Origin of the sequence: Flavobacterium aerium (assembly GCF_030766725.1) — a bacterium.
In the GTDB taxonomy this organism is placed as follows: Bacteria; Bacteroidota; Bacteroidia; order Flavobacteriales; family Flavobacteriaceae; genus Flavobacterium; species Flavobacterium aerium.
In genome coordinates this window covers 346,029-403,699 of the sequence record NZ_JARQWR010000001.1, presented here as the reverse complement: position 1 = coordinate 403,699, position 57,671 = coordinate 346,029, and the positions used below count along the sequence as shown (strand labels likewise).

Genomic DNA, 57,671 nt, shown 5'->3' with positions numbered 1-57,671 from the left:
AGCGATATTGGGTCGGCGTTAATTTGGTGTGCTTTTTAAAAAAATTGCTGAAAGATGAAGAATTTCTAAAGTTTAAATGCTCACCGATCTGGGTAATGGTTAGATCATCATTTGCGAGAAGTGTATACGCTTCTGATATAATAGCCACTTCAATATAATGTTTGGCTGACATGCCAATAGCATTCCGTACAGCTTTGCCTAGATGCCCTTTGCTGACAAATAAGGATTCGGCATAAAAACTTACATTATGGTGTACTGTGCAATGCTGTTGTACAAGTGTCATAAAGCGCATGCTTATTTTTTCAGTGCGACAGTGAAGGTCAATTTTATTTTCGCCGTGCTTGTAGCATAGGCCGCTGAATTCATAAAGTATAAGATTGAAATACAGCAGTACCATTTCTTCCTGGAAAATACTGTCCCGGCTAATAATTTTTTTCTTAAGAAATCCAAAAAGCTCTATCAGATAACTTATTTCAGTTTGAGTAAGTGAAATTACAAAAGGTGAATAGCCGGTCAGGATCTCTATGTAACCGATACCTGATTTTGAGAATCTGTTGGTAATAGCAAAATCCCTTTTACAAGAGATAAAGCAGACTTTCAGCGACGGTGTCATCCTAATGACTTCTGCTGTATTGGGAACTGCATACATATCTCCGTGTGAAAGAGAGACAGTTGAAGCGCCGTCCATAAAATATATTGTGCCGGACATTACCACAAGAAGAGAGAACCAGTCTGGATTCATAAGAGTTTTGCGTGACTTCAAAGATTTAAAATCTGTCATATGCAGGACTTTTAATTCCTTTTTCCAACGTCTATTTTTTAAGATGTCCAAGATGTTATGTTTTTTAGTAATTAAATTGCGGGAGAATGCTACCAACTTTTATTATGCTTTTTTCACTTTCTTTTTGTAAACCAGCTGCACAGCATTGCAAAAACAAATAGTACATCGAAAAGCGTAGTGATGAGCAGAGCGTAAACGAAACCGTGAGGGTCAGAGGATTTAATGCCCCCATCTGCGAGATAGCACACTATTTCATCATAGCTAAGCAGATCTATGATGAAATAGAGGCTTCCTGCATTCAGCGCTATGAAAAGAACAATTGCAGAAATTGTAAATGTTCGCTCATAGCGCATCAGCAGAAAAATTATCCAGTTCAATTTGTGGGGTGAGTATTTTGGTATATATCGACCGTTGCAGCCATTTTAAGGCCCAAAACACTATTTTGTCCTGCTCCGGAGGCTGCTGCCACAATATTAGTAACTGATATATCCCAGTCCTGATCCTTTCTCTTTTTCTTCGCTACCGAATAACGGGCTACCGATGAAGCTGTCAGAATAATTTGCTTTTCAACAGCGGAGAATGAGGTACTGCCAATTACAGAGGTTTCGTAGGAAACTATAATGGGATGAATATCCTCATAAGGGCTGTCAGCTGTCAGCAGAAGTGAATTCAAAAATGCTAGGAAACTGGCCCTGGCACTAGTGCTAAGGCTTAAAGTATCCATCAAATCAGTAGCTGGATTACTTGTGTTTACTATCGAAGTGATTTCTAAAACCCTTGAAGACACCGTTGGATTATTTGATAATAGCATCAGATCCGGGTGGACAGCCGACAACGAATCAATCAAAATAGTGATTTCTTCAATTGTCTGTGAATTAGAGGCAGTTTCATCTAAAATCTCTAAGATTTCATTGTGGAGTATTCCTGCTGAATCATAAGGATTAGCTGCGTTTTCAGGTCCAATAACTGATTTTTTTGCAATATTAAGTTTGCTTGCAGATTCAATAGTTTGCTCTGTGTTTTCATCCGAGCATGCAATAGTGATTAGTGGCAGGATTACCAGCCATGCTTTTAAATTTTTCATGTGTACGTCGTGTTAAATGTGACTGATTACTTTTTTTTCGTCAGTTCATTTTTCACCCCGGGGGAAAGCAGAACGATGCTGGTTTGAGCCAGACTTTTTGCTTGAATTCGAAAGCAAAACTATGAGCAAAATGTGCCCCTCACAAATGGTTGTCTGGACATTTACCGAATTTTTACTACCGATTTTCCGAAAATCGACACAGCTTATTTTGAGTTTAACTGCATGGTTTTCACCTATTTTTATATATCTTTGATAGATTCGCCACTTTTTAGGTTGCCCCTGAATCTTGTTTTAATACTGATTGTATTAAATGGGTTTCCTACCAATGGAAACTTCTTATCTTTAACCTATGATTGTAAGATATTTACTTCTAATATCTTTATGCTTTTATCATAATGCAGACGCACAAAAGCATAGAACACAAATTCCAGATTCGCTAAGAAATAGGGATTTTGATTATTTATTTGATCGTATTGTAGATGACAGCATCACCAGTAGCCAGAGATCTGTTTATATGCTATCCTTTTTGATAAAAGCTAAACATGAAGAAGATTGGGAAGAGCTTTCTAATGCCTATAAGAACTATGTGCATCATGCGCCCGAAAGATATAAGCTTATGTATGCTGACAGTATGGTTATGGCAGCAAAAAAAACAAACGATGATGAAGTTATAGGTGCAGCATATCTGTCAAAAGGTATCGCCTATTATGGAAAAAAGCGTCTGAAAGAGGCAATGGACATCTACCTCATTGCAGACCAGTACGTTAAGAAAACAAACGATAATTATTTAATCTACAAGACCAAGTATCATATTGGACAGATAAAATATTATCTGGGGTTTTACGAGGAAGCTATCGTAATTTTTAAAGATTGTATCAACTACTTTAAGCGTTCCGACCCTAGGGCGTATTTAAATTCGCTGCATTCATTGGGAGTGTGTTATAATATGATTGGTAATCACGGACTCTGTTCTTCGGTTAATGAAACAGGACTTGCAGAAGGCATGCAGACAGGAATTCGTAAAATGGAACCATATTTCATTCATTCTGAAGGAGTGAATCAAATTATGATTCACAATTATGAGATAGGAATAAGAAAAATACAAGCTTCACTTCCGAGAATCCGCCTGAACAAAGATTTTGCTAATGAGACTGTAGGGTATTTTTATATCGGTAAAGGTTATTGGGCGTTAGATAAAAGGGAAAATGCACTTGTACACTTTAAAAAAGTTGACAAGAGCTATGTGGAACGAGATTATATGCGTCCCGATATAAGAGAAGCTTATGAGTACATGATCTCTTATTACAAAGAAAAAAATATGCTCAAAACCCAACTTTTCTACGTTGAAAGGCTACTCGAAGTTGACAAAAAGTTACACCAGACATATGCGTATCTTCAGGGAAAAATTCGCAAAGAATATGATACGAAGGAACTTGTAGAAGAACAGAAAAATCTTAAAAGTTCACTGAATGTCCGAAAATACAATGATCAGATTGCCCTATCGATCATCAGTATAATGTTCATGTTCATTGTATATGGAATCGTGAAGTATTTTAAGAATAAAAAGGAGGCCAGAAAGAAGTATGAAGAGCTGTTAAAAAAAATTGAAGAAGCTGAAAAAGCTAAGGCCGATAAAGGCGACGAAGCCGAATTTTTAATGAGTAAAGATGCTGAGATCGCAGTTCTGCAGAGTTTACAGAAATTTGAAAATGGCAAAAAATTCCTTGAAAGCGACTTGACCCTTACTAAATTAGCTGTATATTTCAATACTAACACTAAATACCTGTCACAGATAATTGCGCGTCACAGAAATAAAAAATTTATCGAGTATATCAATAATCTTAAGGTTGAGAATATTGCCCAGAGGATTCGCAATGAGAAATTCCTGCAAAATTACACCCATGATGCTCTTGCAGAGGAAGCCGGATTCAGCACAACCAGAAGATTTGTAAATGCATTTATAAGCTCTACAGGTATAACACCTAAATATTTTATTGAAGAATTAAAAAAGGAAGACAGTGGATTGTAATAAAGAAGTGATATAAAAGCAGATACTTTATATTTGGCGGGTACAAATAATTGCCCAAAATCCGCATTGGCTTAAGAACAAAGGTCTATAGCGTTATCACGCTAAAATCGGTGTTATTTTTAATTGAAATTATATCGCCTCCCATAAAATTTAGTCCGCCCCTTATCACACCGTTTTCATATTTTAGCGTAATTGGATCCATAAAAGTAAATCCTACGGTATCGAAGTTATGTTTATGCAAACCATCTTTACTTTTGGGATAGTTTTTAAAAAGCACCTTATTATGTTTAGGTTGCATGGCTTTAATTAATGCTTTTTCTGCGTCCAAAAATACCGTCTTCTTATCCGGGTGATTTTTGCCCAGAAATGAATCAGTCATCTCTTCAACCGACGAATTTATGTCATAGGTCCTCATAGTAAAGTTGTCGTAAAACTCAAAAAGCAACAATACGATTTCATGAGTTGGTAAGGAGCCGTATACAAAAGGATATTCTACGCTCAGAATATCTTGAAGTGATGAGTGTCCAGTTAACCTTGTCCAAATATCCTGATCTGTCGCCTTTCCGACATAAAGAACTTTATAATTTAAAAAGTCCCCTACATTGCCAGTTATTTCAGCTTCAATATGCCCGCGAGAATAATTATGTATAAATTTCTCTGGAGAAAACCATACAAGGAAATTTTCTCTAGTCTGCGTTGATTCATAAAACTTGATTCCATGAACATTTACAATGTTTTCCCTATCAAAAACATGATCCGGATCGTTTGATCCAATATCAATAATTACTTCCTTCTCATAATCTGTTGCAATATTTTCCTGGAAGAAGGGTAGCTTCACACTTAATTTTTTTAAATTATTTTTTTGATGGATTTCAAAGTAAACGACTTTTTCAATTTCGTTAAACGTCAAATTTTCAAAACTCAAAACAGGCCTTTGCGCAATTATATATAGACTGCTTTCCCGCAATAGATCCTGTACAATTGAATCTTGTTTAAGAATACTAAAATCGTAGTTGCTCATTGGACCGTAAGCTAATTGCAATTGACCTAATAATGATTTAAATTCCATATAGTGTACCAGCTAATGCTGTTTCGATTAGACATGTGAAAAAAGTTAAGAATCTTGTATATTGAATATCGCAAGGTTAGGATTTACCTCCAGAAGGTGCTCTTTACATTCCGTCAAAAAGCGTTACCCTGCTCATGACATGAATGCCGTTAAAATAATATGCAACCTCTTTTAATGCATCCCTCACGTCAGAAAGGATATTTTCGTCTTTACTGAATGCACTTGTAATATTATCTTTATCATCAACCATAAGCATAGTCATTCTGCCTTTTCCATCAGCCTTTCTTTCTTTGATTTCTTCTAAGAAACTTTCCAGGTCAACTGCCTTAAATTTTTGCATTGAATATTTTTTATTGTCAAGGTTTGCATTCTTTGTTATTGGATACCGGAAATAAGAGCTGTCTTGGTCGTATCTCGAAATGATTTCAAATAATTCGGTTACTTTTTGATATTCTGCCCAATCACCCTCAGGCGCTATTTCCTGTAAAATTTTGACATTAGGCAGTAGTAGGTTATTAAGCCAGTATTCATAAAGTTTATCTATAAAATGGCAAGAATACAACTTTCTCCATTTACCATCGAAAAGTGCTTCAGGTTCATCACTGTTGAAGTCAACAGTCCCATAATCTAATTCTAATTTTTTGTGGAAGAGTATGATCAGCGACTTTAGGTAAAGTTCAATGGTGTGACGGAATAGAAAATTTTGTGGCATTTCTGCTTGCTGGGTAACGTCATAATGCTCGAAATGATTTTGCATCAAATGTTCGGCACTTTTATAATATGCATCTGCTGTAACTCCAAATCCAAAATCTGGATGAAGTTCTATGCCTGTCATAATGTATTTCATAGGTTCTTTATTTTTGTCACAGTTATTTGATAAGTTGTATACTCAACTTTGCATAGCATCTGAGTCGCTAAAGATTATTAGCATTCATCAGTGAAAAAACCACTTTGAGAGTATCAAAGATTTCCTTTGGCTCTGACAATATCGCCACCTCTTCCCGCGAACGTAATAACTGCTCAATTACCTGCTGATCGACTTTCTTCTTGTTTGCCGTTGCTATAAGCTTATTGTAAGCTTTGTCTAGATAAGCTTTGACGTTTTCAAGTTTATTCTCAAATTCTTTTTGTGTAATTTTAAAATTTCCGACAGTGGCATTTTTAAAATTATAGTGCTTTATCAATAAATCTTCCCATGTATCGGTATTGGCGCCATGCTTGAACCGGTCACAGTCCCAGCACCTGCGGATAAAAAAATCATAAGTTGTATGGTCCATTGTATGTTTTGCTGTATTATAGTAAAACTATCGTCAAAAATTAAACCAGCAAATTAATAGAAAGTAATTGGTTTTTCCGAGAAGATCCCAGAATTAAGACTTAAGATGTTTTATAATTTCATCCTTATCGGTCAAAATCGATTTATCATGTTCTCTCCAATCAATGTTCTTTGTGCTGTCAATACTATCACAATAGTTTTCACCATTAACGATAAGTGTCTTTAGACCATCTTTATAAACGATTTGAGTGCTGCAAATAATAGGAATTAAATATTTATCAACTGCTTGGGGAGTCAGGACTATATTTACACCGAAGTATTCTGTTTGTACGCTTGGATAGGAAATTCCATTCGTTTCTGGATGTAACAAGATAATATTTGTATAAGCAGCACTTATTTTATAATCTTCGGAATTAGTTACTTTTTTAGAAAACTCTTCACTTATAAACTTCAAAAAATCCAAGTGAAAATTTACTTCCTTCTCATCTAAACCGTGATTTTGGAGAAGTTCTTTCTGTTTATCGAAAGACTTTTTAATATCGGGATTATTTTTCAAGGCAAATTCAGAGAAAACCACTTCAACAATTAAGAATTCATCTTGAGTTTCCCATCTGCTAACTGTATAATATTTTCCATCCAGGCTGTCCTTATTCTCTCTGAACAAATCAGAAGTTTCTGCAATAGCTGTAAGTCTTTGTTTATCTATTAGTGAAGTTTCTAATGCTCCATAAAACATGACTTGATGGGGGCAATTTGCTCTGCCAAAGGACGTAAGATATTTGTCAATGATATCTTTGTCTTTTATATAACCCAAATTATCAATGTGCTCATAAAGCGTACTACCTTTATTGGGTCTGACTCTGTCAATATGAGCTTTTTTTCTAACTTTTGCTAGTGGGATTGGAATGTATTTTATACCGTTTTTTAATAGATCATATATTTCTTCATAAGATACGGATGATAAATCTTTTGAGTATTCCTTTAATTTTTCAAATGCTTCATATTTGTCCATAAGTGCTGATGTATATTTATCGAGAGCAATTTATTGCTGCCATGTTTTTGTTTGGACAACACCCGCGCACTCCGCTGTATCTCTTTCCTGAAAAGGATGCTGCTGCAGTCACTTTAGCTAACAGCTTTAATGGTAGTGATCACAACATCCACTTTGCAAAGGCGAGTGCTAGTACGCCAAGAATAATAAGCAGTGCGCCCGTAAATGTTAATATGCCCTCCCAGAATGGTGTGAGTAATGCATTGCGATAATTTTTAAACCCCTGTCCTCCCGACGGACTGCGGCGATAGAATTTTCTTCTGCCAATAAAGAGTTTAAGGGCGATTCCTATGACCAGTGCTAATACACCGAAAATAATTAATACAGCATTATCTCTATTCATAGCATTTGCTTTAAATTAGACAATTAATTAACTCTATTTGCAAAGAAAAGTTAGTGTTAATTCTCACACTAATTTATAAAAAATAAAGTACAATGTTCCATTTTACTTTAATACATTACAACAATTAATTATTCAGTTTCCAAAAATTAGTCTTTTATTTAATTGAAGATAAAAAGAATAATTTATGAAACTTTTTGAGGAATGAAAAAGGTCTATTTTTTGGTATTTCTTGGTTGTTCAGCTAAAAATTTTTTAAATGATTCTATGTCAGAATTTACAATTGAATCATAAACTTTTGAAAAATCTGTCAAGGAGAAACCCATTGCTTCAATGATTAAAAACAATGTTAGTGAATTTGGAACTGACTTTGCATTAAAAGTATCAGAAACCGTAGCTTTTCTGATATTTGCAGTTGCAGCAATTTTATCATAACTCTGCATTATTGGCAAGTTACCATTTCTATCAAGTAGCTTCCGTAAGCTAATTGCAATCTTAAATTTAGTATTGTCGTCCGTCTCTTTTTTCACAACTGCAATTAACATTAACTAAAATAATTTATCGGTACGTTTTGGCGTACCGATTTTTTTTAATATATTTGGCTCAGTACTAGTTAATCAGTACATGTTTTATTAAATTTGCGATTCTTCAATAGAAAACATTTGAAGCATTCGCTTGGAGTCTCGTTTCCGAAAACTGGTAATTTTTAAATGCGCGAGATGATAAGTGTAAATGCTCACGCCTATAAAAGGGCGTGGGCTCACTTATTCGCGCATAAGGGTATACCAGTACCTCGGAAGCGGATATGTTGAGTTCCGCGCCTCTTTTTTTTTGGCTATATCTCATCTTCTCAAAGCTACTGCACGATATTCTTAAGAATCGCAGCCTGTATAACCTTTAATTGGTTGCTTATGGTGTAGTTTCTTTATTTTCATTTTTATAAATACCTGGCCCGTACTGGTATCCTGTTGAGTTAGTCGGGGGAAGGGCCGGGTTATTTTGCTATCAACTTCACCATTTAAAATTAACCTGCATAGTGCAGATCCGAAAACCACATAAAACAGCTATTCACTTATTAAATAAACAAAAACCAAATTATGCCTATGATCAAATAATTAACAAGAAAAGCCTTCTATAACTCGTGGTCGAATACTAGCATAGAAGGCAAGAGAAAACCAAACTTTCGTTCAATTTTAATCCTTTTTAAATTTATGAAAAATCTTTCATTTAACAAGGGCAGGCCTTCCTGTCTTTGCATATTTATTTTCGCAATTCTGCTTTCCAATTATATGTATGCCACCGAACTAACGTTCGGAAGCTACACGAAGCAGTTACAACATCAAATTACAGGTACAGTTACCGATGCCGCTGGACCACTTCCAAGCGTAACGGTCTTTGTCAAAGGAACTACAACTTCAGCCGTAACAGATGAAAAAGGCAATTTTTCAATTACTGCTAACTCTACAGACATTCTCGTTTTTTCATTTATTGGTTATGCTACGCAAGAAATTACCGTTGAAAACCAAATATCCATTAATGTAATATTAGCCGAAGATAGTACTCAACTTAAGGAAGTGACTATTAATGCAGGGTATTATTCGGTTAAGGATAAAGAAAGAACAGGAAGCATCGCAAGGGTCAAGGCAACTGATATCGAAAAACAACCCGTCAGTAATCCATTGGCTGCTATGCAAGGCCGAATGGCAGGTGTAAACATAACACAGTCTGCGGGAACACCAGGAAGCGGTTTCAGCATTCAAGTACGCGGCCTGAATTCAATTCGTGGTGAAGGTAACGATCCGTTATATATTGTCGATGGTGTACCGTATGCGTCGCAAAGTTTAGGGAACAGCACGGTTTCGAACGATCGATTCGGCGGTCTGTCCAGTCCTTTAAGCAACATCAATCCTGCCGACATCGAAAATATTGAAGTACTGAAAGACGCAGATGCCACCGCAATCTACGGTTCTCGCGGTGCAAATGGTGTCGTGTTAATCACGACGAAAAAAGGGAAAGCGGGGAAAACCAAATTTGAAATTCAATCTTACACCACCGTTGGGAAAATAACACGCAAAATGAATTTGCTCAATACACAGCAATATCTGGCAATGCGTCGCGAAGCATTTGCAAATGATGGCATAACAACCTATCCTGCAGATGCCTATGATGTCAATGGAACTTGGAGCGATACGCGCGAAACCGACTGGCAAAAAGTATTGATCGGTGGCACGGCAAACATCTACAATGCACAGGCGACTATATCAGGCGGCTCAAGCCAAACCCAATATTTACTGAGTGGGACTTATCGCAAAGAAACGACAGTTTTTCCTGGTGATTCGCATTTTAATCGCGGAGCAGTTCACGTGAGTATCAACCACCGCTCAGAAGACGACAGATTTAAGTTGGCTTTTTCTGCTGACTACTCGGGCGACAAAAACACACTCCCTGGAATTGACCTCACAAGGCAATCGTATGTGCTGGCGCCTAACGCCCCATCGCTTTACGAGGAATCTGGAAATCTGAATTGGGAAAATGGCTCTTTCGAAAATCCACTAGGGTTCTTAAATGGCAGTTACATAAATAAAACAAATACGCTTTTGGCAAATGCACTGCTATCATACAAATTGAAATACGGTTTTGAGATACGAACAAGTTTAGGGTTCAGCGATACGAAGCTTTCGGAAAAAAGGTTGATTCCGTCAACGATGTACAATCCGTTTGGCAACTATACCACAGACGATTCGTCAGTATTTGCGAACGATGGCACGAGGCGTTCCTGGATCATCGAACCGCAACTCAATTGGCAGAAAAAATGGGAAATTCTGGAAGTTAATATCTTAGCAGGGACAACTTTCCAGACAAAAAAACAGGAGCAATTGGCGGTAAACGGTATCGGGTTTCCAAGCAATGCGCTCATTAATAGCCTTACAGCTGCTACAACTGTGGAAGTACTTAACGATGATTTTTCCGAATACAAATACAATGCATTTTTTGGACGGATCAATATAAACCTCGTAGACAAATACATATTGAATCTTACTGGTCGTCGCGATGGCTCAAGCCGTTTTGGTCCTGACAACCGTTTCGCAAACTTCGGTGCTGTTGGCGCAGCCTGGATTTTTTCTAACGAACCGTTCTTAAAAGACAATTCCGGAGTGCTGAGTTTCGGTAAAATTCGCTCTAGTTACGGAATTACGGGAAATGACCAAATTGGCGATTATCAGTATCTCGATACATATCAAGTGTCACAAAATGAATATGATGGCATGACCGGTATTCAGCCAACAAGGTTATTCAATCCAAATTTTGGGTGGGAAACCAACAGGAAATTTGAAGTGGCTGTCGAATTGGGCTTTCTGAACGACAAAATTTCTCTCAGTGCTGCATGGTTTCAAAATCGGTCTTCAAACCAGTTGGTCGGTATTCCCCTTCCTGGAACTACAGGTTTTCCAACCTTACAGGCAAATCTCGATGCAACCGTTGAGAACACAGGCCTTGAATTGGAATGGCGTACCGTCAATTTTAAATCACAAAATTTCAATTGGACAACAATGTTAAATCTCACTATTCCACGTAATAAATTGTTGGAATTTCCGGGACTGGAAACCTCAACTTATAAAAACCTGTTTGTAATCGGGGAATCTCTAAACATTCAGAAGCTTTATCACTACACAGGCATCAATTCGGAAACAGGATTATATGAATTTGAGGACTTTAATGGCGATAGTGAAATTACCGCTACAGACGACCGCCAAGCCATGATCGACACTTCACCTCAATACTATGGAGGATTTGCAAATCAATTGTCATACAAAAATTGGTCATTGGATTTCCTTTTTCAGTTTGTAAAACAAGACGGCGTTAATGTGCTTTCATTTTTCCCCCATTCAGGTACATTTTCAAATCAACCGGCGCAGGTGCTAAATCATTTCCCGCAAGATAGCACTACGGCAACAGTACAGCAATACGCCACTGGTAGCAATTCACTCGCAAATCAGGCGCAGGACAGGTTTACATCCAGTGATGCGATGGTTACCGATGCATCTTTTATTAGACTCAAAAGCACCAGCCTGTCATACAGCATTCCCGCCCTTTGGTCAAAATCATTCTCGGGGAAAATTTACATTCAAGGGCAGAACCTTTTGACATTCACAAAATACAAAGGTGTCGATCCCGAGAACAAGTCTGTAAATTATCTGCCTCCGTTAAAACAATTCACAATGGGCATACAATTAAGTTTCTAATTAAAAAACGACTAACATGAAAAAACTTATAAATTTAACAGCAAGGGTACTATTATTGCCCTTCATATTCCTTTTTATATTTTCCTGCGAAGATTTTACAGAAACCGATATGCCCCAGTCCCAACTGACAGGTCCTGCTGTATTTGAAGACGTGTCAACTGCAAATGCAGCTTTGTCAGACATCTATGCACGTTTGCGAGAAGGGAGCGTTTCAGCAGGTACACAATTAGGAGGTACAACACTATTTGCAAACTATGCCGACGACATGGATTTTTACGGTACAAATGTCGATATTGAACAGTTCAATAAACATACAGTTTTGCCATCGAACACGTTGCTTACCAATCTTTGGAATACGAGTTATGGCGAAATATATGCAGTCAATGCTCTGATCGAAGGCGTACAAAATTCTACTGTTATCACAGGTGAAGATCGGAACCGTTTACTCGGTGAGGCAATGTTTATTAGGGCGTTCATCCATTTTTATTTAGTGAATATCTATGGCGATATTCCTTATATAACTACAATAGATTATGAAGCGAACACGACAGTATCTAAAATGGCACAAACGCAGGTTTATGAACTGATTGTGTCAGACTTGACGGAGGCAGAAACCTTTTTGCCTGAAAGTTATCCGTCAGAATACCGTGTTCGTGTCAGTAAGGCGGCTGCACTGGCAATGTTAGCAAGGGTTTACCTGTACATTGAAGATTATGAAAAAGCACGGAATTATGCTACTGCAGTAATCAACAACAGCCTGTATTCGGTAGAACCAAATCTCGCATTGGCTTTTTTAAAAGAAAGCCCATCAATTATCTGGTCTTTCCACCCGGGAATTGCAGGGCTGAATACGAAAGACGCGAGAGCCTATATTTTTTCGTCAGGGCCACCTACTAAAGCAGCCTTAGCGGTTAATCTGAGAAATGCCTTTGAAAGTGGAGACATCCGCCAAACATCTTGGATTCGCACAATTACGGACGGCACAGATGTTTGGTACCAGGCATATAAATACAAAAAATCTTCGGTAACAGAACCGTCGCAGGAATACACAATTGTTCTCAGGATTGAAGAACAACACCTGATCCGTGCCGAAGCACGCGCCATCCTTGGAGACATTACAGGTGCACAGCAGGATTTAAACATGACGCGTAATCGTGCAGGTTTGCCCAATACAACTGCAAATACAACCACATCTTTAAAAGCTGCAATTTTACAGGAAAGACGGTTCGAATTCTTTTGTGAACAAGGTCACCGTTGGTTCGATTTGAAAAGGACAGGAAATGCTGGTACGGCGTTGAGTCCAATTAAACCAGGTTGGCAAAATACGGATGTTTTGCTTCCACTGCCAGAAACCGAAATTTTACTAAACTCAAATCTTTTACCACAAAATCCTGGCTACTGAAATGGAAACAGTTTATTATAAAGTATTGGTAATGGTATTGTTGTTTTTGTCCTGCTCGGCGCAGCAGCAAAAACGCAAGATTACTATTGCTGACTATGCTAAATGGGGAACGCTGTCGGGAGAATCCATTTCTCCCGATGGCAATTGGGTATCATTTCAGATGACTTATGAAAACAGTCTTGATACCATGTTTATCAGAAGAATAAATAGCAAAGTTACCTACAATTTCCCAAAAGCAGATGATATTGTTTTTAGTAAAGATAGCTTTAGTGCTGCAATATCCGGTCCAGAAAATAATCTGGAAATACTCAATCTTAAATCAGGAGAACGGCAGGCATACAACAATATGTTAAAGCATAACTTTTCGAACGATGGTAAGTACCTGTTGGTGCTACAGCAGGATAGTATAGGGAATACATTGTCGATTCTTGACAGCAACAATTTTGTCATTTCAAAAACCAAAGGTGTTTCTGATTATTCCATAAGTACCTCCAACAAGATTGCTATTGAGACAAACCAAGGCCTTAAAATCGCATCGCTCGGAAGGATCATTGAATTTAGAGAAATCGTCCATAGTGATTTGATCAAGTATAAAAAATTGACATGGGACAAATCAGGCAATTTCTTAGCATTTTACATTTCGGAAAATGTATCAACTAAAATCAATTCCCTCGCATATTTGAATACGGATAATATGAAGCTGCAAAAATTGGATGCCCAAAATCTGCAGTTTGATAATGTCATCTTTCAGTTTAAAGACAGTAAGTTGGTAGTCGCCAGTGATGCACAAAAAATTTATTTCAGTTGTGTAGAAATAAAGCATTCCGACTCAGTAAAACCCATCGTAGAAGTTTGGGAAACAAGCTCACCATTGGAATACCCGGCTCAGGAAAATTTAAAAGTTACCAATGGTCTCTTTTTGGCCTCTTGGACATTGGGTGGAAATAGCGTAGAAAAACTCGAACCCGACACCGCAACAGAATCAAAAATACTACCTGGCGATAAATTATACTTGTCGTATTCAAAGCTTACTTATGAACCGCAATATGCAGAATTGGCGCCCGTAGATTACTACTTGAATAATTTTGAAAATACAGGTTCAAAACTAATCATTACGAAAGGATCAATCTCCGCAAATGCAGTCCTTCCATCGCCAGACGGCAATTTTATAAGTCATTTCAAAGGAGGCAATTATTTTGTTTATGACACGTCCAAAGAAATTTCTGTCAATGTCACGGCTTCTTTGCATAGTGATTTTTACAGGGAAGGTTACGACAACGCCGCAGAAAACGAAGGCTATACAAGTCCGGGGTTTACAAATGACAGCCGTTTTTTGATCGTTTATGACAAATACGATATTTGGCTGGTTTCGACTGATGATTACAAAGGAACACGAATCACAAATGGCAGGGAAACAAAGCAATGTTTCAGGATTCCAACGGAAATTTACCTGAAGCAGGTGGGCAACTTTGCAGAATTTTCAAAATATGAATTTGATATCAATCAAGGAATCGTTTGTTCAGCTTTTGGCGAAGACAAATCAAGTGGCTATTATATGTATACAAAAGAAAAAGGTTTACGAAAATTAGATTACGGAAAATCGCAGAAAGACCGGATTAAAAAAGCTAAGTCAAAACATACTTACTGCTACATCGAGCAGACAGAACAGTCGCCACCTTCGTTGGTAGTTTATAATGTGAAAACTGGGAAAAGGAAGAAAGTGTACCAGTCAAATGCCCATTACAACAAATATGAATGGTCGCGATCAGAACTGATCACTTACAAAAATACGGCTGGAGAAACGCTACAAGGAATTTTAATGTATCCATCGGATTACGAAAGTGGCAAAAAATATCCTATGGTAACATATATTTACGAAAAGTTGTCGCAACACTTATATGAATATATAAACCCTACTTTGTTAGATCGCGCAGGTTTTAAAGCATCAACTTACTTTTTAGACGGATATTTTGTGTTATTGCCTGATATTCAGTTTGCGCTTGGCGATCCGGGTAAATCAGCTGTAGATTGCATAACGGCAGCGGTAAACACAGTCGTTGCTCGTGGACTAGTCAATAAGGATAAATTAGGTATTATCGGGCATTCTTTCGGTGGTTATGAAGTATCGCTGATTATTACCCAAACAGAATTGTTTAGTGCCGCAGTAGCCGGTTCAGGAGTTACGGATATTATTAGTTGGTATCATACGATGAATTATATTGGACAACACTCAAATGCTTGGAGGTTGGAATCCCAACAGTTCCGAATGGGTAGTTCGCCCTTCGACAATAAACTTGGTTATGAAAACAATTCTCCGATAATGAATGCAGCAAAAATTAAAACGCCTTTATTAAGTTGGGCAGGAACCGCCGATACACAGGTTAATTTTGAGCAAAGCGTAGAACTGCATTTGGCTATGCGTCGCTTGGGGAAAACAGGAACAATGCTTTTATATCCGGGACAAGGCCACATTCTCACAGATGAATCAACACAGCAGGATTTAACGGCAAGGATAAAAACATGGTTTGACAAGTATTTGAAAGGCTTTTGATCATGGAATCCTAAACAATTGCAAAGCACACGTAGTTCCCCCTGATGTTAAGCCATAAAGGTTTTGCGTGCCGCTTTTACATAAGATTGGACCCAAATCTGAACACAAAACGTCGGTCTCCAAACAATCTGCTGCAAGATGAATGTACCCTATGTACAAGGCATCTCGATCTTGTGCAGGTTTAAAGGAAAATGCACCACTAATACCGGTTATAAACGCGATGATCGCAAACATGTTACGGGGTTGTAAATTTTTCATTTTTGTAGTTTTAGTTTTTTTTAAAGAAGCATGCCGCAATCATTCGCGGCATGCTTCATTTTTTAGCGGACTAAATTCTCCACAATTGGTTAGGGCAGGTAGAACCGTTAAGTTTGTAAAGATTAACGCCACCGCTTTGACAAGGCGTAGTGACAGTATTATCCTGACACATTACGCCAGTTTCCTCACAATCTTGTGGCTTGTGTCCGATAAACTGGGCAGCAGTCTTTGTTGTAGGAGTGCTACTAAATGCAAATGCACCGGAAATGGCAATAACGAAAGCCAACATCGGGAAAACGGTTTTAAAAATTCTGGTTTTCATAATAAAAAAATTTATAATTAGTGATCTACTCTGTTACAGGTTTTCGATCTTACCCTGATACTGCGCTGTATATCTTTATTGATTTTTGTCAAATATTTTTTTGTCGATTTTATAAACACTTACGGTTTTCCCAGAAAGTGTATAAATGTGATTTTCATCCGAAATAAATTCTGAAATTTTCTTTCCTTCTTTGTCATACAGGTAAAAGCTGAATTGATAGGCATGCGTTTTAAGATTGTATGCGTCAATCACAGAAGCCTCATTCCAAACGTCTTTAGGTTCATACTGCCCAATGAGTTGCGAATTCACATAAAGATATTCTCCATAAGTTGCAGCTGTCTTATTGACAATTCTAGCTGGAGATGCAAGTTTACTTGCTTCGAGAGAATTGATATAGGCAACTTTGATATTAGCGCGTGAGGTCGTGTCAATAGTGTGTGCTACGTACTTTTCATTAAGCTCACCGTCAGAAATGAGATATTCATTTCGATACGTATAAACATATATTAGTTTGTCCAATATGCTGTTGTATAGCAACTTTCCATCTGTATCGAAAATGCCATCGATTTGTTTATCGAGAAGATTGCGATTAAAGTTTACGGAAACTGTATCGATATTTTTAATCAGACCAATCATATTTTCGTTATTATCACTACTAACCGCACGTATCGCAACAGTATTAGAATCGATAGGGACAAATGAATTGAAATAGGATTTTTTATCAATCCAGATTTCCGCATTCCAGTCGTTGACCAATCCCCTATAAACAAAAGCTTCAGTACCATCACTTAAATAGAAATAGGGGTATTTTACGTTAACCTGCAAAGAACGATACCTTCTGTTAGGGTCTTTCACAGTGATGAAATGGGTTTTGCTGTGGGTAAGAGTGGCATCCAATTCGATTACTTCCAAGGGGTTTAGGATATTACCAATAAAGAGACTGCCTTTTCCTATTCCTGCAATGTAGTAACGACCTTTTGATAAAGTATAATCCCGTTCAAATAGAACAGGATGATTCGGGAACCTCCGTGTGAAGTTATTGCGATGGTGAATCATATCCTCAGAGAATAGAAACAGTGTTACCATAACAGTAATGCTACAAAGTGTAGTTATTAAAATTGAAGGAAACTTTATATAGCTGCGAGATAAATTATTTTCAGCATGATTTGGATTCCAAAAAATAATTGCGATCGATGATAACAGAACGAAACAGAGATTAAAAATCAAATGCTGAGTCCATGATAATTTATCTAATATACCGCCACAGGAACAAGGAACAAACGGACTAAAATTTAAGATAATTATGATATACGCTGAAAACATGACCATTAAACTCAGTGAACAGTAAAGCGCTAAATTCCTGAATTTTTTAAAGCATAACATTACAGCAATTAAAATTTCGACAACTGGAACAATATATGATATGATTCCAGCAAAAGAACTAATAAGTGGCGATTGTGCCAATTGTGTTTGGAAATTTTCAAAATCCAGTATCTTGCTCACTGCCGCATACACAAATAATATTATATAAAGCAAGCAGATTATCTCGACTACAGTGTTTTTAAAAGATACTGATGTTTTCATGTCATTAGTTTTAATCTTTACAGTGTTTTACAATCTGACTTGAAGATATGCCAAACCAGCTTGACATATGCAGGTTATTAATGTGCAATTATCACTGTGTAAGTGTTTTACAAAGCGAAATTAAAACAATAAAATAGAAGGATTGTTGACAAAAACGATCCAAAATTTGCAAAAAACGATCCATTTTGCATTGTATAGAAAAAATTAAAAACAAAAAAGCCTGCATAAGCCAACTCATAGTACAAGTATCCTATTTATCTCTTTCGTTCCAGTCTTTGAATGTCATTCTTTAATTCCATAAACATTTCTTCAATACTGCCGGGAATAATGGTAGCCCTCTTCTTGTCTTTTTTGCCCAGATTACATTTGAATTCCCAAATCTGTTCAATCTCCGATGTTTTAACCTCATAGGGACTATAGAAAGGTTCGTCAGATTCGACTACCAGTAAGTTTTTCTTGTTTTTATTCAATCTTTTGTAGACAATTCCATCATTTTTAGTCATGATAATATACGTCTTGCCGCCAACTACTTCGCCAAGTCTTTCTATATATTTGGCAATAATAACATCACCGTCTTCATGTGGAGGCATAGAATCCCCATCAACTGTAAACCCCCTATGAATACCGGGGCCTAAAAATGGCAGCGAAATACGCGGCAGGCTTTCGATATATTCCGGATCTGAATATCCATTCATATACCCCGCCTTAGCTTTTTGAGTTACAATTTCTATAAAACTTTCACCATCATTAGTCACTATCACTGGTAATAGAACCCTGTTATCCTCAAGCTTGACCAAATCATCAATTTTGACTTTCCTTACGTCAACACATAGCAGGATGTCAATGCTGACCTGGTAATATTTTGATATTCTTTTCAATATTTCATAGGGGGCTTCTGAAGTCCCGTCTTCATATTTTGCATACCTCCCACGTGTTATTAGGAGGCTTATAGCGACTTTTTCCTGCGAAATTTTCTTTTTTAGCCTTAGGCTTCTGATGTTGTCGGAAAATAAAGACATGTGGTTTTTGTTACAATTTGTATCAGCAAATATAATTTATTTGTTACAATCTGTACTAATTTTGTTTGGTACAAAAATGAAGGTTATGGGAAGGGCAATTGTGCACATGGATCTGGACACATTTTTTGTGTCCTGCGAGAGGCTTACTGATTCAAGATTGAATGGTATTCCGCTGATTATTGGCGGAGGAGAAAGGGGTGTCGTTGCTTCATGCTCTTATGAAGCTAGAACTTTCGGCGTACGCTCAGCGATGCCAATTAAAATGGCGCTGCGTTTATGTCCGCAGGCAAAAGTGATGAAAGGTGACATGGAATTATATTCGCGGTTATCACATGCAGTTACCGAGGTTATAGAAGAAAAAGCCCCGGTCATGGAGAAAGCCAGTATCGATGAATTTTATCTCGATATAACGGGTATGGATAAATTCTACGGTTCATACGTTTGGACTAACGAGCTGGCTCAGTCCGTTACAAAAGAAACGGGCTTGCCGATTAGCTTTGCATTATCGGTCAATAAAACTGTATCCAAAATTGCAACCGGAGAAGGTAAGCCTAAAGGTAATCTTGAAATTCCTGAAGATATGGTAAAACCTTTTCTTAATCCATTATCTATTAGAAAAATACCGATGGTAGGTGATGCCACTTTTCAATTGTTATCACGTATAGGCGTCAGAAATATCCAGACACTTTCTGAAATGCCGGCTGAGGTACTACAGCAGATGATTGGTAAGAACGGAATCGAGTTATGGAAAAAAGCTAACGGTATCGACAACAATCCAGTTGAACCGTATACGGAGCGTAAATCAATTTCTACAGAGCATACTTTTTTGCAGGATACAATAGATCTCGACAAACTCAAAAGAGTACTTCAGGGTATGGTGGAAAAATTGGCTTTTCAGCTTCGTTCTGAAGGCTGGCTTACCTCAACGGTGGTCATTAAAATACGCTATGCAAATTTCGATACTGAAACCAAACAATGCAGAGTTCAGTACACTTCTGCAGATCATATACTGATGAAGAATGTAACAGACCTTTTCAACAAACTTTACCAACGCAGGATGCGCCTTCGACTTATTGGTATTCGTTTCAGCGGTCTGGTGAGAGGTACTTATCAGATCAATATGTTTGAAGACACCGAAGAAATGCTTTCGTTGTACCAGGCAATGGACAGAATGAAAACCCGATATGGTTTTGATGCAGTAATGCGTGGAGGCGGCGCAACATTCAAGCCCAATAATAAAAATGAAATATTAAAAAGAAAAAAATAAGTCATGTACCTCAATTGCCATTCATTTCATAGCCTTCGCTACGGCACTATACCGGTTGACGAATTGGTACAGCTGGGGGTTCTATGCAAAGCAGAATCTATGGTACTTACTGACATCAATACGGTAACAGGCATTTACGATTTTATTAAATTATGTCAAGCTGCATCTATAAAGCCCCTCATAGGAATTGAATTTCGCTGCCAGCATACATTACGATATATTGGTCTTGCCTTAAATCGCGAAGGTTTAGGAGAAATGAACCGATTTTTGACAAAGCATAATTTTGAAGATTTACTGCTTCCAGTCATTGCGCCGGCTTTCGAGAATGTTATCGTAATTTATCCTTTAAGCAATGCCCCGGCAAATCTACAACAAAACGAATACATCGGGATAAAGCCTGATGAACTTCTTCTATTATATAAAGAAAAATGGAAAAACAGGTTAGATAAAATGATGATACTTCATCCTGTTACAATTAGGAATAAAAAAGAATATAACCTTCATAAAATATTACGTGCTGTCGATCTAAACGTGATAGGGTCAAAATTAACTACGGAGGATTATTGTAATGATTCAGAAACAATGCTGCCCCTCTCAGAATTATTGGAAAAATATACGCTCTATCCTACTATTATTCATAATACCCAAAACATAATTGAAAGGTGCAATTTTGAATATGAATTCGGAATCCCGCGCAATAAAAAATATTTCACCAACAGCCGCGATGAGGATATGCAACGGTTGAGAGAACTAGCCCAGGAAGGAATGATCAAAAAATATGGTACTAATAATATTATTGCAAAACAGCGTGTTGACAAAGAGCTAAAAGTCATTGAAGAATTGGAGTTCAGTGGTTATTTTCTCATAACATGGGATATTATTAGGTATAGTATCAGTATGGGCTTTTTACACATAGGAAGGGGCAGCGGAGCTAACAGCATTATCGCCTATTGTCTAGGCATTACTGATATCTGTCCTATCGAACTGGATTTGTATTTTGAGCGCTTTCTAAATGTAAACCGAAAAAGCCCGCCAGATTTCGACATTGACTGGTCATGGAAAGAACGTGATATAATATTAGAATATATCTTCAACCGTTACGGAGTCGAGCACGTTGCTTTCTGCGGCACCAATGTTGAGTTTAAATATCGGTCAATATTCAGAGAAGTTGGAAAAGTATTTGGACTGCCAAAAGAGGAACTTGATGCCCTTGCTAAAAACCCGCTGGAACTACACGATAATAATAAGGTGGTGAGGATGGTTCAGGAATACGGAATGATGCTTGAAAAGTATCCCAATCAGAGAAGTATGCATTCATGTGGAATACTGATTTCTGAAGAACCTATTACAAATTTTACAGTGCTGGAAATGCCACCAAAAGGATTTCCAATCGCACTGTTCGATATGCATGTTGCTGAAGATATTGGTTTTGAAAAATTCGATATTTTGAGCCAGCGCGGAATAGGGCATATTGATGATAGTGTCAAGCTGATACTTAAGAACCGTGGCATCAATGTCGATATTAGGGATACTTCGCTTTCTAAAAATGAGGTTTTGTGCAATCAATATTTAGGTCGTGGTAAAACTATCGGCTGTTTTTATATTGAAAGTCCCGCAATGCGCGGGCTTCTCCGAAGACTACAATGTAATAACTACAAGATCCTTGTGGCCGCATCGTCCATTATCCGTCCTGGCGTTGCCCAAAGTGGAATGATGAAGGAATATATTTTCAGGCATAACAACCCGACACAATTTGAGTACTTCCATGAAGTATTTAAGGAGCAACTCGGTGAGACGTATGGCATAATGGTTTACCAAGAAGACGTAATAAAGATAGCCCTTCATTATGGAGGACTTCCTGCTGCAGATGGGGATATATTGCGCAGGGCAATGAGCGGAAAAGGGAGGTCAAAATCCGCCCTTCAGAAAGTAAAAGATAACTTTTTTGAATGCTGTGAGCGTCAAGGCCATCCTTTGGAACTTAGTCAGGAAATTTATCGCCAGATCGAATCGTTTGCCGGATATTCTTTCTGTAAGGCACACTCAGCATCTTATGCAGTTGAAAGCTATCAGAGCTTATATCTTAAAGTACATTATCCAATTGAATTTATGGTTGCGGTTATTAATAACCAAGGAGGTTTTTACAGAACTGAAGTATATGTGCATGAAGCCCGGATGTCAGGTGCCGTAATACATAATCCATGTGTAAATAAAAGCGAATATGAAACTACACTTTATGGTATCGACGTCTACCTTGGGTTTATGCATCTTGAAGGATTGGAAACCAAAGTAGCAGAGCACATAGTTAACGAGCGTCAATTAAATGGAGAATATAAATCACTGGAAGATTTTATAAATAGAATACCGATTGGCATCGAAGGAATCCAAATATTAATATTTATCGGAGCATTCCGTTTCACAGGAAAAACAAAGAACCAGTTATTAGTCATTGCAAGGCTGATAATGGTTAATTTCAAACCTGAAAATCGCAGTTTGATGCTTCTTCAGGAACCAGTAAAGGAATACAACCTCCCGGTTTTGGAGCGTTCAAGATTTGAAGATGCTTTCGATGAAATTGAATTATTAAGCTTTCCTGTTTCGTGCACGCCTTTCGATCTGCTACAAACAAAATTTCGAGGCGATGTAATGGCAAAAGACTTATTACAACATCACAAAAAAACGGTAAAAATGCTGGCTTATTTGATCTCTCGAAAGCACGTTCCTACAAAGATGGGCGCAATGTTTTTTGGAACATGGATAGATGTAGAGGGAGAACTGTTTGATACGGCTCATTTTACTGGCAGCCTTAAAGAATATCCCTTTGAAGGAGGAGGATGTTATCTGCTGCTAGGAAATGTGGAGGTCGATTATCACTTTCCTACGATAACAGTAACCAAGATGGCTAAAATGCCTTTTATACCAGATCCAAGGTATTCTGAAAGTAGCGAAAAACAATACGATGCACATAGAAATATCCGCGAGGATATAAGCATGACCCAGAGAGCGCCATACCCTCAGGAGCATGAGATAGGTCTGCCACGACATAAAATGGGAAGTGCCTGAAGATGATCAGTAAAGAAACCACGTAAAAATACTTGTTTTCACTTTTTGAGGTTTTTCCGTAAGGATATAGAAAAAATATTTTGTATGTTCGCTTCGGAAAAGTCTTACCTACTAAAAGCTAATTAGCTGTTTCATATCCACGCCAAGCGCTTCAGCAAGATGTGTGAGATAGATTAGGGACGGACTAATCCTGCCGTTTTCAATACGGCTGATATAGGAGATATCCAAATCGCTGTCAATAGCAAGCTGGGCTTGAGTAAAGCCTTTGTCTTCGCGAATTTTCTTAAGGTTGGCTCCAAAATTTTGTAAATATTCTTTGTCTTTGTCCCTCACAGGACAAAATTCAGAGTTCTAATAATAAATACTATAGGACGTACGTCCAAGTTAGGGATAAAGTGAGAAATAATAATCTTTTAGAAATTTACAAGCTTATTAAGATAGCCTTTTGCGTTTTTCTTTATACAGCACAAGCTTCTGGTCAATCTGTACCCAAGACAGATTTGCCCGTAATTCAACCAACTCTTCCAACTCTTATTTCACCGAGTATGGATAATTTTATTATACCTACGTCAAATTATTCAACATCATCTGGTAATACGTATCAGCAACAGCAGAATAAGCGTATCATGAACGAAGTAGATCAGCATGAAAAGCTTCGTCAAGAGACTTTGTACAGTATGAAATCTGACATAGATGAGCTACGATCTGAAATTCATTACGATTTACCATCTAAATCAAACATAGAGGGTACATCCGCATATAAGATTCTTTTTGATAAGATGCTTACGCTGGACGTAAATAATTTTTCCGTAAAAGGTGTAAATTTTGATATTGAAAATGCCTATTTCAACAACAAAGCAGATAAGTCCCAATTTGACCAAATTATACATCATACTGGAGAATTTCTGACTGCTAAAATGAAAGAATTAAAATATGACCAAAATAGCAATTCAGCAAAAAACTATATACTGTTTCAGTTTTTTTCGGAAGAAATGAAATTAGGGAAACAAACGCATTTGCCTTTCAAATACGATTTTGAAGATTATATGGGTGTTAAAGATTATTCAAAGATGTTTGTGTCCAAACTCATTTCCACAGGTTCTGGACAGTGTCATTCATTGCCTCTATTATACCTTATTCTTGCAGAAGAAATTGGTGCGGAAGCTTATTTGTCTCTATCACCGAATCATTCATATATACGCTTTCCTGATGATCGCGGAAAATGGTATAACATTGAATTGACCAACGGAATGTTTTCAACAGAATCTTATATCTCTCAATCTGGTTATATCAAGTCGGAAGCCCTACAGAATAAGATTTATATGGAAAATTTATCAAAAAAGGAGCTACTATCAAAACACTTTTCAGATTTAGCAGAAGGCTATATTCATAAATTCGGGTATGATGAATTTGCTCAAAGCGTTATCGACAAGGCACTGGAATTGTATCCTAATAGCATATCAGCAAATATGATTAATGCAAATCTTGCTACTGTACGCGTGAAATATGTAGTGCAGCAATTAGGAATAAATATTTCTGATGCTAAGGAACGTGAAAGGATTCTCAATTATCCTAAAGCAGTGGAACTTCTTAAAGAAATGCAAAAGCAATATGCAGTTATTGATAATTTAGGATACGAAAACATGCCACCGGAAGAATATCAGAAGTGGCTTCAATCCATGAAGGGTGAAAAACAAAGGGAAGAAAACAAGGCTATTGAAAAACAATTTAAGGGTGCAATAATTAAGTCAACAAAACAATTAAAGAATTAATGAAAATAAATTTAGTAATAATATTTTATTTGATATTTTCTGTTTCTGTAAAAGCACAGAGTCAGGAGACGCTTTATATGGACAGTTTTATTACTCTCAATAGTATGCTGGTCGATGGTAGTAAATATAATTTTAAACAGGCAGTGCTATCAGTCGAAAATGCCTATTTGAATGGTACATTGGATATAGCTAAAGTTGACAAAGAAATCCGCACCCTTACTGTCTTGTGCAACTCTCTCGTAGAAAATAGGTTTTTAGCATACGTAGAAAATGATAAAAAAGACGTAAATAAATGGGCTGCTGCTTATCAGGTCATGTGTGATAGTATTCCAATTATTATAAATAATAAGGAGTATAATTACATTCCATTCAAATACGATTTTAACGATGTATTTGGCAATGAAGAAATATCTAACATGTTTGTTTCAAAGCTACTTAATAGCCGAAAAGGGAATTGCCATTCATTACCTTATTTATATAAGATTTTGTGCGAGGAACAGGGAACGACGGCGCAACTTGCTTTAGCTCCTAACCATGTGTATATAAAGCACCAAAATAAAAAAAATGGATGGTATAATACGGAACTGACAAGCGGGATTTTTCCAAATGATTCATGGCTCATGGCGTCGGGTTTCATACATCTAGATGCTATAAGAAATGGCGTGTATATGAAAGCACTAAACAATAATGAGAGTATTGCTCTTCTCATTATTGATTTAGCTAACGCTTATCAAAAATCCTTTCCTGAAAATGACGGAGTGTTCCTGATGAAATGTGCCGATGCTGCCGTAGCTGCTTATCCAAATTTTGCTACTGCTTTAATACTAAAGGCAGAGCTCCATAAAAAACGAGTAGAAAATGAGGCAGACGCCCAAAAGGCAAATGCAGATTTTAAGTTATTGGAAATAGAGTACGCTCACATCCATGAGATAGGCTACCGCTTTATGCCGGAAGAAATGTATTTGAACTGGCTCAGTTCATTAAAAACTGAAAGGGATAAGTACGAAAACAAAAAATTGAATACCTTTAACAAGCAATAAACCAACACAATGAGAAAACTCTATTATTTAATTTTTCTCCTTTTGGCAGTGGGAACAATGTCTGCCCAAGAGAAGCTCTCAAAAGAAGAACAAGCCCGAAGGCAAAAGAATATTGATGCAGCAAATCCCTTTAAGCAATTCGGGTATAAAGCTAAAGTGGCTACATTGAGCAAAGGCAAATATCTAGAAGTCCATGACCTTGACAGTATCGTTACAATTGGTTCGATTCGTTTTCATGTAGATAAAAAAGAAATTGTAGGCAATGCTGCACCAGATACAATAAACGGGATATATGCAAGACCTACAGGCGATATGCCAAGCAGATGGCTTTCTCCTGACCCATTAAGTGAGGAGTTTACAAATTGGTCTCCATACTCCTTTGTTTTTAATAATCCACTAAGATTCAACGATCCAACAGGAATGGCTCCGGATGAAGTCATTATAACGGGTACGCAAAGCCAGGCGGCCTTGCAAGAATTACAAAATTCAGTGCAAGGACAATTAACATTATCGATGAATTCCGCCGGCAAAGTTAGTTACACCCAAACTGGTACCGGCCCGCTTACAGCAGGTGCAGCACAATTAGTAAATGCTGTAGATAGTCAATCTATTACAGTAAATGTCGTAGCAGAAAACACTAAAACAACATCAACAGGAAACCTGTATATTGGTGGAGCTTTCATGGGCAATACGGTAACTGCTGGTGATCCTTTATTAGGAGGCGGAAATACAGTTAGTACGCAACAGGAAATCAACCCTGGCGTTCTATCTAGCGCCGACAATTATTTTGGAACATCTGGATCACTTACACTCCACGAGGTCACTGAATCTTATCAGGGTGCATTGATTACACAAGCTTCTGGAACTTCTGTTGGTCCAGCGACGAATGCTGACGCAGCTAATCCAAGCAGTGTATATATGCGGGCACATAACGCCGCAACTCCACAAAATATGGCAGTTAATCAAAATGTTTATGATGCGCAAGGTAATCAACTTCAATCTCCATTTACAGGAGCTACTCGGGTTGATTATACTGTTCAACAAGGCACAAGAGCTCCACAAACTATAATGACTTATCCATAAACTATGAAAACATATTTTCGCTTTTTCTCAATATTAATCCTCGTGACTTTTTGTTATCTCGCATCATGCGCTCAAAAAATTAGTTCTAAGAAATCCGATCAATTCACAACTACTGCCAAATCGGACTCCATTTTTACAGTTCGCAAGATTGATTCAATTAACAATTACTATCTTATTTATGCTAAAAGGGATAACAGATGGTTTAAGATTGTCTCAAAAAAGGAAAGTGCTATGCGTAATAATAGAATTAAAATTAATACTGATTATAAATTTTCGCTTCACTCAATTTGGAACGAAAAAATTATGATAGGCGGTATAAACGTTTCACCATCGCAAACTCCTCATGTTACTTGTTTGGGTTTTGACGAGAAAACAACGATTTGTATTGAAAGAGACTCTATTAACGATTTGTTTAGCTCTAAAAATCTTAAAGGATTAAATTATATAAAAATATAATTGATGAAAATCTTTTCTATTTTATTTTTAGTTGCCATTAATAATTTGTCTGCACAGACAAACTCTAGCGATATTCAGATTACTTCATCGGAGTTATTCAAAGTGAGAGTCGATCGATTTCTTTACGAATATAGTGGCAGTTTTTTTGAAGATGGAAAAATACCGAATTTTACCAGTAGCCGCAATTTGAATTTAAAGACTATTTTGGTAAACACCGAAACAAAAAAAGAAATGGATTTGCCAAATGAACATGTTGCGGACACTTTACACTTAAATCCACAACTTATTCTTCTAAATCTAGAAAAAAAGACTATTTCAATAAAAGGTACTGTGTCTGGAGGTTGGACTGGAGGTAAAAGTGATGTTCATATTTATATAGGTCAACGAAATGACACGATACAGCACATAAAATTAGTTCCAACATTGGAAGCAAATATTATTTACAATGGTAAAGAATTAACTGAAACAGTTATTGTGGACACGATTCCAGCATTCAATTTAAAAAATTTCATTCATGTGAATTCTGAAAATGCCTATGAGGATCATCCTCGAAGAGCATTTGAAATCATAGCCGCCATTGATAAAACCTCTATTCTCGCAATTGGACAAAATGATTGTTTTGCTGAAATTTTTGAAATCGGCAAACTCCTAGAATATTATATCTTACCGGAAAAGGGTAAAAAAAAGAAAAAATAAGATAGTTGTCAAATGGTGGTACTGTAAGTTTTTATCAGCAATCCAGAACGTATAAAAATTAACGCATGAAAAAATTACTTTTGATTTTGGTTTTTTTGCTTGGTCAAGTGGCATCGGCACAAGATTCCAAAAGAGCCTGTAATTTTATTATTGCAGTGGATGAAGATATAGCATTGGCACTAGCGAATAGTACAATTATCTTAAGCCAAGGAAATAATAATCTAAGAACTATTCACTTCAATTATTATCCTGGCAATTTGTCCATGAATCAAACAGATTACGATGAAATCATGCAGTTTAAAGGGACAATCCTCTTAAAATTTGACTACTACGAATATTTGAAAGGTCAACAGAAAGTTATGAATTATGAAATTGAGATGGGGAAAATTTGGTTTGAACAACCATACCTTATCTTAAATATTTATAACACCAATAAGAAAAAATACAGAAAACTGGAATCATTAAAAGGCAAGGAATATACTTTTGAGTTGAAGTACTCCACAGGACAAATGCTACGAGTTAGGAAAAAATAGCTATTTGGCAATAGTGGTATCTGCTAACTACTATTTTTGGTTATCGTAAGACTTAATTGAATATTCACATGAAATTACTTTGGAAAGAAATCTGCGCGATAATATCAACTCTGATATTTGTTACATGCAACTTGCGCAGTTTTCTATGACAACTAAAATATTTAAATGACTTGTAAGAATATATTTTTACAGATAATGTATTTAAGTACTTATTATACCAATCCAAAATCTGGAAAATTTACCTAAATAAATTTAACGCTTAAACCGGACATCGACTGCCAAAGAATTACTCTGTCTACCGCTTTTTTACAATTGAAATAAATGCTTCCGAGCTTCGCATCACTTAACAAGCTAAGCGAGGTAAATGATGAAGGATAATACAACAGATGAAATAAGTCCAGAAAAAGCAAAACTGCTTTTAGGTGAAGATGGGATAGATGTTACTATTGAGGAAGCCAAAATTATATTAGATTTTCTTTATTTAATGAGTGAAATAGTTGTTGATCAATATTTAAATCCGAATGATTCTTTGTAATTTTGTAGATATAATATTGTTAAATAGATGTTTAGCTTACGAGTTTAGCAGACTTAAATTTTGGAATGATGAAAATAGCAGATTTATATATCAGGGTAAGTACCGATGAGCAGGCGGATAAAGGTTATTCACAACGAGACCAAGAAGAGCGTTTACGTAAATATTGTGAAATTAATAATTTACAAGTACGTAAAGTAGTCTACGAAGATCATTCGGCTAAGACTTTTAAAAGACCTTCGTGGAATACATTACTGCTAGAATTACGAAAACATAAGGGAAAATCTGACCTGATACTATTTACGAAATGGGACAGATTTAGCAGAAATGCGGGCGACGCTTACCAAATGATAAGTACGTTGCGCAGGCTGGGTGTTGAACCGCAAGCTGTTGAACAGCCTTTAGATCTTTCCATACCTGAAAACAAAATGATGCTCGCATTTTACCTCGCTGCTCCGGAAGTGGAAAACGACCGTAGAGCATTAAATGTTTTCCATGGAATGCGTAGGGCTAAAAAGGAAGGCCGATACATGGGATTGGCGCCATTAGGATATACTAATAAGGTTTCAGAAGATGGCAAAAAATATATTGCCATTAAAGAAGATGAAGCCAAAATTATGAAATGGGCATTTACAGAGCTTGGCCGTGGAAACTTAAATACGGAACAGATATGGAAAACTGTGAGAGAAAAAGGCTTAAAATCTAGCAAGAGTAATTTTTGGCATACAATTCGAAATCCAATGTATTGTGGTAAAATATTTATTCCAAAACATAAAGATGAAGAAAGCTATATGGCGCCTGGTCAGCATGAACCTTTGATATCTGAAGAACTATATTACGATGTTCAGGATATTTTAGACGGCCGAAAAAAAATAATGAGAACTAAAATATTTGTAGATAGCCACCTGCCTCTAAGAGGGTTCTTACTTTGTCCTGAGTGTGGAAAATTATTAACAGGAAGTGCCTCAAAAGGGCGTAACCAATATTATCGTTATTATCATTGTACATCATCGTGCGGAGTAAGGTTTAAAGCTGAATTAGTAAACGAAACTATTGTTGATGAAATTAAAAGGTATGTCAGACCCTTACCAGCATTGAGATTGTATAGAGATACAATTTCATCGGTCTTTAAAAGTAGAATGCAAGGACAAAACTCACGAGTTCTAGAATTAAAAGCACAGTTGGAAGATGCAAATAATCGTTTATCCAAAGCACGTGATTTGCTTCTTTCCGGAGATATCGAAGCCGATGACTATCGGACAATAAAAGCTGATATAGATAAAAGAATCCTTAGAAGTGAGGCTGAATTAACCGGTAAGTTAGTCCCAGTTGTCAATGTAGAGCCGCTTCTGGAACTGGCAAGTTCAAATATTTCTCACCTTGATAATTTATACCAAAATGGTAATGTTATACAGCAAAGAAAAATAATTGGTTCGATGTTCCCAGAAAAATTGATATATGACGGATTTAACTTTCGAACCACCCGTGTCAATGAAGCTTTATCTCTTATGATATTGATAAACAAGAAGTTATGTTCTAAAAAAAAAGGGACAAGTCAATCATTTGATGACTTGTCCCAAGAGGTGCGGGTGATAGGACTCGAACCTACACGCCGTGAAGCACCAGATCCTAAGTCTGGCATGTCTACCAATTTCACCACACCCGCAGGACTAAAACAACGTATTGTTTCATTAGGAGGTGCAAATATACTAATATCTTCCAATTCACAAACTATTTTATCAAAAAAAATTAAATCATTTTTTTTGTATTTTTGACCTACACATAAATAACGCATGAATACCATGAATAATATTGCTGCTTACATACAAGAAAACAAAGAAAGATTCATCAATGAATTAGTCGAATTATTAAAAATCCCTTCTGTTAGTGCTGACTCTGCTTATGCTCAAGATGTGATTGATACTGCTAATGCGGTAAAAAAGAGCCTTGAAAAAGCGGGTTGTGATTTCGTTGAAATTTGCGAAACACCTGGTTATCCAATTGTATATGGAGAAAAAATGATCGATCCTAAATTACCTACTGTATTGGTATACGGTCACTATGATGTGCAACCAGCTGATCCATTAGAGTTATGGGAAAGTGGTCCATTTGAACCAATTATTAAGAAAACTGAAATTCACCCAGAAGGTGCCATCTTTGCTCGTGGAGCTTGTGATGATAAAGGACAAATGTATATGCACGTAAAGGCATTAGAATACATGGTTCAAAATAATGAGTTGCCTTGTAATGTGAAATTCATGATTGAAGGTGAAGAAGAAGTAGGATCTGTTAGTTTAGGATGGTTCGTAGAACGCAACCAGGAAAAACTAAAAAATGATGTAATCTTGATTTCAGATACTGGAATGATTAGCAATACGCAGCCTTCTATTACTACTGGATTACGTGGATTGAGTTATGTAGAAGTTGAAGTAACTGGTCCAAACCGTGATTTACATTCTGGTTTATATGGTGGCGCAGTAGCAAACCCGATCAATATATTAGCAAAAATGATTGCTTCATTACATGATGAAAACAATCATATTACAATTCCTGGTTTTTATGATAACGTAGAAGAATTATCTGCTGCAGAAAGAGCAGAAATGGCTAAAGCACCTTTCTCTTTGGATAAATACAAAAAAGCATTGGATATTGAGGATGTATATGGTGAAGCAGGTTATGTAACAAACGAAAGAAACTCTATCCGTCCTACATTAGATGTAAACGGAATTTGGGGAGGTTATACTGGTGAAGGTGCAAAAACAGTAATTGCTAGCAAAGCTTTTGCTAAAATCTCTATGCGTTTAGTTCCTAATCAGGATTGGAAAGTAATTACAGAACTATTTACTAAACACTTTGAAAGCATTGCTCCAAAAGGAGTACGTGTAGTGGTAAAACCACATCATGGTGGTCAAGGTTATGTTACGCCTATTGATAGCATTGGATATCAAGCTGCCAGTAAAGCATACCAAGATACTTTTGGTGTACCTGCAATTCCTGTTCGTTCTGGAGGTAGTATTCCAATCGTAGCATTATTTGAAAAAGAATTAAAAAGCAAAACCATATTAATGGGATTTGGTTTAGACAGCGATGCTATTCATTCGCCTAACGAACATTTTGGTATATTCAATTACCTTAAAGGAATCGAAACTATTCCATTATTCTACAAATATTTCACTGAGCTTCATAAAGGCTAAACAGTAGCAAATGCATAACATTTAATCTAATCCACTCATAATGAGTGGATTTTTTTTGTTAAAAACTTGCAGAATTAATTTTTTATTCTACATTTGTAGAAACAAATCTACAATTATAGTTTTAGCATATGAAGAATCGTCTTGCAATACAAATACCTCTAGTTGCATTAATATTATTATCTATTACGAGTTGTAGCACAAACCGTATGGAAGATGGAAAAAGAGTAGGCTATTGGATTGAAAAAGAAAATCGCGATGGTGTTGAATATCTTTCCAAAGGTTCTTATCGTCAGGGTGAAGAAACCAAAAGATGGCGTCATTATGAAAAGGGCAAACTTATAAAAAAGGAGCGCTACAACGGAACGTCATGTACTGTTACTTTTTATGATGCACAAGGGAAAAAAAATAAAAAAGGAAAAACCAAACTAGATGGACTTCATTGGTTTTATGCAGGGGAATGGAAAACATATGATGTAAATGGTAAATTGTCAGGTATCATGATTTACGACAAAGGAGAATTAGTCCGGGAACTTGATGCTAATAGGAATGAAATACCGCTTACACCATTAGTTTATTACACGGATTTAAATCCTCAAACGAATACAAATAATATTAAATAAAACGATCAAAAATAGACTATGCAATTATCAAATTCAGAAGAACAATTAATGGAACATCTTTGGAAACTGGAAAAAGCATTCATGAAAGATTTATTAGATGCTTATCCCGAACCAAAACCAGCTCCCACAACGATCGCTACCCTATTAAAACGCATGATCGATAAAAATTTGGTGGCTTACAATACGTTTGGGAACTCACGAGAATATTATTCTCTGATCAAAAAATCAGATTACTTCTCTAAACACGTTAACGGACTCATTAAAAATTTCTTTAATAATTCCGCTTCACAATTTGCTTCTTTCTTTACTACAGAAACTAATTTGTCTACTGCTGAACTGGAAGAACTTCAACAAATCATCAATAAAGAAATTAAAAAGAAACAAAAATGATAGACTTTCTAATAAAATCAACCCTCAGTTTAGGGCTGTTTTTAGCAATGTATTATCTGGTTTTAGAACGAGAGAAAATGCATCGCTTCAATCGTTTTTACTTACTGTTTAGTATTTTATTTTCATTGGCAATCCCCTTTTTCCATTTTGAAATGTACAATCCTAATATTTCAGGAGTCTTTACCGGAAAAATAGTAAAATCTATTCAGTTACCCGAACTGGTTATTGGAAACACAAACGATTATGCATCCTTTTTACTTTGGAGTATTTATGGCTGTATTACAGCAATCTTATTATTTCGTTTTGTTCGTAATTTAATCCAGATTAAGACCAAAATTAAAAACAATACAACCGAACAATTCCATGAATCAACTTTAATTTTAGTACCCGAAAACATATTACCCTACACTTTTCTAAACTATATATTCTTAAACAAAGAGGGTTATACGAATCAAGCAATTCGAGAAGAATTGTATACCCATGAGCTTACACATGTCATACAAAAACACACGTATGATGTGTTATTTATTGAAATTTTAAAAGTCATTTTCTGGTTCAATCCGTTACTCTATATTTTTAAAACTGCGATTCAGCTAAATCATGAGTTTTTAGCAGATGAAAAAGTAGTGCATTCTCACAACAATGTTCCTTCCTATCAAACATTATTATTAGAAAAAGCCACTTGGAAACCTGTATTTTCTGTTACAAGTAATCTAAATTTTTTAATCACAAAAAAACGTTTTACAATGATGACAAAGACAACCCCCGCCTACAAAGCATTATTTAAAAAAGCTATCTTATTGCCATTATGCTTCGGTCTAGTCCTTTTATTCTGTACTGAAATCACAGCTCAGGAAAAGACTAAAAAAGCAACTAAAGAAAAAGTTTCGAATTCTGAATCTGACATTCCGCCACCGCCACCGCCATCAGAACAATTACCACCGCCACCGCCACCGCCAGAGACTGAAGGAAGAAAACTATACACAGTAGACAAACTAACAGTGTATCCTGAGTATAAAAAAGGGATGTCTGAGTTTTATAAATATGTTGCTCAAAATTTCAATATTCCAAAAGACATCGAGAAAAGTGTCATTAACAAAACCAAAATCATTGTTAGTTTTATTGTAGAAAAAGATGGGACTTTATCTAATGTTAAATGTATTACAGAAGTTCCTAAATCATTAGAAAAAGAAGCTATCGATATAGTTTCACAAACTTCTAAACAATGGACACCTGGTATGATTAAAAAAAACAAAGTACGTGTTGTCTACACCTTGCCAATTAAATTAAATGTAAAATAATTCGCTTTCTATTTATTACTCAAAAAAATACAATGACACAAAATTTAAACTATAAAAGCTCTTTCTTGAATAAGATTACATTTGCTTCATTGATTGCGGTATTTTTTTTATCCTGTATACCAACTTTTGCACAAGCGGAGAAAAAATCGGGAAGGGAAAACAGTTATATTGAAAGTAAAAATTTAACTGTACAGCCAGAATATCCAGGAGGGATTGCTCAATTCTATAAGGTTATTGCAAAAAATTACATAATCCCAAAAGAAGTAACTGTAGGTGGCCAAGTCATCATTAGTTTTATTATCGAAAAAGATGGCTCATTAAGTCATTTTCAAACCATTAGAGACTTAGGTAGTGGTACTGGGCAAGAAGCTATCAGAGTATTGAAAGATGCTGAAAAATGGATTCCGGGTGAAGTTGAAAAAAAAGTAGTTCGCACGAAATTCACTCTTCCAATCACAATTAATATATCTAATTAGTACATATTATTTTCATACTATCATATTGAAACCACTCGTAGCCGAGTGGTTTTTTTTGTATTTTCACATAATAATCTAATCCTAAAATCATTATGAAAAATCGTCTTCTTAAATTCTTCTTTCCAGCATTTCTTTTTTGTATTCACGCTCATGCTCAAGAAAACAAAATCATTGAGGTCGTAAAACTAAAGAATGATGCTTATGATGATAATACTGCAAAAACAGGCCCAGTTGAAGCTCTAAAAACTAATGATACCTATACCGTAACTAGTGTAGATACACCGCCAAGTTTTCCTGGAGGAAATAACAGTTTTTTAAAATATTTTGACAAAAACTTTAAAATGCCTGAGAATAGTGGTGACGTAATAAAAGGGTCCATTTTTATATCCTTAATCGTGGAAGAAAATGGTTCTCTAACGAATATCAAAGTAATCCGTGATATTGGCTATGGAACTGGAGAAGAAGCAATTCGTGTGATGAAAAACTGCCCGAAATGGATTCCTGCTAAGCTTAATGGGAAATCCGTACGAACAGAATTTATCGTACCAATCAAAATAAATTCTGAGAAAAAACAATAATATTCGCCTTATAAACACCGCATAAATGACACCCTAAAACAAAACGTATCAGCATCTTACAACATAATTAAAAAATTGGCGTTAAATTTGCACAATCATCATCATCAATCAAATCAAATCAAAATCATGTTCAAACAATTTTTCATCTTGTGTTCAGGTGCCGACAGGAATCTGATTGACACATGTTCCAATGGGGAACAAAACAAATTTGCCGGTATAGGCGCAACTGTGTTCTTCACAGCTGTAATGGCTTTCATCGCGGCTTCTTACGCACTTTATACTGTCTTTGACAATGTATACACTTCCATCTTTTTTGGACTTATCTGGGGATTGCTAATATTCAATCTTGATCGTTTCATCGTTTCTACAATCCGTAAAAGGGATAGTTTTTGGAGTGAATTTCTTCAAGCGACACCGCGAATTGCTTTGGCTGTAATTATCGCCATTGTAATTTCTAAACCTTTGGAAATTAAAATATTCCAAAAAGAGATTGACACGGTTTTATTACAGGAAAAAAACAACTTGGCTGCTGCCAATAAGAAACAAATCACACAATATTTTAACGCAGATGTTTCTAAGAATGATGCTGAAATAAAAGCACTGAAAGAGGGAATTACCAACAAAGAAAAAGAAGTTAATGCCCTTTACGAAACGTATATTACCGAAGCAGAAGGTACAAAAGGTACTATGAAACTTGGCAAGGGTCCTGTTTTTAAAGAAAAACGAGAAAAACATAATGCGGCTTTGGCCGAATTGGAAACTTTACGAAAAGACAATCTTTTAAAAATAACGGAAAAAGAAAAAACTGCCGCTTCGCTACAGACGGATTTATCCAAGAAAATAACGGAAGGTCAGCCTGTAATTGATAAATTTGATGGATTAATGGCTCGAATCAATGCCTTGGACAAACTGCCTTGGCTGCCTTCTTTCTTCATCATGCTTTTGTTTTTAGCGATTGAAACGTCTCCTATTATTGCTAAATTATTATCTCCAAAAAGTGAATATGACTTCAAACTGGAAGATATTGAAACAGCACTTAAAGCAACACTAGCGCAGGATAAATACCAACGTGACTTATTAGTCAAAACTAGCGCTTCCATGCATGATAAAGTATATGCTGATATTGCTGAGGATAAAAATTTATACAATCTCCAGCGCAAAAAGGCAACGGAATTATTGGAATTACAAGCTGAAAGTTTTGTAGAGAAACAGAAGCGAACTTTATAACATAAAAAAAGCCGAACGATATCGTTCGGCTTTTTTTATATCACATCAGCTATTACATATAGCTTAATATCTCTTTCTTGAATGCATCATATTCTCCTTGAAGAATTAATCCATTATCCAATAATTTTTTATAATTCTGTAATTTATCAAATAGCTCTTCCTGAGATAATTCTCCTAAAGAACGATCTTTACTTGTACTTGATTCTTGTTTTGGAATTACAGGCTCATCTACTAAAAAGCGCGGTTGTTGCGCAGGAATGATTTCCGCAAAATTTTGCACTTCTTCTACTTCTACTTCTTCAATAAAAAATCCTGCTTCTGGAGTTTCTTCTATAGTTTCAGCAACAATTGGCTCTTCCTCTTCTTCTACATCGTCAATTAAAAAGCTAATTGTATCTTCTGGTTTTTTAACTTCTTCTATAATCGGTTGGTTTAAATTTCCTCCCTCTTTTAAAATCTCCAATTGCTCTTTTGCAAAAGTATAGATTTTTCTAGCTTGAGTTTTTGGGATATAGTCAATCGAAATGGTCAAATCTGTTTTTGTGGTAAATGAAAAATCAGATCCTAATATATTTTCTTTCACAAAAGCACCTGCAATATCATCCCAAGTATAGTCTGTGAAATCCATCGATAATCCTAAATTCTTTGGCTTACAGATGATAATTCTTTTATTCGTTAGAACAATGCTATCCGGAAAAACCGTAAGAGCGGGTTTCTTTTGAACTCCAATATAGTAGATTTCCTCATTTTTCATTAACAAATCATTGAGCTTTGTTGTAATTTTCTCCACTGCTTTTGGATCTTGCTCTTCGTTTAGGAATTTTTTAAATTGTTCTTTCATTAGTATATTTAAATAGTAAACAAATTTAGTAAAAACTGATTATTGGGCATCTATTTCAGCCTGAATTTTCTTTGTCAAGCTTTTAAAAACCAATTCATAGGAATGGTCTATCAATTCTCGTACAAAACGATCGGGCACATCGCCGTTTAAATGTACCGTATTCCAATGTACTTTGCTCATGTGGTAGCCTGGATTAATATCATTGTATTCTCCTCGTAGTTCTTCTGCTCGTTCGGGATCACATTTCAAATTGACCGATGGGGTCCCATTTTCCCAATTCATCAAGGAGGATAAAGCAAACATTTTTCCGCCTACTTTAAATACTAATGTGTTCTCATCAAAAGGAAAGTGTTCACTTACTCCCTTTTTAGACAAACAATACTCAAAATATGATTCTATATTCATAATAGTTATGATTTTCCTATAGTTCCTTACTCTCAAATGTAAACCTATTTTTTAGATTACATTATTTTATATAAAATTGGTTTACTAGGTGATGCATCATTTTCAAAAGAAGCAATCTGAATATTCAAGAAATAGTCTCCATCTTCAATCTCTTCAGGCACAAAAATCATCTCTGTAATTGTTGCATAAAATCGGGCATCTTCATTTACATTCATTACATCTTTCACATTCCAGAAGGCTTTATGTGCGACTAATCGTCCTTCATCTTCTTCCCGATCTACACTGGGTAAATCAATCAATAAATGTTGAATTCCAGTTTCACGAATGTATTGTGCAGCAGCTTCTTCTAAATAGGGTGGATTTGTATGTGAATATTTTTTATGGAGTTTTTCTTCTTTATTTGGGAGCGTTCTAATCACCAATGCTTCTGGTGCATTTTTACCTAAAAGTTGCTCAATTTGTTTTTGAGTAATAATCAAATCTTCCCCGTGAACTTCTGGCGTAACAGAAATCAATTGTGCCGTAAAGAAAAACGTTTTCAATGATTGATTGATACTATAGAATGTTTTTGTAATGTGCCCTAAACATTCTGTATGTGTGCCATGCCCGTGTGGGTTAAAAAATATATTATTGAAATTTGTTGAGGAACCTTCACCTACTTTCCCAACCCATTCTCCAAAACGAACGGGTTCAATTTTAGGTGCATCGATATACCATGCAATCGGATTGGCTTCTGAATTTATTAAGGGAATAGAAATGTCAAGTGGTTTTGAAAAATCAATTTCAAAACGTTTATCGTGGTGTTGGATTTGAGCTTTCAACTATTATTTTTTTAATTTGAATTACTCCAAATTTATCAAAAATAAGTCACTTGCAATACCATCTACTAAGAACTTTCCTTTTTTAGTAGCTCGGAGTACATCTTGGTCTACAAATAATAATTCGTCTTCGAGAAATCTTCGGGATTGTTGTTCTAAATAATCTAAATAGGTTTCACCAAATTCAATCGCAATGCGTTCTAAGGATACTCCCCAAATGGTTCGTAATCCGGTCATAATGTATTCATTATATCGATCTGTTACTGAGAGAACCTCAACTTCATTTGGAAGTTCCTCTTTATCAATAGCTTTGCGATACAAGGTATTATTAGCAATATTCCAACTGCGCGAAACACCGTCATAACTATGAGCAGATGGCCCAATGCCTAAGTATTTTTTTCCCAACCAATAGGCGGAATTATTCTTCGAAAAGTACTGTTCTTTTCCGAAATTGGAAAGTTCATAATGTATGAATCCATTTGCTTCTAGCATTTCTACCAGAATAGCAAAATGTGCTTCTGCTACCTCATCTTTTGGTGCGGAAACTATTCCTTTCTGAATAAATTTGGATAATGCCGTTTGGGGCTCAACTGTTAGGGCATAACTTGAAATATGGGGTATAGCAAAGGATAATGCTTTTTCTACATTTTCCTTCCATCGTTCGTTCGTCATTCCAGAAATCCCATAAATCAAATCGATCGAAACATTATCAAAATACTGCACTACCTCTTCTAAACAGCGTTTTGCTTCTTCAGCATTGTGTGCTCGATTCATCATTTTCAAATCTTCTTCATCAAAAGATTGGATTCCGATACTTAATCGATTAATAGGGGAATTAGCCAACTCTTTTATTTTATCTGTAGATAAATCATCTGGATTAGCCTCCAATGTGATTTCTGGGTCTTCTGTAACCTTGTAGTTCTTGTAGACTGTATCAATTAAGAAATTGATTTCTTCTATGGATAAAACGGAGGGAGTACCTCCACCAAAGTAAATTGTTCCAACCGTTTCTTGTTCAAACTCTTTTTTGCGAAGCTTTAATTCTTTAGCTATAGCATCAATCATTTCCGATTTATGCTTCATTGAAGTCGAAAAATGAAAATCGCAATAGTGACATGCCTGCTTGCAAAAAGGAATATGGATATAAATACCACTCATGATAGCGTTGGAAATTTAAAACTTAGGGAATTTTATATTTGTGATTCTTGTATCACTTTATATTATTTGACTTTACCGGGATTTTGTTTTACAAAGGCATCCCATCCAGTATAACTTTTTCCGATTTCTGTTTTACCTGAATTAAAAAAGTGACATACCGCAGCAGCTAATCCATCAGTTGAATCTAGATTTTTTGGTAATTCCTTCAAACCTAGAAGATTTTGAAGCATTTTTGCTACTTGTTCTTTACTTGCATTACCATTCCCAGTAATTGCCATTTTTATTTTCTTAGGTTCGTATTCTGTAATTGAAATCCCTCTAGACAAACCTGCAGCCATTGCTACTCCTTGGGCTCTTCCCAACTTAAGCATTGATTGTACATTTTTCCCAAAAAATGGGGCTTCAATCGCAATTTCATCGGGATTATGTGTGTCAATTAACTCAATTGTACGTTCAAAAATGAGTTTTAATTTAATATAATGATTATCATATTTACTCAATTGCAACTCGTTCAACTGAATAAATTCCATTTTCTTTTTCACAACTTTGATCAGTCCGAATCCCATAATAGTGGTTCCGGGATCAATTCCTAATATGATTCGCTCAGTAGTCAATTTATTTCCTTTATTTTGCAGCAATGTTTTCTATACCCTACAAAGCTAAGCAATTCTTGATACTACTCGCCAAACTTTTAATTGTTGGCGGTTCTTTTTATTTTATCTACAGGCAATTGTCTACAAATGATCAATTGGACTGGAGTCGATTTTTAGATCAATTCGATAAAAAAAAATCCATTACAGGAGTTCTACTAATCTTATTGCTGACCTTTTTAAATCGATTCATTGAGATTTTAAAATGGCAAGCTTTAGCCTCTTACATTCATCCTATCTCTTTAGCCAAATCAACCCAGCAGGTTTTAGCAGCTTTAACAGCTTCTATATTCACACCCAACGGGATTGGAGAATATGGTGCCAAAGCTTTGTTTTATGATAAAAAATATACCAAGACAATCATCTTCTTGAATTTCATTGGCAATGGAATGCAGGTAGTTTTCGCTTCCATTATAGGAATAATAGGTCTGATTGTATTGAGTTTTCATTTCCCAGATTTTCAACAGAACAATCAGAAATCATTCTTTATTGTTGTTACTATTATATTGGGATTGGGATTGTTCCTTTTTTTCACCAAAAAGATTACCATCAAAGGTTATTCTTTACACAAGGCTTACGAGAAGCTTCAGGAAATACCAAAGCTTATTCATCAGAAAACGGCTTTTTATGCATTACTCCGATACCTCATCATCATGCATCAATACTATCTATTGTTCTTGTTTTTTGATGTTGAGATCCCTTATTTCTTATTGCTCTTTACCATCATGGGAGTATTCTTTTTGAGCTCTGCTTTGCCTACTTTTCAGTTTCTAGATTTTGCTGTAAAAGGTGGTGTGGCTATTTATTTCTTTGGATTACTTCATGTAAATGAATGGATTGTAATATTCATCACTACACTTATTTGGTTCCTAAACGTGGTATTACCTTCACTGATTGGAAGTTATTACGTATTAAGTTTCCGTTTAAAAAAGACTTAAAAAAGCCTGTTGTTATTCTACCGCCAGAATTACAGGAAGTATAAATTGTGTTTTCACGGGAATCCCACGTTTTAAAGCAGGATGTACTTTAGGAAAATCCGACAATCGAGAAAGGAGAATTGAATCCATTTTGATTTTGTCATATTTCACAGAATCTTTTGGAAACATTGGTTCAAATTTAATACTGGCATCTGGAAAAACAGTAACTTTAACTTGAATCGTATCAATATCTGGATAAAGGATTGATAGTGTATCTGTGCTTAATTTTTCCTGAATTGCTTCGGTTAGAAAAGCAAAGAAGCATTGTTGACGTTGTACTTTATCATCAATGGCATTACAAGAATCTATAGAAGGGAATTCATCGACCTCATTCCAGTTAATACTTTTCAATTCCTTTTGTAATAATTCCTTTTCAGAGGGAACAGGTTTCTCAAAATATTGACAAGAAGGTATAAAAAATAAAATTGGAAACAATATTAAAAATATTTTTCTCATATTCGTGTCGTAACTTATGCTTGACCTTTAATTTTTAAAGATACTATTTTAATGTCCAAAAGTAATAAAAATTAATTTCATGGAATATGTACTACTCATTGCTGGCTTGATTTGTATGATTCTAGGAATCGTTGGCAGTTTTGCACCTGTTTTACCAGGAGCCCCTTTAAGCTGGATTGGCTTACTTTTATTGTATTTAACAAAATCCGTTCCAATGGATTGGTGGACACTCGGAATTACATTGGGTATAACCATTTTCATTTCGGTTTTAGAATATGTCATTCCGGCTCAGGGCACCAAAAAATTTGGAGGTAGCAAATATGGTGTTTGGGGAACCAATATTGGATTAATCGTTGGATTACTTGCTCCTGTTCCGTTCGGTTTCATTCTAGGTCCTTTTATCGGAGCTTATCTAGGGGAATTATACTTTGATGCTCATGATCAAAAAAGAGCCTTAAAAGCTGCCACAGGGTCTTTCATTGGCTTTTTGGCGTCTACTTTTATAAGCTTCGTTGTTTGCACTGCATTTTTAGGGCTATTCCTTATTAAAGTTTGGCAATTTCGACATATCTGGTTTTAAAGCTGGAGTACGTTTTGGGAATAATGTCTTCTTTTGAAATGTTATTCCGATACCGATTAAGATGATTGCTCCTCCTAACAGCATTTGCATTGTAATTTCTTCATTTAAAAGAAACCACGCTAGAATTGCTGTAACTAATGCTTGGCTCAACAAACTTAAGGATACTTTGTTTGCACCTAATTTCTGCACGGCATAATTTAAAGAGAACCAACCTAATAATTGACAAATCAAACCTTGTGCAATTAGTATACCCCAAACAGGTGTTGTAAAACCACTGAATGGTTCATCCATAAAAAAACATGCAATCCCTAAATATACCGTAGAAACCAACATGCTATAAGTCATAAAACTTATCGTATTGATTTTGTCTAATACTGTCTTACTGATTAACAGGTAGGATGCATAAAATATACTGGAGAGTATTCCGAAAAGAAAGCCGAGATCAAAAGATAGATTGATAAAAACATCTACCCCCATTAATATTACCATTCCTGATAACGCGAATACCATTCCAATCCAAAAATTGCTGTTGGGTTTATTCGGCAAAAAGAAGAAGGTTCCTAGTCCTACCCAAACGGGCGCTAAATTCGTTAATAGACTTGCTTGAATTGCACTAGATTGTTGAATCGCGATATTCCACACGGCGATATCCGAACCGAACAACAGCCCACACAAAGCAATTACCCCCATAACCTTCAAAGAAGGCTTCTGTAGGCTTTTTTTCCATAATACTACTGGAATTATCACTGCAGTAGCAATCGCCATTCTATAGAATGCTGATGTCATTCCTGAAACAGGCACCCATTTTACTAATATTGGAAAAATTGAAATTGAGACAATACCAATAATTAGACTTAGACGGGGATTTTTCATTAGTTATTCAATTAGATGGGGAGTACAAATCCTAGAAGGAAATAAAGAAGATCATGAGTGTAATAAAGGCTATAAAATTATTCGTAGAATAACTTATTTGAGAGGTGTAAAATCAAAAAAGCCATCCACAAGAGTGGAAAGCTTTTCATTGGTCTAACTACTAAACCTGGTACTTTCGTACCTAAACAACACAACTACTTTTAAATATTTTAGGGCAAAAAAAGCCCCCCGATTACTCGGAAAGCTTTATCCCAATTTTAGCGGTCTGGACGGGACTCGAACCCGCGACCCCATGCGTGACAGGCATGTATTCTAACCAACTGAACTACCAAACCGTTTCGCCTTTATTGCGGTGCAAAGATACCACACTTTTTGAGTTACGCAAGCATTTTCTGCAAAAAAAATTAATTTTTTTTTATGATTTTAGCCAAACATTTGTTTTTCAATTAAATATGTCGTCATTATTTTTTCAAAATTTTCACCAACTGAGACTGGAACGTACTTAATTCCATATTGGGCACAGGTCAAGGCTATCTTTTTGAAATAGGATTGGACTGATTTTTCATAAATTTCTTTCACATTATCCGCAAATAAATTGACCTCATCTCCTGTTTCTACATCAATAAACTTCTTTGGAGCGTTATCAAAGTCAAAATTGACCTCTGTTTTCTGATCAATCACGTGAAATAAAACTACTTTATGCTTGTTATGTTTCAAATGTTGTAGTGCATTAAAGAGTGCTTCTTCATTTTCCGACTGAAACATATCTGTAAATAATATGATCATAGATCGTCTGTGCATCTTCTCTGCAATCTGATGTAGGAATTGAATCGTATCTGTTTTCTTTGTTTCTTTTGGAGTTGTTAGTATATTCTCTAAGGCATTTAGTAACATCCTATGGTGACGATCACTTCCTTTTTCCGAAGCGTAATACTCATATAGATCAGAATACACACTTAGACCTACCGCATCTCGTTGTTTTTTGAGTAGATTCATTAATACAGCCGAAGCTAAAACAGAGAATCCGATCTTACTTTCATAAAATGGCGCTCCTTCTTTTAACTTAGGATAATGCATCGAGGAGGAATTATCTACAATTAAGTGACATCTTAGATTGGTCTCTTCTTCGTATCGTTTAGTATATAACCGATCTGTCTTTGCAAATAGCTTCCAATCGATATGTTTTGTACTCTCTCCATTGTTATAGACTTTATGCTCAGCAAATTCTGCTGAGAATCCATGAAAAGGACTTTTATGCATTCCTGAAATAAAACCTTCCACTACTTGACTGGCTAATAATTCTAAATGTTGGAAACTAGCAATTTTCTGTATTTGGTCATCAATCTTCATACTATAAAAGTATTCATTTTAATTAATTATACAATATACCAAATCGTAAACCAATTTGTATTTGTAAATACTGAACGGACTATAAATAAAAAAGTCCCGATGGATATCGGGACTTTTTTATGTTTTTTATAATCTATCGATTATAATAATGCTTCAATTGAGTCAGCATACGTTTGTTTTGGAGCTACACCAACTTGTCTTGCTACTACTTCTCCATTATGGAAAACTAATACTGTTGGGATATTTCTCACACCGTATTTTGCTGCAAATTCTTGGTTTGCATCCACATCAACTTTTCCTACTACAGCTTTACCGTCGTATTCAGTGCTGATTTCATCGATGATTGGACCTACCATTCTACATGGACCGCACCATGCTGCCCAAAAGTCAACCATTACTGGTTTATCTGATTTCAATACTACTTCTTCAAAAGTAGCATCTGTGATTGCTAATGCCATTTTTATTTATTTTTAATTTATCGTTCTACAAAATTACTGATTTATTTTGAATCTTCGAGGGTTCAGAAATCAGTTTTGATTATACCGTCATCACGAAATACAATTTAGTTCAGTTTAAAATTAATCTGTAACTTCTCTAATTCCTGTAATAACTCGTTTGAAATATTAATTTTTAATTTTCTACTCGGCATACTCAGTCGGGTCACTATTCTGATTTCTTCTACTTCGGTCTCTACATTTACAACGGCATCTTCAATTCCTGTATCATCAAAATTACCTTCTTCTGCATTGACTTCAATAACATTCTTGGTTTCAATTTGTTTCACCACTTTTTCAAGCTCCATTACTTCAAAAGTAACATTATTATCTCCTTGATGCATCTGGAATACACTATACAGTCGTTCTATTAACTGATCGCTTAAATCGGTAATATTCATATGAATAATCAATTTTTTCGCGAATGTAGGCAATACATCCTGCAAATATTGAACCAGCATAAACTGTAGTCGCGGCTCTCCTTTTTTACCGGTTTCTGCATTTGTCCATCCTTCTTTTACCAGTACTTTCATATAGGTAAAATTATTCTGGATTAAAAAGTGCCTGAATTTTAAGTATTCTTCTCCAAAGATTCTAAATTCGTAGGATTCATCATATCCTTCAATCATGAAGGTTGCCCATCCTTTTCCATTTTTTGCCACCCTATGCTGAACGTTTGTAATAATTCCTCCAAAAGTAAGGTTCTTATTTACGTGTAATTCTAAATTTTTCAGTGCATCGAGTTTCGCATTACAGAAATATTTCATTTCAAATTTATAATCGTCTAATGGATGTCCAGAGATATAAATTCCTACTACTTCTTTTTCTTTTGCTAATTTTTCCATCGTACTCCATTCTTCACAAGGTGGTACTACGGGCTCAGGAATTTGAACTTCACTGCTTTCTCCAAAAAGGCTTACTTGTGATGAATTCTCATTTTCCTGAAATTTTGATCCATATCGGATGGCTTTTTCCAAAAATGTAACACCATCTCCTTCATCATGGAAATATTGTGCTCTATGCGTTAGTGAAAAGGAATCAAATCCTCCTGCTAAGGCTAAATTTTCAAATGCTTTTTTATTTGCTGCTCTTAAATCGATTCGTTTGGATAAATCGAAAATAGACTTGTATTTCCCTTCTTTTCTATTTGCAACAATAGTTTCTACTGCCGCCATCCCCACTCCTTTTACAGCTCCAATTCCAAAACGTACCGCATAGTGTTCATTTACCGTAAACTTGTAGAACGATTCATTTACATCAGGTCCTAATACTTGTAATCCCATACGCTTACATTCTTCCATAAAGAATGATACTTGTTTAATATCATTCATATTATTTGAAAGTACTGCCGCCATATATTCTGCGGGATAGTGTGCTTTTAGATAGGCTGTTTGATAAGCAATCCATGCATAGCAAGTAGAGTGTGATTTATTGAAGGCATAACTCGCAAAAGCTTCCCAGTCTTTCCAAATTTTCTCTAATTTGTCTGCTGCATGTCCATTGGCTACTGCCTGATCAATGAAACGGGATTTCATTTTATCCAGTACCTCTTTTTGCTTTTTACCCATCGCTTTACGCAAAACGTCGGCATCCCCTTTCGAGAAGTTTGCCAATTTTTGCGACAACAACATTACTTGCTCTTGATAAACTGTAATTCCATAGGTTTCTTTTAAGTATTCTTCACAGGCATCTAAATCGTAAATGATTTCTTCCTCACCATTTTTACGGCGTACAAAACTAGGAATATACTCCAGTGGTCCCGGACGATATAGGGCATTCATCGCAATTAAATCTCCAAAAACAGTCGGTTTCAGATCTTTCATGTACTTCTGCATCCCCGGGGACTCATATTGAAAAATACCAACGGTTTCTCCACGCTGGAAAAGCTCATAGGTCTTTACATCATCAATAGGGAATTCATCAGGATCTAAATCGATGTTCAAACGGTATTTTACCAGTTTTACCGTATCTTTTATCAAGGTAAGGGTCTTCAGACCCAAGAAGTCCATTTTCAACAGACCTGCGCTTTCTACCACCGAGTTATCAAACTGGGTCACGTATAAATCGGAGTCTTTTGCTGTTGCTACAGGTACGAATTTTGTAATATCATCGGGAGTAATAATAACTCCACAGGCATGAATTCCTGTATTACGTAATGATCCTTCTAATATTATAGCTTGTTGAATTGTTTCTCCACCCAAATCATCGGCTTGGGCTAACGCAATCAATTCTTCAACTTTCTCAAATTCGTCTGCCCGTAAAGCGGCTTTCAATTTATCTTTATCTAAATTGAATATCTTATCCAGCTTCATATTTGGAATAAGCTTTGCAATTCGATCCGCTTCAAATAGAGGCAAATCTAATACACGGGCAGTATCTCGGATTGATGATTTTGCTGCCATGGTACCATACGTAATAATCTGTGCCACTTGACTGGCTCCATATTTATTAATTACGTAATCCATAACACGTCCACGACCTTCATCATCAAAATCGATATCGATATCGGGCATCGATACACGGTCAGGATTCAAGAAACGCTCAAAAAGCAAATCGTACTTAATTGGGTCAATATTAGTAATTCCTAAACAATAGGCCACCACCGATCCTGCCGCCGATCCACGTCCTGGCCCTACCGAAACATCTAAATTTCGTGCTTCTGCAATAAAATCCTGTACAATCAAGAAATATCCCGGATATCCGGTTTTCTCAATGGTTAGTAATTCAAAATCTAGACGTTCTTGAATTTCAGAAGTAATTTCTTTGTATCGTTTATTTGCACCAACAAATGTTAAGTGCTTTAAAAATTTATTCTCTCCTCTTTTGCCTCCATCTGCTTCATCTTCTAGAACTACAAATTCTTCTGGAATGTCAAATTTTGGTAACAGGACTTCACGGGCTAAATTATAAATCTCAATTTTATCAACTACTTCCTGAATATTTGTAATTGCATCGGGTAGATCATAAAAGAGCTTCTTCATCTCCTCAGGCGACTTGAAATAGTATTCCTGATTTGGCAACCCATAACGGTATCCACGTCCACGTCCTACAGGCGTAGCTTGTTTCTCCCCATCTTTTACACACAATAAGATATCATGCGCATTTGCATTTTCCTTATCGATGTAGTATGTATTGTTTGTAGCTAAAAGCTTAACATCGTGTTTTTTTGCTAAAGAAACCAAAACACTATTCACACGATTTTCATCTTCTTGATCGTGACGCATTACTTCTATGTAGAAATCTTCCTGAAATTGTTCTTTCCACCAAAGCAATGCTTCTTCTGCTTGGTTCTCTCCAATATTTAATATTTTATTCGGTATCTCTCCATAGAGATTTCCCGATAATACTATAATATCTTCTTTATATTGTTCTATTACTTTTTTGTCTACCCTAGGCACATAGTAAAATCCTTGTGTATAGGCAATGGAGGACATTTTAGCAATATTATGGTATCCATTTTTGTTCTTTGCCATCAGAACAACCTGATATCCATTATCTTTTCTTGATTTATCTTTATGGTCTTCACAGACAAAAAACTCACAACCAATAATTGGTTTGATAATCGTTTCTTCTGGAATTTCTCCTTTTTCAATGATTTCTTTGTTTCTTGCTTCTACTCCTTTATTGTGATTCAAAACATTGCTCACAAAATGGAAAGCACCCATCATATTTGCATGATCGGTCATAGCTACGGCAGGCATTTTATATTTTGCGGCAGCTTTTACTAAATCAACAATACTAATCGTGGATTGTAAAACAGAAAACTGTGTATGGTTATGTAAATGGGCAAAAGTAGCTTTCTCAAGCTCTTGTTTATTAATTCCAATTTCTTCCTTCGAAATAGAACCGCCTTCTTGTTGTTTTAATCTTGCTCTTACTTCATCTGAAGCTGCTTTTAGATTAATATGTTTTAATCCAATAAGCTGAACTTCTCTGGGGTTTCTATTTTGAAAATCTTCAAAATACCCTGCTGGAACATCTAATTGTTCTTTGGTAAATACTTCTCTACGAACTAACTCTAAAAAACAACGGGTTGTTGCCTCAACATCGGCAGTTGCATTGTGCGCTTCAGCAAAAGGAACTTGAAATAGGTATTGATGTAATTCCGTTAAGGTTGGTAATTTAAATTTACCAAAACGTCCTCCTGGCAATTGACATAGTTCGGCCGTTACTTCGGTACAGGTATCCAAAACTGGCATTGTAGCCATAGGAGAGTCCACACCCATTCTATAAAATTCAGCGCCCATGATATTGACGTCAAATCCTACATTTTGTCCCACTACAAATTTGGATTTACTTAAGGCAATATTGAATTTCTCTAAAACCTCTTGTAAAGTTATTCCTCCTTCTTCTGCTAATTCCGTCGATATTCCGTGAATACGTTCTGCATCATAGGGAATATTGAACCCATCTGGTTTAACTAAATAATCCTGATGCTCCACTAAATTACCCATCTCGTCATGCAATTGCCAAGCAATTTGTATACAACGAGGCCAGTTGTCAGTGTCCGTAATAGGCGCATCCCAACGTTTAGGTAATCCGGTAGTTTCGGTGTCAAAAATCAAGTACATAGCTAACAGTAAGGAGTTTATTATCTTCTAAGGGTATTGAGAACTCAGAAATTTTCTCTTTACAAAATTACGTAATTTTTGAAGGATGAGACAAGTTTACTTATCAACAATGGAAATCACATTCTTTTGTGCCATTAGCTTCCCCAAACTTTATTTTTAAAAATATCGAATGTCTGTCTCAGGTGTTTATTGACCATCAAAAAAAGAACTAGCGCTATCAAAACCCAACCCATTGCTGTAAAAATTTCCATATTGGACAGCAGCATCGATTGTTTTTTCACGGTATTTATTAATCCCTGGACCGCTAACTTATGTGCTTCATCTGCTGTAAAACCTTTATTTACAAATCCTTGTATAGCATTTGTTAATCTGGATTGAGTTTCTGGACTTTCGGGCATTACAAACTGCTGTAGTTTACTGTAATGGGATTGTTGCAGAAATATTTGCGCATTTTGCATTATACAAAATCCAATAGTACTGCCCCAAAATCGTCCTGTCACTCCTACTGTCCCTGAAAAAGCAGCTAGGTTTACTGGAACGGAAGAGACTGTAAAAAGTATAAGTGGTACAAATAACATTCCTACCGCAATGCCTTGCAACAAATAAGGAATTGCGATATCCCACAATGACACCTCTTCAACGAATAAAAAGGTGAACCAAAAATGGTACACTGCCAATAACAAGAATCCTATGATAAAAATATACCGCATCTGCACTGCTTTTGAAAGCGCTATTCCTCCGAGTGTGAGCCCTATCAGATTTCCAAATGCATTAATATATTGTACATGGGCTACGCGCATGGGTTCCCAACCCCAAACGCTATACATGGTTCCATGGCAAATATTCAACGTTGCTCTGGCCACATAAAAGAGTAAAAAAAGCAAAAAGCCTGTTCTCAGATTTGCATATCGAAATACCGTTAAATCAAAGCAGGGCCTTTTTACTAATAGTTGTCGCATGATAAAAAGGCCACTGGTTGTTAGCGCAATTATACTCGCCAGAACAATTTGCACGGATTCAAACCAATATTTTTTTTCTCCATAAATAAATACATAGCATCCACATAGTATGGCTGCATAAACCAAGATAAAACTCGCCCAATCGATTTGGTATAATGGGATTTTTTTATAAAATCGATTCCCATTAAATGTCAATAAAACCAGTCCTACACATATTATCTGAAAGAATGCAGAAGCATATGCCATATATTTCCACTCATAATTTTCCAAAAACCAAACTGCGATAGTCATTATAAAAGGTGATGCCAAAAGCAGCGTTGCACAATTGAATGAAAAAACAATAATCGTTGCATTTTTCGACTTGAAGCGTGTCAACAATAATTGTCGCAACGGAATCCAAGGTAGTGCCATCAAAACACCTTCTATCATTCTAAGAATAATGAACAATACATAATTGTCTGTATATGCCGAAAGAATAAAAGTAAATGCTGCCAATATATAAATCCCTAAAAAGTAATTTCTAACTGGGAAATATTTAAACAGCCTGCTTTCGATAAGGATGGTTGCTAAAAAAGTTCCATACGTTACACTGAGTGAAAATTGTAAATCTTCAATCTCAACATCTAAGAAACTGGCAGAATAGGTCACATTTGAAGTATATACACCCAATAAAACCATGGAATGCAACATACAGAACATCAACACCACTTTGATGAACCAATCGGGTATCCATGGTTTAAAAACACTATTATCTAACATCATTATTGATGGTCTGCTACAACAATTACATTCATTCCCGCTCTTAAAAAGTGAACTTCATCTTCTTCATTTGTCAACTTAATACGAATAGGGATTCGTTGTTCTATTTTCACAAAATTTCCCGTCGCATTATCGGGTGGTAATAATGAAAATCGAGCTCCACTTGCCGGAGAAAAGGATTCTATTTCTCCATTGAAAACTTTATTCCCCAAGGCATCTGTTTTAAAAGTTATCTGTTGTCCTTCTTTTAAATATTGTATTTGAGTTTCTTTAAAATTGGCAATAATCCATTTTTCTTTACTGACTATGGATGCCAATACTTGTCCTTCTTTGACTAATTGACCTGGTTGAATTGTTTTTTTTCCCACCCATCCGTCATAAGGCGCCGTAATGATCGTATAGGATAAATACAATTTTGCATTATCAACTAGCGCTTGTTTGGATTGAATAACTGTTTCTGCCATTGGCACTTTTGCAGAAGCTTCTGAAGTGCTCAATTCGGTAAATTGTATCGCTCGATTGATTTCCTGAAAACGCGCTAATGCTACTTCATAGGCTGCTTTCACAGTTTCCACTTGCTGTTCTGTTGCCGCTTCTTCTTTTTGCAAGGCGATATATCTTTTATATTCTTGTTCTGTTTTCCAAATGTTCGTTTTTGCAGCAGCTAATTGAGATTGACGAATACCAATATCACTATGTGTCGTTTGCACATTTTTCTGCATTACACCTACACTATTTTTTGCGTTTTCAATTTCAGCTAATGCTAAATCCAAATGGGCTTTATATTCTCTATTATCAATAATAATTAGGGTATCACCTTGATGTACCAATTGATTTTCCTGATAAAGCACTTCTTGAACATATCCTGTAATTCGCGTATTTATTGGGGTTACATATTGTTCAACTTGAGCATCATTTGTCTCTTCATGATTGCGGTAGAAGATAAAAAACCAAATTCCTAATACCACTCCTGAAACTACAACAGTACTCGCTATTATAGTAAATAGCTTATGAAATAAACCATGTTTAACTGATGACTTTTCTACTTTCATTATTCAAAAAAATATTGGATTTTATATCTATTTATTCAACTTTTAATATGCCCGCAGTGTACAGCAATTCATAATACTTCATTGTTGCGTCTATTTGTGTCGAAACAACATTATACTTTGCCGTTAGCAATGCATTATCAGCATCCAACATATCGGTTACTAAAATCAAATGATTCAGGTATTTTACTTTTATAATACGATAACTTTCGGCTGCTAAAGTCACGGCTTTTTGGTTAACTGGAAATTGATCTGTAATTTCTTGATATTGGGTATATTGTTTAAATACCTTATCCATCATTTCATTTCGCACCACTTCTTTTTGCGTTTCCTGTACTTCAATCTTCTTATTTGCAATCTGCATTTTTGTTTTATTTTTATACAGATTTGAAAGACTAAAAGTCGCTTCAACACCTACTTGTCCCAAAGTATACAAGTAAGGGTCTGGAGGGAAAAACATATAGTTAGGATAGTTGAATGCATAAGAGGTAAAAAAACTAATTGTAGGTAAATAATTTCCTTTAATAATCTTTTGTTCTGTTTTTGCCTCTTCTAATTCCTTTTCTGTTATTCGCATTTCTTCATTTTGTAAAGTCGCCTTCACATAAAAAGCATACGGCTCTAATAAAGAGTTTGTCGCAATTAGGTTTGTAGTATCTAGCTCTAGCCGATCTTCTTCTGGTAATTGTAATAAAGTTTGCAATTCGAATGTTGCTATTGCAATATTCTTTTTGTTTTTCATCAGAGCCAATTCCATATCTGAAAGCTGAAGTTCCGCACGGAGTACTTCATCCTTTTTTACTGTTCCATGTGCTCTAAAGGACATCACTTCTTTCAATCGGTCTTCTTGCTCTTTTATATTTTCTTCAATAATTTTCTGAAGTTCCATTAATTTATAAATCCCTAAATAGGAGGCTACGACTTCAATATGAATATCATTCTCTGTTTTCTCCACAGCTATGGAGGCCATCTCACTTTCTTGTTCAGCTTTCTTGATTGAATTTCTAATTTTACTCCCCATATATATAGGAGTACGTGAAGTCGTTTTCAAATCATACATTTCTGGAATTGTATGCGTGACTTTTTTATCACTGAACATTCCTTTTTGAAATTCTGTGAGATTAGTAATTCTAGAATAAGAGGCATGAAAATCTATCTCAGGTAAACGAAGTTGTTTTTTCTCTTTGACTTCCAAAATGCTTACTTGTTCTTGTAGTTTTGATTTCTGAATAACCTTATTGTTTTCTGAAGCAATTTTTAATGCTTGCGAAACAGAAAGTTTTATGGTTTGCTGTCCCGAAACCGGAATTGTTATTCCTAAGATTATCAGGCTCCAAAATATACTATTTAATAAAAATCGGTAAGGATGATTATTCGTAATCATCGATGAATTAATATTCATAATAAATTATGATCTATTAATAATGAAGTGGGTGGTTACCAACATATAAGGCTTTTGTATTGCATTGTAGTTCTACAATTATTTCGATACAAAGGTCTTACGTTTTAGCAAAGGCCAATAATTTTAAAAAGTCAAATATTTATCCATTTAGGCCAAAATGAATATTGGAAAAATTGGGTATAAAAAAACCATCCTGAGGGATGGTTTTATATTTTGGAATAAAAAATATATTTTTAATTCTAACGCTGGATTAGTATCCACCACGGTTGCTTCCGCCACCACGATTGTTTCCACCTTTGTTATAGTCTCCACCGCCACTACTACGACCGTTTCCACCTCTATAATCACTACCTCCACGGCTGTTTCCTCCACGGAAGTCACTACCTCCACGGCTATTTCCACCACCACCAAAGCTTCTTCTTTCTCCTTCTGGTTTCGGTTCTGATTTATTCACCACAATAGCACGTCCTTGAACTGAAGCACCATTTAACTCATCAATTGCTTTCTGACCTTCTTCGTCATTTGGCATCTCAACAAAACCAAATCCTTTACTTCTTCCAGTAAATTTATCAGTAATAATTTTTACAGAATCAACTGCTCCATAAGCCTCAAAAGACTCTCTTAAATCTGCTTCCTCAATACTGAATGGAAGGCTTCCAACGAAAATATTCATACTTTATAATTTTATTATAATTAAACAAATGTAACTTATTTTTAATGCAATACACTATGAATTAGTGCATTTCTACAAATTGATATAAAACTTTAATAAAAACTCAGGTTTTACCCGCTTTCTTTTAAATTATTATTAACTTTAATTTATCATTTATGATGATTGACTGTAGATAAAGACCTACAAATCAATTTGTTTACTTTAAGCTGTCGCCATTAAATTCTGTTTTGCAATCGTAAATTTGAACTGCGAACCTTGTCCAATTTCAGACTCCACATCGATTTTCCCACCCAGTCCTTCAATTAGTCCTTTTACAGTAGAAAGCCCTATTCCATTTCCACGATGTCCGAATCGATCTTCGGGCGTCATCACTTCAAAAATATTAAAGATACGTCCTAAATCTTCATTTCTGATTCCCATACCATTATCCTTAACCATAAATTCATAATAGGATACTTTTTCAGAGAAAGTAACTTCAATTTTAACCTTTTCTTCTTTATTATATTTTATACCATTGGATAGTAAATTAATCAGAATCTGCTGAAAGGCAATTTTGTTCGTATAGATTGTACTGTTTAACAGTGGTAGTACAAACTCATATGCTTTTTGACTATCCAACAGCTTAATCGTTTCGTCAAAAAGATTTCCCAAAGAGAAAAATTCCATTTTTTGCGTCAAGAGTGTTTCACTTTTGCTATGTTCCAAAATCCCATCCACTAAATTTCTCAACACGATGGAGGAATCATTCAACAGATGTACAATCTCTACACCTTCTTCATCTAGCTTGTCTGCGTATTCTATTACTAATAGTTCTGCTAAACTCGAAATGTTATTTAATGGGGATTTAATGTCATGGGCAGCTACTTGAGCAAATTTCTCCAACTCAGAATTTCTTCGTTCTAGATCTTTTGATATGCGCTCTAATATAATTTTACTTTTTCTTAATTCAAACAGACTTACCACTTGATTCGATAATGACCGCAATGATTTTAATTGGTCTTCATTGAGCACTTTCGGTTTGTCATCAATCACACATAATGTTCCTAATGCCAAACCTTCATCATTAATCAATGGCACTCCTGTATAAAAGACTACATGTGGCTCTCCTATTACCAATGGGTTATCATTAAACCGGCTATCTAGTCGGGAATCATTGACAATAAAAATCTCTCCCGAATTATCACAAATAGCGTGAGCACAAAAAGCATATTCCCTAGGAGTTTCTGTCACTTCCAAACCACGGTGTGATTTAAACCACTGCCTATTCTGATCAATTAAACTTATTAAGGAAATAGGGGTTTGACAAATTTCAGATGCTAATTGAGTAATGTCGTCGTATTCTTTTTCTGGTAGTGTATCCAAGATAGAATAATTCTGCAATGCTAAGAGTCTAGCATTTTCATTTAGGGGGATTTGGGGAGTAATCATTATATTGTTTCTATATTCTTTAATACCTAAATATACTTCTTTATACCAATACCTTGATCTTTTTTATTTAAAATTATTTCTGTTTTTTCACAACCTTATATACTTCAAAAATTTAAGGGCATAAAAAAACCACCCTATTGGGTGGTTTATATATTGTGTATGATTTTTATAATCCAATAATGCTGATTGGAACTTTATAAAAAACTCCATTTTGATAATTTACTGTTGGGTTCCCTAGTGGATTATTACCTACTTTATCCGCATTAAATCTAAATGTTCCAGAGAAAGTTCCTGTTACATGATCAAATTCAGTAATTACAATTTCTCCATCACCAATTTGTGGTCCTGTTGAATAACTAATTTCTGTATTATCTCCAATTTTTGTTAGAAATGAAGCTTTATTAAAGGTATCTATTCCTAAAGTATAAGTTCCAGGAGCTGTAAGGCTTGTTCTTAATGTCAATACTTCTGTTTCTCTATAAGCAGTAATTGTCATTCCTCCATCCGCTTCAAGTGTAGCTCTATACTCCACCGCTTTCCAAAATTCATTATCTTTTTGACCTTGAACCGCAGGATTATTAAATTTCACATCTTCTTCACAAGAACTAAATGCAACAAGTAATATAAAAAACGCCAATAACTTTTTCATATTTATAAAGTTAGAATATACAATTATTTTTTAAAACATACAAAAATAGATTATAAAATGAAATATTCTAAAAAAAATCATAAAAATAATGATTTAATCAAATAAAATTAGCAAACATCAGAGTGTAAGACTATTAAAACTTAATTTTTAAGTATGGTAAATAAAAAAAAGTATTATCTTTGCACCCTTAATTAACGGAGGTCGAGAACCTCAAATTTTAATCACACGATTATGCCTGTAAAAATTAGATTACAAAGACATGGTAAAAAAGGGAAACCTTTTTACTGGATCGTTGCAGCTGATGCACGTTCAAAAAGAGATGGTAAATTCTTAGAGAAAAT

Annotated in this window: 51 protein-coding genes, 2 tRNA genes and 2 pseudogenes (2 of these 55 cut by a window edge); 24 read left to right on the top strand and 31 right to left on the bottom strand. The window is 35.7% G+C overall.

Annotation, left to right across the window (positions count from 1 at the left end):
• Positions 1-781, bottom strand: partial view of a helix-turn-helix domain-containing protein gene (locus P6733_RS01915; RefSeq protein WP_306349892.1) — the 5' portion only. 17 nt of this gene lie to the left of the window's left edge; the window shows 781 of its 798 coding nt (coding positions 1-781); it begins with the start codon at positions 779-781; its stop codon lies off the left edge, out of view.
• Positions 782-1,154: 373 nt separating this feature from the next.
• Positions 1,155-1,865: a hypothetical protein gene (locus P6733_RS01910; RefSeq protein ID WP_306349890.1), complete on the bottom strand. Its 711-nt coding sequence runs from the start codon at positions 1,863-1,865 to the stop codon at positions 1,155-1,157.
• A 349-nt stretch (positions 1,866-2,214) separates the two neighbouring features.
• Between P6733_RS01910 and P6733_RS01905 the strand changes: the two genes are divergently transcribed.
• Positions 2,215-3,894 (top strand): helix-turn-helix domain-containing protein, encoded by a 1,680-nt coding sequence (locus P6733_RS01905; RefSeq protein ID WP_306349889.1) that lies wholly within the window; start codon positions 2,215-2,217, stop codon positions 3,892-3,894.
• Between the two features lie 85 nt (positions 3,895-3,979).
• Here the strand turns inward: P6733_RS01905 and P6733_RS01900 are convergent, their stop codons facing one another.
• The 6 genes from P6733_RS01900 to P6733_RS01875 form a co-directional block, all read right to left on the bottom strand.
• Entirely contained in the window at positions 3,980-4,963 is a 984-nt protein-coding gene (locus P6733_RS01900; RefSeq protein WP_306349888.1) for a hypothetical protein, read from the bottom strand.
• Positions 4,964-5,066: 103 nt separating this feature from the next.
• Positions 5,067-5,810, bottom strand: coding sequence for a hypothetical protein (locus P6733_RS01895; protein ID WP_306349887.1), 744 nt, complete (start codon positions 5,808-5,810; stop codon positions 5,067-5,069).
• Positions 5,811-5,877: 67 nt separating this feature from the next.
• Positions 5,878-6,240 (bottom strand): hypothetical protein, encoded by a 363-nt coding sequence (locus P6733_RS01890; protein ID WP_306349886.1) that lies wholly within the window; start codon positions 6,238-6,240, stop codon positions 5,878-5,880.
• A 93-nt stretch (positions 6,241-6,333) separates the two neighbouring features.
• A complete protein-coding gene (locus tag P6733_RS01885; RefSeq protein WP_306349885.1) occupies positions 6,334-7,251 on the bottom strand; it encodes a hypothetical protein in 918 nt (305 codons plus the stop codon).
• A gap of 139 nt (positions 7,252-7,390) precedes the next feature.
• A complete protein-coding gene (locus P6733_RS01880; protein ID WP_306349884.1) occupies positions 7,391-7,633 on the bottom strand; it encodes a molybdenum ABC transporter permease in 243 nt (80 codons plus the stop codon).
• A 212-nt stretch (positions 7,634-7,845) separates the two neighbouring features.
• Positions 7,846-8,175 (bottom strand): hypothetical protein, encoded by a 330-nt coding sequence (locus P6733_RS01875; RefSeq protein WP_306349883.1) that lies wholly within the window; start codon positions 8,173-8,175, stop codon positions 7,846-7,848.
• Between the two features lie 666 nt (positions 8,176-8,841).
• Between P6733_RS01875 and P6733_RS01870 the strand changes: the two genes are divergently transcribed.
• From P6733_RS01870 to P6733_RS01860, 3 genes are read left to right on the top strand one after another with little or no spacing between them, the layout of a single operon-like run.
• Positions 8,842-11,874: a SusC/RagA family TonB-linked outer membrane protein gene (locus P6733_RS01870; RefSeq protein ID WP_306349881.1), complete on the top strand. Its 3,033-nt coding sequence runs from the start codon at positions 8,842-8,844 to the stop codon at positions 11,872-11,874.
• 16 nt (positions 11,875-11,890) lie between these two features.
• On the top strand, positions 11,891-13,276 hold the full coding sequence (locus P6733_RS01865; protein WP_306349880.1) for a RagB/SusD family nutrient uptake outer membrane protein: 1,386 nt from the start codon (positions 11,891-11,893) through the stop codon (positions 13,274-13,276).
• Position 13,277: 1 nt separating this feature from the next.
• The gene (locus P6733_RS01860; RefSeq protein ID WP_306349879.1) at positions 13,278-15,827 is read left to right on the top strand and encodes an alpha/beta hydrolase family protein; all 2,550 of its coding nucleotides are present in this window, start codon (positions 13,278-13,280) and stop codon (positions 15,825-15,827) included.
• A gap of 328 nt (positions 15,828-16,155) precedes the next feature.
• On the opposite strand, the gene P6733_RS01855 is transcribed toward P6733_RS01860, so the two are convergent.
• From P6733_RS01855 to P6733_RS01845, 4 genes and pseudogenes are all read right to left on the bottom strand, one after another.
• Positions 16,156-16,407, bottom strand: a complete 252-nt coding sequence (locus tag P6733_RS01855) for a DUF6520 family protein (RefSeq protein ID WP_306349878.1) — start codon at positions 16,405-16,407, stop codon at positions 16,156-16,158.
• 75 nt (positions 16,408-16,482) lie between these two features.
• Positions 16,483-17,463: a hypothetical protein gene (locus P6733_RS01850; RefSeq protein WP_306349876.1), complete on the bottom strand. Its 981-nt coding sequence runs from the start codon at positions 17,461-17,463 to the stop codon at positions 16,483-16,485.
• Positions 17,464-17,598: 135 nt separating this feature from the next.
• A pseudogene (locus tag P6733_RS17975) lies at positions 17,599-17,991 on the bottom strand (MauE/DoxX family redox-associated membrane protein); the annotation flags it as partial.
• 254 nt (positions 17,992-18,245) lie between these two features.
• A complete protein-coding gene (locus P6733_RS01845) occupies positions 18,246-19,010 on the bottom strand; it encodes an XRE family transcriptional regulator (protein ID WP_306349875.1) in 765 nt (254 codons plus the stop codon).
• Between the two features lie 85 nt (positions 19,011-19,095).
• Here P6733_RS01845 and dinB point away from each other — a divergent pair, with 85 nt between their 5' ends.
• Both dinB and P6733_RS01835 read left to right on the top strand, forming a co-directional pair.
• The gene (dinB, locus tag P6733_RS01840) at positions 19,096-20,277 is read left to right on the top strand and encodes a DNA polymerase IV (protein ID WP_306349874.1); all 1,182 of its coding nucleotides are present in this window, start codon (positions 19,096-19,098) and stop codon (positions 20,275-20,277) included.
• A gap of 3 nt (positions 20,278-20,280) precedes the next feature.
• Positions 20,281-23,340, top strand: a complete 3,060-nt coding sequence (locus P6733_RS01835) for a DNA polymerase III subunit alpha (protein WP_306349873.1) — start codon at positions 20,281-20,283, stop codon at positions 23,338-23,340.
• Positions 23,341-23,451: 111 nt separating this feature from the next.
• Here the strand turns inward: P6733_RS01835 and P6733_RS01830 are convergent, their stop codons facing one another.
• The gene (locus tag P6733_RS01830; protein ID WP_306349872.1) at positions 23,452-23,673 is read right to left on the bottom strand and encodes a helix-turn-helix domain-containing protein; all 222 of its coding nucleotides are present in this window, start codon (positions 23,671-23,673) and stop codon (positions 23,452-23,454) included.
• Between the two features lie 62 nt (positions 23,674-23,735).
• Here P6733_RS01830 and P6733_RS01825 point away from each other — a divergent pair, with 62 nt between their 5' ends.
• From P6733_RS01825 to P6733_RS01790, 8 genes and pseudogenes are all read left to right on the top strand, one after another.
• Complete coding sequence (locus P6733_RS01825) at positions 23,736-25,112, top strand: hypothetical protein (RefSeq protein ID WP_306349871.1); 1,377 nt, start codon at positions 23,736-23,738, stop codon at positions 25,110-25,112.
• Entirely contained in the window at positions 25,112-26,152 is a 1,041-nt protein-coding gene (locus P6733_RS01820; protein ID WP_306349870.1) for a hypothetical protein, read from the top strand. Before P6733_RS01825 ends, P6733_RS01820 begins: the two co-directional genes overlap by 1 nt.
• A 9-nt stretch (positions 26,153-26,161) precedes the next feature.
• A complete protein-coding gene (locus tag P6733_RS01815) occupies positions 26,162-27,235 on the top strand; it encodes an RHS repeat-associated core domain-containing protein (protein ID WP_306349869.1) in 1,074 nt (357 codons plus the stop codon).
• Between the two features lie 231 nt (positions 27,236-27,466).
• Positions 27,467-27,691, top strand: coding sequence for a hypothetical protein (locus tag P6733_RS01810; protein WP_157509857.1), 225 nt, complete (start codon positions 27,467-27,469; stop codon positions 27,689-27,691).
• 3 nt (positions 27,692-27,694) lie between these two features.
• Positions 27,695-28,387 (top strand): hypothetical protein, encoded by a 693-nt coding sequence (locus tag P6733_RS01805; RefSeq protein WP_306349868.1) that lies wholly within the window; start codon positions 27,695-27,697, stop codon positions 28,385-28,387.
• A 65-nt stretch (positions 28,388-28,452) separates the two neighbouring features.
• A complete protein-coding gene (locus P6733_RS01800) occupies positions 28,453-28,920 on the top strand; it encodes a hypothetical protein (RefSeq protein ID WP_306349867.1) in 468 nt (155 codons plus the stop codon).
• Between the two features lie 364 nt (positions 28,921-29,284).
• Positions 29,285-29,455 carry a hypothetical protein gene (locus tag P6733_RS01795; protein ID WP_306349866.1) on the top strand — a complete coding sequence of 57 codons (171 nt, stop codon included), beginning with the start codon at positions 29,285-29,287 and terminating at the stop codon, positions 29,453-29,455.
• 65 nt (positions 29,456-29,520) lie between these two features.
• Positions 29,521-30,510 (top strand): annotated as a pseudogene (locus tag P6733_RS01790) (recombinase family protein); the annotation flags it as partial.
• Between the two features lie 526 nt (positions 30,511-31,036).
• On the opposite strand, the gene P6733_RS01785 reads toward P6733_RS01790, so the two are convergent.
• Positions 31,037-31,118, bottom strand: a tRNA-Leu gene (locus P6733_RS01785).
• 136 nt (positions 31,119-31,254) lie between these two features.
• Here P6733_RS01785 and P6733_RS01780 point away from each other — a divergent pair.
• The 7 genes from P6733_RS01780 (at position 31,255) to P6733_RS01750 (ending at position 37,238) form a co-directional block, all read left to right on the top strand.
• Positions 31,255-32,646, top strand: a complete 1,392-nt coding sequence (locus tag P6733_RS01780; protein ID WP_306349865.1) for a dipeptidase — start codon at positions 31,255-31,257, stop codon at positions 32,644-32,646.
• A gap of 128 nt (positions 32,647-32,774) precedes the next feature.
• A complete protein-coding gene (locus P6733_RS01775) occupies positions 32,775-33,266 on the top strand; it encodes a hypothetical protein (RefSeq protein WP_306349863.1) in 492 nt (163 codons plus the stop codon).
• A gap of 18 nt (positions 33,267-33,284) precedes the next feature.
• On the top strand, positions 33,285-33,656 hold the full coding sequence (locus P6733_RS01770) for a BlaI/MecI/CopY family transcriptional regulator (RefSeq protein ID WP_306349862.1): 372 nt from the start codon (positions 33,285-33,287) through the stop codon (positions 33,654-33,656).
• A complete protein-coding gene (locus P6733_RS01765; RefSeq protein ID WP_306349861.1) occupies positions 33,653-34,957 on the top strand; it encodes a M56 family metallopeptidase in 1,305 nt (434 codons plus the stop codon). Before P6733_RS01770 ends, P6733_RS01765 begins: the two co-directional genes overlap by 4 nt.
• 32 nt (positions 34,958-34,989) lie before the next feature.
• Positions 34,990-35,433, top strand: coding sequence for an energy transducer TonB (locus tag P6733_RS01760; RefSeq protein ID WP_306349860.1), 444 nt, complete (start codon positions 34,990-34,992; stop codon positions 35,431-35,433).
• A gap of 92 nt (positions 35,434-35,525) precedes the next feature.
• The gene (locus P6733_RS01755) at positions 35,526-36,011 is read left to right on the top strand and encodes an energy transducer TonB (protein WP_306349859.1); all 486 of its coding nucleotides are present in this window, start codon (positions 35,526-35,528) and stop codon (positions 36,009-36,011) included.
• 126 nt (positions 36,012-36,137) lie between these two features.
• Positions 36,138-37,238 carry a DUF4407 domain-containing protein gene (locus P6733_RS01750; RefSeq protein WP_306349858.1) on the top strand — a complete coding sequence of 367 codons (1,101 nt, stop codon included), beginning with the start codon at positions 36,138-36,140 and terminating at the stop codon, positions 37,236-37,238.
• Between the two features lie 52 nt (positions 37,239-37,290).
• On the opposite strand, the gene P6733_RS01745 is transcribed toward P6733_RS01750, so the two are convergent.
• From P6733_RS01745 to ruvC, 5 genes are all read right to left on the bottom strand, one after another.
• Positions 37,291-38,079: a PH domain-containing protein gene (locus tag P6733_RS01745; RefSeq protein WP_306349856.1), complete on the bottom strand. Its 789-nt coding sequence runs from the start codon at positions 38,077-38,079 to the stop codon at positions 37,291-37,293.
• Positions 38,080-38,118: 39 nt separating this feature from the next.
• A complete protein-coding gene (locus P6733_RS01740) occupies positions 38,119-38,484 on the bottom strand; it encodes an MmcQ/YjbR family DNA-binding protein (RefSeq protein WP_306349855.1) in 366 nt (121 codons plus the stop codon).
• Positions 38,485-38,540: 56 nt separating this feature from the next.
• Complete coding sequence (locus P6733_RS01735) at positions 38,541-39,305, bottom strand: cyclase family protein (protein WP_306349854.1); 765 nt, start codon at positions 39,303-39,305, stop codon at positions 38,541-38,543.
• A 21-nt stretch (positions 39,306-39,326) separates the two neighbouring features.
• On the bottom strand, positions 39,327-40,460 hold the full coding sequence (gene hemW, locus P6733_RS01730; protein ID WP_306349853.1) for a radical SAM family heme chaperone HemW: 1,134 nt from the start codon (positions 40,458-40,460) through the stop codon (positions 39,327-39,329).
• A gap of 62 nt (positions 40,461-40,522) precedes the next feature.
• Positions 40,523-41,074 (bottom strand): crossover junction endodeoxyribonuclease RuvC, encoded by a 552-nt coding sequence (ruvC, locus tag P6733_RS01725; RefSeq protein ID WP_306350032.1) that lies wholly within the window; start codon positions 41,072-41,074, stop codon positions 40,523-40,525.
• A 23-nt stretch (positions 41,075-41,097) separates the two neighbouring features.
• On the opposite strand from ruvC, the gene P6733_RS01720 reads away from it, so the two are divergent.
• A complete protein-coding gene (locus P6733_RS01720; RefSeq protein ID WP_306349852.1) occupies positions 41,098-42,048 on the top strand; it encodes a hypothetical protein in 951 nt (316 codons plus the stop codon).
• Between the two features lie 12 nt (positions 42,049-42,060).
• Here P6733_RS01720 and P6733_RS01715 read toward each other — a convergent pair whose 3' ends face one another.
• A complete protein-coding gene (locus P6733_RS01715; RefSeq protein ID WP_306349851.1) occupies positions 42,061-42,543 on the bottom strand; it encodes a hypothetical protein in 483 nt (160 codons plus the stop codon).
• Positions 42,544-42,622: 79 nt separating this feature from the next.
• On the opposite strand from P6733_RS01715, the gene P6733_RS01710 reads away from it, so the two are divergent.
• A complete protein-coding gene (locus P6733_RS01710; protein ID WP_306349850.1) occupies positions 42,623-43,123 on the top strand; it encodes a DUF456 domain-containing protein in 501 nt (166 codons plus the stop codon).
• On the opposite strand, the gene P6733_RS01705 is transcribed toward P6733_RS01710, so the two are convergent.
• The 11 genes from P6733_RS01705 to P6733_RS01655 form a co-directional block, all read right to left on the bottom strand.
• A complete protein-coding gene (locus tag P6733_RS01705; RefSeq protein WP_306349849.1) occupies positions 43,079-43,996 on the bottom strand; it encodes a DMT family transporter in 918 nt (305 codons plus the stop codon). The two genes, P6733_RS01710 and P6733_RS01705, sit on opposite strands and share 45 nt — an antisense overlap.
• Before the next feature lie 261 nt (positions 43,997-44,257).
• A tRNA-Asp gene (locus P6733_RS01700) sits at positions 44,258-44,331 on the bottom strand.
• An 88-nt stretch (positions 44,332-44,419) separates the two neighbouring features.
• The gene (locus tag P6733_RS01695) at positions 44,420-45,346 is read right to left on the bottom strand and encodes a DUF58 domain-containing protein (protein WP_306349848.1); all 927 of its coding nucleotides are present in this window, start codon (positions 45,344-45,346) and stop codon (positions 44,420-44,422) included.
• Between the two features lie 140 nt (positions 45,347-45,486).
• On the bottom strand, positions 45,487-45,804 hold the full coding sequence (trxA, locus tag P6733_RS01690) for a thioredoxin (RefSeq protein ID WP_306349847.1): 318 nt from the start codon (positions 45,802-45,804) through the stop codon (positions 45,487-45,489).
• 104 nt (positions 45,805-45,908) lie between these two features.
• Entirely contained in the window at positions 45,909-50,411 is a 4,503-nt protein-coding gene (gene dnaE / locus P6733_RS01685; protein WP_306349846.1) for a DNA polymerase III subunit alpha, read from the bottom strand.
• A gap of 134 nt (positions 50,412-50,545) precedes the next feature.
• Positions 50,546-52,132 carry an efflux MFS transporter permease gene (locus P6733_RS01680; RefSeq protein ID WP_306349845.1) on the bottom strand — a complete coding sequence of 529 codons (1,587 nt, stop codon included), beginning with the start codon at positions 52,130-52,132 and terminating at the stop codon, positions 50,546-50,548.
• Positions 52,132-53,181 (bottom strand): HlyD family secretion protein, encoded by a 1,050-nt coding sequence (locus tag P6733_RS01675; protein ID WP_306349844.1) that lies wholly within the window; start codon positions 53,179-53,181, stop codon positions 52,132-52,134. Before P6733_RS01675 ends, P6733_RS01680 begins: the two co-directional genes overlap by 1 nt.
• 31 nt (positions 53,182-53,212) lie before the next feature.
• Positions 53,213-54,580, bottom strand: a complete 1,368-nt coding sequence (locus P6733_RS01670; RefSeq protein ID WP_306349843.1) for a TolC family protein — start codon at positions 54,578-54,580, stop codon at positions 53,213-53,215.
• Positions 54,581-54,830: 250 nt separating this feature from the next.
• Positions 54,831-55,253, bottom strand: a complete 423-nt coding sequence (locus P6733_RS01665; RefSeq protein WP_306349842.1) for an RNA recognition motif domain-containing protein — start codon at positions 55,251-55,253, stop codon at positions 54,831-54,833.
• A 201-nt stretch (positions 55,254-55,454) separates the two neighbouring features.
• Positions 55,455-56,681 carry a sensor histidine kinase gene (locus P6733_RS01660; RefSeq protein WP_306349841.1) on the bottom strand — a complete coding sequence of 409 codons (1,227 nt, stop codon included), beginning with the start codon at positions 56,679-56,681 and terminating at the stop codon, positions 55,455-55,457.
• Positions 56,682-56,847: 166 nt separating this feature from the next.
• Positions 56,848-57,330 carry a DUF6252 domain-containing protein gene (locus tag P6733_RS01655; RefSeq protein WP_306349840.1) on the bottom strand — a complete coding sequence of 161 codons (483 nt, stop codon included), beginning with the start codon at positions 57,328-57,330 and terminating at the stop codon, positions 56,848-56,850.
• Positions 57,331-57,561: 231 nt separating this feature from the next.
• Here P6733_RS01655 and P6733_RS01650 point away from each other — a divergent pair, with 231 nt between their 5' ends.
• On the top strand, positions 57,562-57,671 hold the start of the coding sequence (locus P6733_RS01650; protein WP_306349839.1) for a 30S ribosomal protein S16. It continues 424 nt past the right edge of the window; only the first 110 of its 534 coding nucleotides appear in the window; the start codon lies at positions 57,562-57,564; the stop codon falls past the right edge of the window.

Excerpts from the sequence above, each read along its gene's own strand:
- P6733_RS01910 (WP_306349890.1), bottom strand. The coding sequence starts at position 1,865 with ATGAAAAATTTAAAAGCATGGCTGGTAATCCTGCCACTAATCACTATT.
- P6733_RS01905 (WP_306349889.1), top strand. The coding sequence starts at position 2,215 with ATGATTGTAAGATATTTACTTCTAATATCTTTATGCTTTTATCATAAT.
- P6733_RS01900 (WP_306349888.1), bottom strand. The coding sequence starts at position 4,963 with ATGGAATTTAAATCATTATTAGGTCAATTGCAATTAGCTTACGGTCCA.
- P6733_RS01895 (WP_306349887.1), bottom strand. The coding sequence starts at position 5,810 with ATGAAATACATTATGACAGGCATAGAACTTCATCCAGATTTTGGATTT.
- P6733_RS01890 (WP_306349886.1), bottom strand. The coding sequence starts at position 6,240 with ATGGACCATACAACTTATGATTTTTTTATCCGCAGGTGCTGGGACTGT.
- P6733_RS01885 (WP_306349885.1), bottom strand. The coding sequence starts at position 7,251 with ATGGACAAATATGAAGCATTTGAAAAATTAAAGGAATACTCAAAAGAT.
- P6733_RS01880 (WP_306349884.1), bottom strand. The coding sequence starts at position 7,633 with ATGAATAGAGATAATGCTGTATTAATTATTTTCGGTGTATTAGCACTG.
- P6733_RS01875 (WP_306349883.1), bottom strand. The coding sequence starts at position 8,175 with ATGTTAATTGCAGTTGTGAAAAAAGAGACGGACGACAATACTAAATTT.
- P6733_RS01870 (WP_306349881.1), top strand. The coding sequence starts at position 8,842 with ATGAAAAATCTTTCATTTAACAAGGGCAGGCCTTCCTGTCTTTGCATA.
- P6733_RS01865 (WP_306349880.1), top strand. The coding sequence starts at position 11,891 with ATGAAAAAACTTATAAATTTAACAGCAAGGGTACTATTATTGCCCTTC.
- P6733_RS01860 (WP_306349879.1), top strand. The coding sequence starts at position 13,278 with ATGGAAACAGTTTATTATAAAGTATTGGTAATGGTATTGTTGTTTTTG.
- P6733_RS01855 (WP_306349878.1), bottom strand. The coding sequence starts at position 16,407 with ATGAAAACCAGAATTTTTAAAACCGTTTTCCCGATGTTGGCTTTCGTT.
- P6733_RS01850 (WP_306349876.1), bottom strand. The coding sequence starts at position 17,463 with ATGATTCACCATCGCAATAACTTCACACGGAGGTTCCCGAATCATCCT.
- P6733_RS01845 (WP_306349875.1), bottom strand. The coding sequence starts at position 19,010 with ATGTCTTTATTTTCCGACAACATCAGAAGCCTAAGGCTAAAAAAGAAA.
- dinB (WP_306349874.1), top strand. The coding sequence starts at position 19,096 with ATGGGAAGGGCAATTGTGCACATGGATCTGGACACATTTTTTGTGTCC.
- P6733_RS01835 (WP_306349873.1), top strand. The coding sequence starts at position 20,281 with ATGTACCTCAATTGCCATTCATTTCATAGCCTTCGCTACGGCACTATA.
- P6733_RS01820 (WP_306349870.1), top strand. The coding sequence starts at position 25,112 with ATGAAAATAAATTTAGTAATAATATTTTATTTGATATTTTCTGTTTCT.
- P6733_RS01815 (WP_306349869.1), top strand. The coding sequence starts at position 26,162 with ATGAGAAAACTCTATTATTTAATTTTTCTCCTTTTGGCAGTGGGAACA.
- P6733_RS01810 (WP_157509857.1), top strand. The coding sequence starts at position 27,467 with ATGCGTAATAATAGAATTAAAATTAATACTGATTATAAATTTTCGCTT.
- P6733_RS01805 (WP_306349868.1), top strand. The coding sequence starts at position 27,695 with ATGAAAATCTTTTCTATTTTATTTTTAGTTGCCATTAATAATTTGTCT.
- P6733_RS01800 (WP_306349867.1), top strand. The coding sequence starts at position 28,453 with ATGAAAAAATTACTTTTGATTTTGGTTTTTTTGCTTGGTCAAGTGGCA.
- P6733_RS01795 (WP_306349866.1), top strand. The coding sequence starts at position 29,285 with ATGATGAAGGATAATACAACAGATGAAATAAGTCCAGAAAAAGCAAAA.
- P6733_RS01780 (WP_306349865.1), top strand. The coding sequence starts at position 31,255 with ATGAATAATATTGCTGCTTACATACAAGAAAACAAAGAAAGATTCATC.
- P6733_RS01775 (WP_306349863.1), top strand. The coding sequence starts at position 32,775 with ATGAAGAATCGTCTTGCAATACAAATACCTCTAGTTGCATTAATATTA.
- P6733_RS01770 (WP_306349862.1), top strand. The coding sequence starts at position 33,285 with ATGCAATTATCAAATTCAGAAGAACAATTAATGGAACATCTTTGGAAA.
- P6733_RS01765 (WP_306349861.1), top strand. The coding sequence starts at position 33,653 with ATGATAGACTTTCTAATAAAATCAACCCTCAGTTTAGGGCTGTTTTTA.
- P6733_RS01760 (WP_306349860.1), top strand. The coding sequence starts at position 34,990 with ATGACACAAAATTTAAACTATAAAAGCTCTTTCTTGAATAAGATTACA.
- P6733_RS01755 (WP_306349859.1), top strand. The coding sequence starts at position 35,526 with ATGAAAAATCGTCTTCTTAAATTCTTCTTTCCAGCATTTCTTTTTTGT.
- P6733_RS01750 (WP_306349858.1), top strand. The coding sequence starts at position 36,138 with ATGTTCAAACAATTTTTCATCTTGTGTTCAGGTGCCGACAGGAATCTG.
- P6733_RS01745 (WP_306349856.1), bottom strand. The coding sequence starts at position 38,079 with ATGAAAGAACAATTTAAAAAATTCCTAAACGAAGAGCAAGATCCAAAA.
- P6733_RS01740 (WP_306349855.1), bottom strand. The coding sequence starts at position 38,484 with ATGAATATAGAATCATATTTTGAGTATTGTTTGTCTAAAAAGGGAGTA.
- hemW (WP_306349853.1), bottom strand. The coding sequence starts at position 40,460 with ATGAGTGGTATTTATATCCATATTCCTTTTTGCAAGCAGGCATGTCAC.
- P6733_RS01720 (WP_306349852.1), top strand. The coding sequence starts at position 41,098 with ATGTTTTCTATACCCTACAAAGCTAAGCAATTCTTGATACTACTCGCC.
- P6733_RS01715 (WP_306349851.1), bottom strand. The coding sequence starts at position 42,543 with ATGAGAAAAATATTTTTAATATTGTTTCCAATTTTATTTTTTATACCT.
- P6733_RS01710 (WP_306349850.1), top strand. The coding sequence starts at position 42,623 with ATGGAATATGTACTACTCATTGCTGGCTTGATTTGTATGATTCTAGGA.
- P6733_RS01705 (WP_306349849.1), bottom strand. The coding sequence starts at position 43,996 with ATGAAAAATCCCCGTCTAAGTCTAATTATTGGTATTGTCTCAATTTCA.
- P6733_RS01695 (WP_306349848.1), bottom strand. The coding sequence starts at position 45,346 with ATGAAGATTGATGACCAAATACAGAAAATTGCTAGTTTCCAACATTTA.
- trxA (WP_306349847.1), bottom strand. The coding sequence starts at position 45,804 with ATGGCATTAGCAATCACAGATGCTACTTTTGAAGAAGTAGTATTGAAA.
- dnaE (WP_306349846.1), bottom strand. The coding sequence starts at position 50,411 with ATGTACTTGATTTTTGACACCGAAACTACCGGATTACCTAAACGTTGG.
- P6733_RS01680 (WP_306349845.1), bottom strand. The coding sequence starts at position 52,132 with ATGATGTTAGATAATAGTGTTTTTAAACCATGGATACCCGATTGGTTC.
- P6733_RS01675 (WP_306349844.1), bottom strand. The coding sequence starts at position 53,181 with ATGAAAGTAGAAAAGTCATCAGTTAAACATGGTTTATTTCATAAGCTA.
- P6733_RS01670 (WP_306349843.1), bottom strand. The coding sequence starts at position 54,580 with ATGAATATTAATTCATCGATGATTACGAATAATCATCCTTACCGATTT.
- P6733_RS01665 (WP_306349842.1), bottom strand. The coding sequence starts at position 55,253 with ATGAATATTTTCGTTGGAAGCCTTCCATTCAGTATTGAGGAAGCAGAT.
- P6733_RS01660 (WP_306349841.1), bottom strand. The coding sequence starts at position 56,681 with ATGATTACTCCCCAAATCCCCCTAAATGAAAATGCTAGACTCTTAGCA.
- P6733_RS01655 (WP_306349840.1), bottom strand. The coding sequence starts at position 57,330 with ATGAAAAAGTTATTGGCGTTTTTTATATTACTTGTTGCATTTAGTTCT.